This window comes from Daejeonella sp., from assembly GCF_030695525.1.
Lineage (GTDB): Bacteria > Bacteroidota > Bacteroidia > Sphingobacteriales > Sphingobacteriaceae > Daejeonella.
The window spans coordinates 1-57671 of sequence record NZ_JAUYSS010000056.1; the positions used below are offsets into that span (position 1 = coordinate 1).

54 protein-coding genes (1 of these 54 running past the window's edge) are annotated in these 57671 nt (G+C 38.6%); 25 read left to right on the top strand and 29 right to left on the bottom strand.

Going from position 1 to position 57671, the window contains the following annotated elements; all coding sequences use genetic code 11:
• Positions 1 to 137: 137 nt before the first annotated feature.
• Positions 138 to 3590, bottom strand: a complete 3453-nt coding sequence (locus Q8S11_RS12940; RefSeq protein WP_305662532.1) for a pyruvate carboxylase — start codon at positions 3588 to 3590, stop codon at positions 138 to 140.
• A gap of 141 nt (positions 3591 to 3731) precedes the next feature.
• On the opposite strand from Q8S11_RS12940, the gene Q8S11_RS12945 reads away from it, so the two are divergent.
• Positions 3732 to 4193 carry a DUF4112 domain-containing protein gene (locus Q8S11_RS12945; protein ID WP_305662533.1) on the top strand — a complete coding sequence of 154 codons (462 nt, stop codon included), beginning with the start codon at positions 3732 to 3734 and terminating at the stop codon, positions 4191 to 4193.
• Between the two features lie 673 nt (positions 4194 to 4866).
• Here the strand turns inward: Q8S11_RS12945 and serS are convergent.
• Positions 4867 to 6138 carry a serine--tRNA ligase gene (serS, locus tag Q8S11_RS12950; RefSeq protein ID WP_305662534.1) on the bottom strand — a complete coding sequence of 424 codons (1272 nt, stop codon included), beginning with the start codon at positions 6136 to 6138 and terminating at the stop codon, positions 4867 to 4869.
• A gap of 95 nt (positions 6139 to 6233) precedes the next feature.
• Here serS and rsmI point away from each other — a divergent pair, with 95 nt between their 5' ends.
• The 6 genes from rsmI to Q8S11_RS12980 all read left to right on the top strand — a co-directional run bounded on the left by rsmI (position 6234) and on the right by Q8S11_RS12980 (position 11647).
• Positions 6234 to 6905, top strand: a complete 672-nt coding sequence (rsmI, locus tag Q8S11_RS12955) for a 16S rRNA (cytidine(1402)-2'-O)-methyltransferase (protein ID WP_305662535.1) — start codon at positions 6234 to 6236, stop codon at positions 6903 to 6905.
• Between the two features lie 26 nt (positions 6906 to 6931).
• Positions 6932 to 7558 carry a PH domain-containing protein gene (locus Q8S11_RS12960; RefSeq protein WP_305662536.1) on the top strand — a complete coding sequence of 209 codons (627 nt, stop codon included), beginning with the start codon at positions 6932 to 6934 and terminating at the stop codon, positions 7556 to 7558.
• Entirely contained in the window at positions 7558 to 9186 is a 1629-nt protein-coding gene (lnt, locus tag Q8S11_RS12965) for an apolipoprotein N-acyltransferase (RefSeq protein WP_305662537.1), read from the top strand. Before Q8S11_RS12960 ends, lnt begins: the two co-directional genes overlap by 1 nt.
• Positions 9187 to 9510: 324 nt before the next feature.
• A complete protein-coding gene (locus Q8S11_RS12970) occupies positions 9511 to 10476 on the top strand; it encodes a sugar phosphate isomerase/epimerase (protein WP_305662538.1) in 966 nt (321 codons plus the stop codon).
• 161 nt (positions 10477 to 10637) lie between these two features.
• Positions 10638 to 11141: a hypothetical protein gene (locus Q8S11_RS12975; RefSeq protein ID WP_305662539.1), complete on the top strand. Its 504-nt coding sequence runs from the start codon at positions 10638 to 10640 to the stop codon at positions 11139 to 11141.
• Positions 11142 to 11152: 11 nt separating this feature from the next.
• Positions 11153 to 11647 carry a hypothetical protein gene (locus tag Q8S11_RS12980; protein WP_305662540.1) on the top strand — a complete coding sequence of 165 codons (495 nt, stop codon included), beginning with the start codon at positions 11153 to 11155 and terminating at the stop codon, positions 11645 to 11647.
• Between the two features lie 197 nt (positions 11648 to 11844).
• On the opposite strand, the gene Q8S11_RS12985 is transcribed toward Q8S11_RS12980, so the two are convergent.
• Positions 11845 to 13485 carry an NAD+ synthase gene (locus tag Q8S11_RS12985; protein ID WP_305662541.1) on the bottom strand — a complete coding sequence of 547 codons (1641 nt, stop codon included), beginning with the start codon at positions 13483 to 13485 and terminating at the stop codon, positions 11845 to 11847.
• Between the two features lie 36 nt (positions 13486 to 13521).
• Here Q8S11_RS12985 and gldB point away from each other — a divergent pair, with 36 nt between their 5' ends.
• The gene (gene gldB, locus Q8S11_RS12990) at positions 13522 to 14550 is read left to right on the top strand and encodes a gliding motility lipoprotein GldB (protein WP_305662542.1); all 1029 of its coding nucleotides are present in this window, start codon (positions 13522 to 13524) and stop codon (positions 14548 to 14550) included.
• Positions 14551 to 14561: 11 nt separating this feature from the next.
• Complete coding sequence (locus Q8S11_RS12995) at positions 14562 to 15332, top strand: patatin-like phospholipase family protein (RefSeq protein WP_305662543.1); 771 nt, start codon at positions 14562 to 14564, stop codon at positions 15330 to 15332.
• A 49-nt stretch (positions 15333 to 15381) separates the two neighbouring features.
• Here Q8S11_RS12995 and Q8S11_RS13000 read toward each other — a convergent pair whose 3' ends face one another.
• From Q8S11_RS13000 to Q8S11_RS13035, 8 genes are all read right to left on the bottom strand, one after another.
• Positions 15382 to 15591, bottom strand: coding sequence for a hypothetical protein (locus tag Q8S11_RS13000; protein WP_305662544.1), 210 nt, complete (start codon positions 15589 to 15591; stop codon positions 15382 to 15384).
• 67 nt (positions 15592 to 15658) lie between these two features.
• Positions 15659 to 16540 (bottom strand): ATP synthase F1 subunit gamma, encoded by an 882-nt coding sequence (gene atpG / locus Q8S11_RS13005; protein ID WP_305662545.1) that lies wholly within the window; start codon positions 16538 to 16540, stop codon positions 15659 to 15661.
• Positions 16541 to 16618: 78 nt separating this feature from the next.
• The gene (gene atpA, locus Q8S11_RS13010; RefSeq protein ID WP_305662546.1) at positions 16619 to 18193 is read right to left on the bottom strand and encodes a F0F1 ATP synthase subunit alpha; all 1575 of its coding nucleotides are present in this window, start codon (positions 18191 to 18193) and stop codon (positions 16619 to 16621) included.
• A gap of 87 nt (positions 18194 to 18280) precedes the next feature.
• Entirely contained in the window at positions 18281 to 18820 is a 540-nt protein-coding gene (atpH, locus tag Q8S11_RS13015; protein WP_305662547.1) for an ATP synthase F1 subunit delta, read from the bottom strand.
• Positions 18821 to 18923: 103 nt separating this feature from the next.
• Positions 18924 to 19436: a F0F1 ATP synthase subunit B gene (locus tag Q8S11_RS13020; RefSeq protein ID WP_305363446.1), complete on the bottom strand. Its 513-nt coding sequence runs from the start codon at positions 19434 to 19436 to the stop codon at positions 18924 to 18926.
• 72 nt (positions 19437 to 19508) lie between these two features.
• The gene (gene atpE, locus Q8S11_RS13025; RefSeq protein WP_090705041.1) at positions 19509 to 19727 is read right to left on the bottom strand and encodes an ATP synthase F0 subunit C; all 219 of its coding nucleotides are present in this window, start codon (positions 19725 to 19727) and stop codon (positions 19509 to 19511) included.
• Positions 19728 to 19773: 46 nt separating this feature from the next.
• Positions 19774 to 20847: a F0F1 ATP synthase subunit A gene (gene atpB, locus Q8S11_RS13030; RefSeq protein ID WP_371135166.1), complete on the bottom strand. Its 1074-nt coding sequence runs from the start codon at positions 20845 to 20847 to the stop codon at positions 19774 to 19776.
• 472 nt (positions 20848 to 21319) lie between these two features.
• Positions 21320 to 21574: an AtpZ/AtpI family protein gene (locus tag Q8S11_RS13035; protein WP_305662549.1), complete on the bottom strand. Its 255-nt coding sequence runs from the start codon at positions 21572 to 21574 to the stop codon at positions 21320 to 21322.
• 282 nt (positions 21575 to 21856) lie between these two features.
• Between Q8S11_RS13035 and Q8S11_RS13040 the strand changes: the two genes are divergently transcribed.
• The 3 genes from Q8S11_RS13040 to uvrC all read left to right on the top strand — a co-directional run bounded on the left by Q8S11_RS13040 (position 21857) and on the right by uvrC (position 28600).
• Positions 21857 to 24478 (top strand): tetratricopeptide repeat protein, encoded by a 2622-nt coding sequence (locus tag Q8S11_RS13040; RefSeq protein WP_305662550.1) that lies wholly within the window; start codon positions 21857 to 21859, stop codon positions 24476 to 24478.
• An 11-nt stretch (positions 24479 to 24489) separates the two neighbouring features.
• Positions 24490 to 26727: a penicillin-binding protein 1A gene (locus Q8S11_RS13045; RefSeq protein WP_305662551.1), complete on the top strand. Its 2238-nt coding sequence runs from the start codon at positions 24490 to 24492 to the stop codon at positions 26725 to 26727.
• Between the two features lie 70 nt (positions 26728 to 26797).
• A complete protein-coding gene (gene uvrC, locus Q8S11_RS13050; protein ID WP_305662552.1) occupies positions 26798 to 28600 on the top strand; it encodes an excinuclease ABC subunit UvrC in 1803 nt (600 codons plus the stop codon).
• Here the strand turns inward: uvrC and gldN are convergent.
• From gldN to Q8S11_RS13080, 6 genes are all read right to left on the bottom strand, one after another.
• Positions 28597 to 29463 (bottom strand): gliding motility protein GldN, encoded by an 867-nt coding sequence (gldN, locus tag Q8S11_RS13055; RefSeq protein ID WP_305662553.1) that lies wholly within the window; start codon positions 29461 to 29463, stop codon positions 28597 to 28599. The genes uvrC and gldN overlap by 4 nt on opposite strands.
• Positions 29464 to 29468: 5 nt before the next feature.
• Entirely contained in the window at positions 29469 to 31007 is a 1539-nt protein-coding gene (gldM, locus tag Q8S11_RS13060; RefSeq protein ID WP_305662554.1) for a gliding motility protein GldM, read from the bottom strand.
• 44 nt (positions 31008 to 31051) lie between these two features.
• On the bottom strand, positions 31052 to 31846 hold the full coding sequence (gene gldL, locus Q8S11_RS13065) for a gliding motility protein GldL (protein ID WP_305662555.1): 795 nt from the start codon (positions 31844 to 31846) through the stop codon (positions 31052 to 31054).
• 43 nt (positions 31847 to 31889) lie between these two features.
• Positions 31890 to 33209: an SUMF1/EgtB/PvdO family nonheme iron enzyme gene (locus Q8S11_RS13070; protein WP_305662556.1), complete on the bottom strand. Its 1320-nt coding sequence runs from the start codon at positions 33207 to 33209 to the stop codon at positions 31890 to 31892.
• Between the two features lie 253 nt (positions 33210 to 33462).
• Positions 33463 to 34233, bottom strand: coding sequence for a uroporphyrinogen-III synthase (locus Q8S11_RS13075; RefSeq protein ID WP_305662557.1), 771 nt, complete (start codon positions 34231 to 34233; stop codon positions 33463 to 33465).
• 14 nt (positions 34234 to 34247) lie between these two features.
• The gene (locus Q8S11_RS13080) at positions 34248 to 35222 is read right to left on the bottom strand and encodes a DUF4271 domain-containing protein (protein ID WP_305662558.1); all 975 of its coding nucleotides are present in this window, start codon (positions 35220 to 35222) and stop codon (positions 34248 to 34250) included.
• Between the two features lie 237 nt (positions 35223 to 35459).
• Here Q8S11_RS13080 and Q8S11_RS13085 point away from each other — a divergent pair, with 237 nt between their 5' ends.
• The 5 genes from Q8S11_RS13085 to Q8S11_RS13105 all read left to right on the top strand — a co-directional run bounded on the left by Q8S11_RS13085 (position 35460) and on the right by Q8S11_RS13105 (position 39930).
• Positions 35460 to 35945: an Lrp/AsnC family transcriptional regulator gene (locus tag Q8S11_RS13085; RefSeq protein ID WP_305662559.1), complete on the top strand. Its 486-nt coding sequence runs from the start codon at positions 35460 to 35462 to the stop codon at positions 35943 to 35945.
• On the top strand, positions 35938 to 36903 hold the full coding sequence (locus tag Q8S11_RS13090; protein WP_305662560.1) for an EamA family transporter: 966 nt from the start codon (positions 35938 to 35940) through the stop codon (positions 36901 to 36903). The genes Q8S11_RS13085 and Q8S11_RS13090 overlap by 8 nt, the downstream gene beginning before the upstream one ends.
• 61 nt (positions 36904 to 36964) lie before the next feature.
• Positions 36965 to 38098 carry a radical SAM family heme chaperone HemW gene (hemW, locus tag Q8S11_RS13095; RefSeq protein WP_305662561.1) on the top strand — a complete coding sequence of 378 codons (1134 nt, stop codon included), beginning with the start codon at positions 36965 to 36967 and terminating at the stop codon, positions 38096 to 38098.
• An 11-nt stretch (positions 38099 to 38109) separates the two neighbouring features.
• The gene (locus Q8S11_RS13100; protein WP_305662562.1) at positions 38110 to 38901 is read left to right on the top strand and encodes an SDR family oxidoreductase; all 792 of its coding nucleotides are present in this window, start codon (positions 38110 to 38112) and stop codon (positions 38899 to 38901) included.
• A gap of 147 nt (positions 38902 to 39048) precedes the next feature.
• On the top strand, positions 39049 to 39930 hold the full coding sequence (locus Q8S11_RS13105; protein ID WP_305662563.1) for a cupin-like domain-containing protein: 882 nt from the start codon (positions 39049 to 39051) through the stop codon (positions 39928 to 39930).
• 31 nt (positions 39931 to 39961) lie between these two features.
• On the opposite strand, the gene Q8S11_RS13110 is transcribed toward Q8S11_RS13105, so the two are convergent.
• On the bottom strand, positions 39962 to 40387 hold the full coding sequence (locus Q8S11_RS13110) for a DUF4440 domain-containing protein (protein WP_305662564.1): 426 nt from the start codon (positions 40385 to 40387) through the stop codon (positions 39962 to 39964).
• Between the two features lie 116 nt (positions 40388 to 40503).
• Here Q8S11_RS13110 and Q8S11_RS13115 point away from each other — a divergent pair, with 116 nt between their 5' ends.
• The 5 genes from Q8S11_RS13115 to Q8S11_RS13135 are packed head-to-tail and all read left to right on the top strand — an operon-like array spanning position 40504 to position 45955.
• Positions 40504 to 41604 carry a VWA domain-containing protein gene (locus Q8S11_RS13115; RefSeq protein ID WP_305662565.1) on the top strand — a complete coding sequence of 367 codons (1101 nt, stop codon included), beginning with the start codon at positions 40504 to 40506 and terminating at the stop codon, positions 41602 to 41604.
• Between the two features lie 15 nt (positions 41605 to 41619).
• Positions 41620 to 43119 (top strand): sigma 54-interacting transcriptional regulator, encoded by a 1500-nt coding sequence (locus tag Q8S11_RS13120; RefSeq protein ID WP_305662566.1) that lies wholly within the window; start codon positions 41620 to 41622, stop codon positions 43117 to 43119.
• A gap of 28 nt (positions 43120 to 43147) precedes the next feature.
• Positions 43148 to 44401: a metallophosphoesterase gene (locus Q8S11_RS13125; RefSeq protein WP_305662567.1), complete on the top strand. Its 1254-nt coding sequence runs from the start codon at positions 43148 to 43150 to the stop codon at positions 44399 to 44401.
• 19 nt (positions 44402 to 44420) lie between these two features.
• Complete coding sequence (locus Q8S11_RS13130; RefSeq protein ID WP_305662568.1) at positions 44421 to 45299, top strand: hypothetical protein; 879 nt, start codon at positions 44421 to 44423, stop codon at positions 45297 to 45299.
• Complete coding sequence (locus Q8S11_RS13135) at positions 45296 to 45955, top strand: MOSC domain-containing protein (protein WP_305662569.1); 660 nt, start codon at positions 45296 to 45298, stop codon at positions 45953 to 45955. The genes Q8S11_RS13130 and Q8S11_RS13135 overlap by 4 nt, the downstream gene beginning before the upstream one ends.
• Before the next feature lie 27 nt (positions 45956 to 45982).
• Here Q8S11_RS13135 and Q8S11_RS13140 read toward each other — a convergent pair whose 3' ends face one another.
• From Q8S11_RS13140 to Q8S11_RS13150, 3 genes are all read right to left on the bottom strand, one after another.
• Positions 45983 to 46672, bottom strand: a complete 690-nt coding sequence (locus Q8S11_RS13140) for a response regulator transcription factor (RefSeq protein WP_305662570.1) — start codon at positions 46670 to 46672, stop codon at positions 45983 to 45985.
• A gap of 2 nt (positions 46673 to 46674) precedes the next feature.
• A complete protein-coding gene (locus Q8S11_RS13145; protein ID WP_305662571.1) occupies positions 46675 to 48273 on the bottom strand; it encodes a sensor histidine kinase KdpD in 1599 nt (532 codons plus the stop codon).
• Between the two features lie 79 nt (positions 48274 to 48352).
• Complete coding sequence (locus Q8S11_RS13150; protein WP_305662572.1) at positions 48353 to 50179, bottom strand: S9 family peptidase; 1827 nt, start codon at positions 50177 to 50179, stop codon at positions 48353 to 48355.
• Positions 50180 to 50532: 353 nt separating this feature from the next.
• On the opposite strand from Q8S11_RS13150, the gene Q8S11_RS13155 reads away from it, so the two are divergent.
• Genes Q8S11_RS13155 through rfbC form a run of 3 tightly spaced genes read left to right on the top strand, consistent with a single transcriptional unit; the run spans position 50533 to position 53237 of the window.
• Positions 50533 to 52338: a tetratricopeptide repeat protein gene (locus tag Q8S11_RS13155; RefSeq protein ID WP_305662573.1), complete on the top strand. Its 1806-nt coding sequence runs from the start codon at positions 50533 to 50535 to the stop codon at positions 52336 to 52338.
• Between the two features lie 45 nt (positions 52339 to 52383).
• The gene (locus Q8S11_RS13160) at positions 52384 to 52692 is read left to right on the top strand and encodes a DUF4286 family protein (RefSeq protein ID WP_305662574.1); all 309 of its coding nucleotides are present in this window, start codon (positions 52384 to 52386) and stop codon (positions 52690 to 52692) included.
• A complete protein-coding gene (rfbC, locus tag Q8S11_RS13165) occupies positions 52689 to 53237 on the top strand; it encodes a dTDP-4-dehydrorhamnose 3,5-epimerase (RefSeq protein WP_305662575.1) in 549 nt (182 codons plus the stop codon). The genes Q8S11_RS13160 and rfbC overlap by 4 nt, the downstream gene beginning before the upstream one ends.
• Positions 53238 to 53295: 58 nt before the next feature.
• On the opposite strand, the gene Q8S11_RS13170 is transcribed toward rfbC, so the two are convergent.
• From Q8S11_RS13170 to Q8S11_RS13205, 8 genes are all read right to left on the bottom strand, one after another.
• Positions 53296 to 54162 (bottom strand): OmpA family protein, encoded by an 867-nt coding sequence (locus Q8S11_RS13170; protein ID WP_305662576.1) that lies wholly within the window; start codon positions 54160 to 54162, stop codon positions 53296 to 53298.
• A 12-nt stretch (positions 54163 to 54174) separates the two neighbouring features.
• Positions 54175 to 54837, bottom strand: coding sequence for a DUF2461 domain-containing protein (locus Q8S11_RS13175; RefSeq protein ID WP_305662577.1), 663 nt, complete (start codon positions 54835 to 54837; stop codon positions 54175 to 54177).
• On the bottom strand, positions 54815 to 55222 hold the full coding sequence (locus Q8S11_RS13180; RefSeq protein ID WP_305662578.1) for a DUF983 domain-containing protein: 408 nt from the start codon (positions 55220 to 55222) through the stop codon (positions 54815 to 54817). Before Q8S11_RS13180 ends, Q8S11_RS13175 begins: the two co-directional genes overlap by 23 nt.
• 54 nt (positions 55223 to 55276) lie before the next feature.
• Positions 55277 to 55552, bottom strand: a complete 276-nt coding sequence (locus tag Q8S11_RS13185; RefSeq protein ID WP_305662579.1) for a hypothetical protein — start codon at positions 55550 to 55552, stop codon at positions 55277 to 55279.
• Between the two features lie 102 nt (positions 55553 to 55654).
• Entirely contained in the window at positions 55655 to 56194 is a 540-nt protein-coding gene (locus Q8S11_RS13190) for a DUF420 domain-containing protein (RefSeq protein ID WP_305662580.1), read from the bottom strand.
• A 31-nt stretch (positions 56195 to 56225) separates the two neighbouring features.
• Complete coding sequence (locus Q8S11_RS13195) at positions 56226 to 56933, bottom strand: SCO family protein (RefSeq protein WP_305662581.1); 708 nt, start codon at positions 56931 to 56933, stop codon at positions 56226 to 56228.
• Entirely contained in the window at positions 56933 to 57274 is a 342-nt protein-coding gene (locus Q8S11_RS13200) for a cytochrome C oxidase subunit IV family protein (RefSeq protein WP_305662582.1), read from the bottom strand. The genes Q8S11_RS13195 and Q8S11_RS13200 overlap by 1 nt, the downstream gene beginning before the upstream one ends.
• Positions 57275 to 57295: 21 nt before the next feature.
• Positions 57296 to 57671, bottom strand: partial view of a cytochrome c oxidase subunit 3 gene (locus Q8S11_RS13205; protein ID WP_305662583.1) — the 3' portion only. 314 nt of this gene lie beyond the right edge of the window; the window shows 376 of its 690 coding nt (coding positions 315-690); its start codon lies beyond the right edge, outside the window; it ends in the stop codon at positions 57296 to 57298.

Here is a 57671-nt window from a genome sequence, read left to right on the forward strand (position 1 = left end):
GCCAAAGCATTAACTTTAATAGCATCAGGTGCAGCGGCGGCATTTTGCTACTTTTCTGCTGCAGGAAAAGTAGAGAGAAAATTATGAGATTTGATTTTTAATCTTACGATTTCAATTTCCCCGGACACTAGTGATTCTCAACTCTCCATTCTCAATTCTATCTCAAGCACCAAATCATCCGTATTAACCAATGTACCGGGCGTTAAAATAATATCCCCAACAATACCATCATTATTTGCGGCAATATTGGTTTCCATTTTCATGGCTTCGACCATAAACAAAGGCTGATTTTTCTTCACTTCATCACCTTTTTTAACAAAAACTTTGGAAAGCATCCCCTGTAAAGGTGAGGCAACATGACGTTCATTATCTTTTTCAGCCTTTCTGTTCTCCTGGCGGATTACCTTAATTGACCTATCCTGCACTTCAATATTTCTTGTCTGCCCATTTAATTTAAAGAATGCTGTACGCATTCCTTTATCATCCGCAGGGCCAATAGACTGCAGTCGGACGAGTAAGGTTTTACCCGGAGCAATTTGCACCGTTGTTTCCTCACCTGGCTTCATCCCATACAGAAAATATTTGGTCGGAACCACATCAACGTCACCATATTTCCTGAACATGAGCAGGTAATCTTCAGTTACTTTAGGATAGAACTTATAAGACAGGTAAGTGGTATAGGGAAGATCTTCACCGAATTTCTTCTTAAATTCCTTAAAATCATGATCCAGATTCAATGCAGGGATATGTTTACCTGCACGATCTGTAAGAGGCACTTTACCTTTCAGAATAATCCGCTGGAGCTCCTGAGGGAATCCCCCTTCAGGTTGTCCAAGCTCTCCCATAAAATAAGAAACAACAGATTCTGGAAAAGAGATCTGATCTCCCTTTGTGAAGATATCTTCCTTGCTGATATTGTTTGCAACCATATATTGTGCAAGATCACCAACTACCTTTGAGCTTGGTGTAACTTTAACAATATCCCCAAACATCTCATTAACATCGGCATAACGCTCCTTAATCTCTTCAAATTTATCACCCAGACCCAGGGCAATTGCCTGAGGCTTCAGATTAGAATACTGACCACCCGGAATCTCATGCTGGAATACTTCAGCTGAACTGGATTTCATGCCCGATTCAAAGGGATGATAATAATCACGAACAGCTTCCCAGTAATTACTGAACTGATTGAGTGATTTAATATCGTAGGGGTTCTCACGCTCATGAAAGCGCATCATTTCAACTATGGAATTGAAATTAGGCTGAGAGGTCATTCCGGATAGTGCTCCCAATGCACAATCAACTACATCCACCCCTGCATCAATAGCCTGCATATAAGTAGCCGACTGCAGAGAGGAGGTATCATGAGTATGCAGGTGAATAGGGATCTTTATTGTATCCTTTAATGCCTCAATTAATATTTTGGCTGCGTATGGTTTAAGTAAACCCGACATGTCTTTAACACCCAGAATATGCGATCCTGCATTCTCCAGATCTTTGGCCAGTCGTAAATAATATTCAAGATTATACTTAGTACGTTTGGGATCCAGAATATCTCCGGTATAACATAATGCACCTTCAGCAATTCCGCCTGTTTTTCGCACCATATCGATACATGGAGCGATATTTTCCATCCAGTTCAGGGAATCGAAAATCCGGAATACATCTACCCCATTCTCCCAGCTTTTCTGAACAAAGGATTCAACCAGATTATCCGGATAAGCAGAATATCCAACACCATTACATCCTCTGATCAGCATTTGAATCAGGATATTGGGCATTGCTGCTCTTAGCTTCTGTAGTCTGATCCATGGGTCTTCGTGCAGGAACCTCAGACAAACGTCAAAAGTAGCACCGCCCCAGGCCTCCATACTAAAGGTTTGGGGATGATCTTTGGCATAGGCTTCGGCAACCTTCAGCATATCATAGGTGCGCATGCGGGTAGCCAGTAAGGACTGATGGCCATCACGGAAAGTTGTATCGGTATAATAGATCTTCTTTTCGTTCTTCAGCCAGGTACAAAATCCTTCGGCACCCAATTCAGTAAGCATGTCTTTGGTACCCTTAGGATAAGGAGCCATATGGTCAAACTCCGGAATAGGTGGTTTTTCAAGACGTACTTTTGGATCAAAGTTTTTTACATCTGGGTTTCCGTTTAGGGAAATATCACCAAGGAAGGACAAAACTCGTGTTCCACGGTCAAGCCCCGTTGTGATGGCAAATAATTCAGGATACTCCTGTATAAAATTAACGGTTGCTTTGCCTTCAACAAAAACGGGATGATTGATCAGATTCTCAAGGAACTGAATATTATTTTTTACACCTCTGATCCTGAATTCACGCAATGCACGGTTCATTTTACGGGCTGCATCAACTAAAGTCGCACCCTGGGTGCTTACTTTAACCAGCATGGAATCAAAAAAGGGACTGATCTTCATACCCGGGTAGGTACTTCCCTCATCCAATCGCACACCGAAACCGGTTGCGTTACGGTAGGTGATCAGTGTTCCATAATCCGGCTTAAATCCGTTTGATGGGTCCTCGGTCGTGATACGGCATTGCATTGCAAAACCATTCTTCATGACCAGAGCCTGATCAGGAAGTCCGATTTCCGGATCTGACAGTTTATAACCATCGGCAATATAAATCTGGGTTTTGATCAGATCTATACCGGTGATCATTTCTGTAACAGTATGTTCTACCTGTATCCTTGGATTAACCTCAATGAAATAGATGCGCTCATCCGAATCTACCAGAAACTCAACCGTTCCAACATTATTGTAGTTAACAGCTTTCGCGATGCTTACAGCATAATGATACAATTTCCCGCGGGTTTCATCCTTTAAATTCAATGAAGGTGCTACTTCAACAACCTTCTGGAAACGCCTTTGAACAGAACAATCACGCTCATACAGGTGCATCACATTCTTATAATTATCAGCAACAATCTGAACTTCTATATGACGTGGACGCTCGATGAACTTCTCAAGAAATACGGTATCATCACCAAAGGCATTTTTTGCTTCACTTTTAGCTTCCGGGAATGCTTTTTTAAGCTCTTCTTCGGTTCTTACAACCCGCATTCCACGTCCACCACCACCTGAAGCTGCCTTTAAAATCATCGGAAAACCGATGCGCTCAGCTTCAGAAAGTGCAATATCAAGACTGTTCAGGTCGGGTTCATTGCTTTCTATGATCGGGATTTGGGCATTTTTAGCAACAGTTTTTGCAGTAATTTTATCTCCCAAAGCGATCATTACATCGGGTCTTGGCCCGATAAAAATAATTCCATTTTCTGCACACTGACGGGCAAACTCTGGATTTTCTGACAAAAAGCCGTATCCGGGGTGGATAGCATCTGCTTTGCAGTATTTGGCCATCTCAATAATGGCCTGAATATCAAGATAAGGCTTTAAAGGATCGTTATCTTCCCCAATCTGATAGGCCTCATCTGCCTTGTAACGGTGAAGCGAATAACGATCTTCGTAAGTATAAATAGCCGCGGTCTGTATGTTCAATTCATTGCAGGCGCGACTAATCCTGATGGCAATTTCTCCCCTATTCGCTATCAGTATTTTCTTAATATTCATAAATAACCTAATTTGTCCCTAAGGTAAATAATAAAAAACCTGATACCAAATAAGATTTGGGTTCAAAACCCTATTCCAATTGATCTAAATGGCATAAATTTTGCATAAATTATCAAGAGTAGTAAAATAATCAAATTTTATATGCAAAAAAAGCTGAGTCCAAAATTGAACTGGGCAGAACGTGTTTCCTACCTTATGGACGAAAAATTTCGTGTACCGGGAACAAATTTCAGGTTTGGCATTGACCCGCTGTTAAATTTAATCCCGGTACTTGGCGGAGTATCGGGTTTTGTAGTTTCCTTTGTGCTGGTCCTTACCTTGGCACGATATGGCCTGAGCCGCAAAGTTCTGATTTTAATGCTTCTGAACATCATTCTGGACTCAACTATTGGCGCTATTCCTATTGTCGGACAAATATTTGACTTTGCCTATAAATCAAATTCAAGAAACATCCGTCTTATGAAAGAATATTACGAAGAAGGCAAGCATCAGGGCAGTGGTACGGGAACGCTGATTTGGATCATAGCCATCCTGACTATCTGTATTCTGATTTTTGTCTGGGTGATGTGGAAAATTCTGGAATTGATAATAGATCTGTTTTAAATTAAAGTGAGTTTGGGATAAAATCTTGCCGGGTATTATACTATCCATTTTCCTCTTGTACTTCTCAAAATTCACTCTCGCAAAGACGCTAAGACGCAATGTCCGCATATTATTTAAAACAACTATTTTAGATGATATTTTTCGCGTCTCTGCGTCTCTGCGAGATCCTTTTTTTCACTTTCCTTTCCCTCTGGTTGGTGCTCTCACTGTTCCAAACACATTCTCACATCCCCTGATCAGTGAAAACAATCATAGGTGTGGAAACCCATAATACCGCAATCCTAACCTCATTATTGCCGGTTATTCTTTCTAAAAAATGTTTCCAATTTAGATCCTTGCAATTACAAAGCCCCTTAAATAATGACATTCTGCGCGCACCAACAACTCCGGGCTGCCCGGTCCTATGAAAAACATCTCCGGGTAAAATAAACCTTGCCGGAGGAGGTATCTTCCGGCTATTTGTAATTTGAAATGGAACGCGATTTCTTGCCGGAAATACTCCGGAGGAAAGGGCTGAACCTGCCTATAACACACAGGTATTGGTTTCAAAAATCAAACTATTTGGCTCCAGAGTCTTATTTCCCTGTGGTAGGTGTTATCACCGACCAATGATATGATCGTGCTTGGTACGGTGAGAACACCGACCAGAGGGGAACATATTCTATTAAAAAGCCTAACTGATATATTCAAATCCTGTATATGGCACCAGCGCAGCCGGAATTTTTATACCCTTGTCATCCTGATTATTTTCCAATAAAGAGGCCACAATACGCGGCAATGCCAATGCACTTCCATTTAAGGTATGAGCCAGCTGAGGCTTTCCATCCCCGCTCTTATAACGCAACTTAAGGCGATTAGTCTGGTATGTTTCAAAATTGGAAACTGAAGAAACCTCCAGCCAGCGTGCCTGGGCAGCACACCAGACTTCCATATCATATGTTTTTGCTGATGTGAAACCCATATCTCCACCACATAAACTGAGTACACGGTAAGGCAATTCAAGTTTTTGCAATAAGGACTGAACATAATTGCTCATATTCTCCAAAACTTCATAAGAGTGATCAGGATGCACAACCTGCACAATCTCAACCTTGTCGAACTGATGTAAACGGTTCAAACCACGTACATGAGCTCCATAGGATCCTGCTTCACGGCGGAAACAGGGCGTATATGCGCAATTTTTTATGGGTAATTCTTCGGCTTTCAAAATCACATCACGGTATAAATTTGTGACCGGAACCTCAGCAGTAGGAATCAGATAAAGATTATCTCCGGTAATATGATACATCTGACCTTCTTTATCCGGAAGTTGCCCGGTACCAAAACCTGAGGCCTCATTCACAACAATTGGCGGCTGCATCTCGCGGTAACCTGCTGCCTCTGCATTGTCCAGAAAGAAATTGATCAGTGCACGCTGTAGTTTAGCCCCCTTGCCTTTATAAACCGGAAAACCGGCACCCGCAATTTTGTTGCCTAATTCAAAATCTATGATGTCATATTTTGCAGCGAGTTCCCAATGAGGTAAGGCAGCCGCCATAAGCTGTGGAATCACACCATGTTCAAAAGCAACCTGATTATCATCGGCTCCAATACCTTTCGGGACAGAATGATGTGGCAAATTAGGTAAAAGCACCAACTCAGCCTGCAAGAGGATCTCGATAGCAGAAAGTTTATCTCCGATTGTTCGTGTTTGCTCTTTGAATGAAGTAGTCTTCGCCTTTATTGCTTCGGCCTCTTCCTTTAATCCCTGACGCATTAGTTCGCCAACCTTTTTTGCAGCTGCATTAGCCTCGGCAGCAATGGAATCCAAAAGGGTTTGAGTCTGACGACGGTCATCATCAAGCTTTATGATCTGATCAACCAGCTCAGGATTTTTAAAATTCCTGACAGATAAACGATTTAAAACTTCCTCCCTATTTTCGCGGATATAACTAACTTGCAGCATCTTTAATAATTTTAGACAAAGATATAAACAGTTTGGAGTTTGGGCTTTGATTTTGGAGTTTTTCCTGAATGAATACCTGAATAAGAATAGAAAAAATGAGCGGCAAACTTTATCTTGTACCTACGCCGATTGGCAATCTGGAAGACATGAGCTTCCGGGCAGTCCGCATTCTCAAGGAAGTTGATCTGATTCTTGCAGAAGATACCCGCACCAGCGCTCCATTATTAAAACATTTTGGAATTGATAAGAAGTTATATTCCCATCATCAGCATAATGAACACAAGTCTGTAACAGAAGTGATTCGTTTCCTTAAAGAGGGTAAACAAATCGCACTTATTTCTGATGCGGGTACACCGGCGATCTCTGATCCGGGTTTTTTGCTTGTTCGGGAAGCTATTCGTAATAATCTGCCGATAGATTGCCTTCCGGGCGCTACTGCTTTTGTTCCTGCCCTGGTTAATTCAGGTCTTGCTGCTGATCGTTTTACTTTTGAAGGCTTTCTGCCGGTTAAGAAAGGTCGGCAAACGAGGATGAAAGAACTCGTAAACGAAAACCGAACCATGATATTTTATGAATCGCCGCATCGCCTGTTAAAAACCCTCGAAGAGTTTGCACAATACTTTGGAGCAGAGCGGCAGGCATCAGTTTCGAGAGAATTAACAAAACTATTTGAAGAAACTGTCAGAGGCAGTCTAAAGGAAATAAAAATACATTTTGAGACTCATACTTTAAAAGGTGAGATCGTCATTTGTGTAGCAGGCAAATAAAATTTATAATTAATAAAAACTAGATTATGTTAATTGAACAATATTTAACAGATGATCAGGATCCAAGAACTGCAGAAAAAGTTTTGGGGAAACTGCGGGATATGCTTACCTCTGGAGAGGCTGTAATCTATCTGGCAATACAAAAAAAACCTGCCGTAACCCTGATTCCAGATTGCATTGCAGTGACCAATAAACGCATTGTATTTTGTATTCCGGAAAATCTGGGCCTTACCATGACGTATAAAACATTCCCATGGGCAGAAGTAAAGGAGGTTTCTTTCAAAGAAGAATTCTTTGGATCAAAATTTATTACCATCCCACAGAGAGGTGAAAACATTGCAATCGATTTTATTCCTAAAGTCCAGGCACGTAAACTCTATCAGTTCTGTAATGAACAATTGGAAAAAGCAAAGACCTTACCGGGATTTGAGGGAAAAATTAGCGTGCTACAGAATGAGAACCTGGGGGATGATTACGCATCTTACATTGAAGTTGAGGAGCAAAGTACATCCGCAATTACAGAGCTAAATGTTACAGATGCAGAAGATGAAATAACCCAAAAGCTACAGAAATTAAAAATACTGTATGAGAAACAATTAATCAGCCAGGAAGAGTATGAAAATAAAAAGGCAGAAATCCTAGCCCGACTTTGATGAAAAGAAATTATCAGCTCGCACTTTTAAGTGCTTTCTTACTTTGGTTTGCCTGGCCACCTATACCCTTTAGCTCCCCGATTCTTCTGATAGCACTTGTTCCTATATTACTGGCGACAGAAAACATTATTGGAACTCAGATAAAAAACAGGGGGAAATTAATATTCCGGACTACATTTCTTTGTTTTTTTACCTGGAATACAGCAAGTATCTACTGGGTTTTCAATTCCCTGAACTCGGCAATGCCTACCTGGGTGGCGGCCATTATTTCACTGATTCCCTTTGGTTTGGGAGCAGTTTTAATGACCCTTGCATTCTGGTTATACTATAGACTGAGATTAATCACTTCAAAGGTTTGGGCTTATGCCGGCCTCATTTGTTTCTGGATTGGCTATGAATACCTGCATCAGAGCTGGGACCTCGCATTCCCATGGATGAATCTTGGAAATGGATTCGCTACATCTCATCAGCTGATACAATGGTATGAATACACTGGTGTTTACGGAGGCACGCTTTGGATTCTACTTTCTAATATTTTATTTTTTGAGATCTGGTTAACACTTAAGACAGGTACACTTAAAATGAATAAAAATCGCTTGATTATACCCGTAACAATTCTGGTAACTCTACCCCTGCTCATCTCATTATTCATTTATCACAACCATACTGAAAAAGCAAATCCGGCCAATATTGTTGTCGTACAACCTAATATTGATCCCTATCAAAAATTCGGAACCATGCCACCTTCTGAACAAATTACCCGTTTGATTCATCTTTCAGATTCATTAGGGCAAGCCAATACCGAATATTTTATCTGGCCGGAAACTGCAATATCACAGGGTACAGAGGAGAAAACATTCAGAGGGGAAGAGAGCTTTAAAACAATTCAGAATTTTTTAACCAGATACAAAAATTCAAATTTGATATCCGGAATTGAGAGTTTTGCCATATATGATTCGGCAGAAACAGCAACTGCACGATACAACCAAAACAGTGGTATCTATTTTGATGTATTCAATGCTGCTGTATCTGTAGAGAATTCAGGCACCCTGCAATTCTATCATAAGTCGAAACTGGTCCCGGGAGTCGAACAAACCCCCTTTTCAAACGCATTATCATTTTTAAAGCCTGCCTTTGCCGCATTTGGAGGAGCTACAGGGAGCTATGGAAAACAGGATGAACCTTCGGTATTCTATTCCCAAAGCGGAATCGGTTCTGCTCCCGTAATTTGTTATGAATCCATCTGGGGCGAATATGTTGCAGACTATATTAAAAAGGATGCACAATTCATTGCAATCATTACCAATGATGGTTGGTGGGGAAACACCTCAGGTAAAGATCAGCATCTGGACTATGCAAAACTCAGGGCTATTGAAACCAGAAGATGGGTGGCAAGGTCGGCAAATACCGGAATTTCTGCTTTCATCAATCAGCGTGGTGATATTGTTCAGCGTACCAAATGGTGGGTTCAGGAAGCCCTTAAACAAGATATTAACCTGAATGAGGAATTAAGTTTTTATGTCAGGTATGGTGATTATATAGCCAGAGCCGGATCAATAGGGAGTGGAGTATTTGCCTTAATCTTAGTACTGACGAAATTAAAGAAACGAAAATCTAATGCATTATAAAAAGAAAGATCCGCTCTTTTCAGAACGGATCTCACTAAACTAAAACTAAACTAAAAACCAGATTTTATTCGGGTTCGGGCTATATTATACGGACACAGAACCTTTATAATGTATTAATTCACTAAACAAAGAAACACAATTTAAAGTACAACACATTCAGTTTTCAGGTTTGTTACAAGTATCTGACGGTTCTATGATAATTGATTATTTCTCAAGCATTTTGAACATGATTTGCACATTGAAGTTGGAATATTATCACACTTTAATTTTCACGATAATTTTATTTAATGTAAATTCAAAATTCACCAATCTAAAATAATTTACATGTCCAACCACCGCCGTAAATTCATAAAACAGGTCACAGGCCTTGCAGGAATTGCAATTTTACCATCCGCATTTTATTCATGTGCCGGAAAAATGCACCAGAGTAATAATCCAAATGCTGCCGATATAAAAAACTCATTTTTCGAAATCTCTCTGGCTCAATGGTCTTTACATAGGTCACTCCGGAGCAAAAAAATTGACAATCTGGATTTTCCGGTGATAACCAAAAAAGAATTTGGTATCAGTGCTGTGGAATATGTAAATACCTTTTTCAAGGATAAAGCAAAAGACACCAGCTATCTGAATGAATTGCTAAAACGATGCTCTGATAACGGCGTAAAGAATCACCTGATTATGTGTGATGGAGAAGGGAATCTAGGAGAGCTCGATACTGCTAAACGAGTTCAGGCAGTAGACAACCATAAAAAGTGGGTAGAGGCTGCCAAATACCTTGGCTGCAGTTCGATCCGGGTGAATGCGTATGGTGTGGGAAGCGCAGATGAGGTACAAAAAGCAGCAATTGAAGGTCTCAGGCTTTTAGGTGAATATGCAGTAAAAGAAAATATCAATGTCATCGTTGAAAACCATGGAGGATATAGCTCGAATGGGTACTGGCTTTCGACTGTGATGAAGAATGTTGGCATGAAAAATGTAGGTACCCTACCAGACTTTAATAATTTTTGCCTTACGCGTGATAGTAAGAATAAATGCATTGAAGAGTATGATAAATATAAAGGCACTTATGAAATGATGGCTTACGCCAAAGCAGTAAGTGCTAAATCTATGGACTTTGATGCACAAGGTAATTGCATTGAAACCGATTATAACAGAATGCTTAAGATAGTTAAGGATTCAGGATTTAAAGGCTATGTGGGGATTGAATACGAAGGGGAGCAATTGGGAGAATATGAAGGTATCCTTAAAACCAAAGCCCTGCTTGAACGTGTACGTGCAACGATGATATAGGCATTTTTAATAATGGGAATAGGGAATGGGAAATATGAAATTTTCCATTCTCAAACTTCAGTCTGAATTCTTAATTACCCGGTTTTATTTTTAAAACTTTTACCAGATTGATTTTAACCCATTATTAACCAAAAATGACTATGAACACTTCTTTTAAATTAATGAGCGCAGTATCCTTACTGGCTCTCGCATCCTGTAACAGTGGAAGCAAAGTTGAACCCGGAACTTATGTAGATCTCAATACCGGAGAGTCAATTACGGTTATTGCCGATCCGGAAACCGGGTATGCCATCAACAGTGAAACCAGGAAACCGGTCTATCTTTACGTCAATAGTCAAAAGGACACCATCTTCACAACCGGTATCGTTGTGAACGATAAGCTCATTGCTACTGAAGCTGGATACTATGAAGTTGATGACACCAAGGTAAAAGTTGATGATGATGAAATAAAAATCAAATATGACGATTACAAGAAAAAGGTTGATGGTGATGACTATAAAATTAAAGATGGCGATTACAAGCTGAAAGTTGATGGAGATGGCGATATAAAGATCAAAGACGGGGATTATAAAAAGAAAATAGATGCAGATGGTGATGTAAAGATCAAAGACGGGGATTCAAAAACAAAAATTGAAGACGGAGTTGTAACAAAACAAAAAAATTAAACTAAAAAAAAATGAAAAACATTAAATCAATTCTATTTGCTGTAGTTATAGGTTCAGCATTTATAGGATGTAACAGTAATCAGAAAAATGATATGGATGGTGATACAACTATGACTTCTGAGGAGTCTGAGTATTATGAGCCTGAAGCCAGAGTTGAACCCGGTAATTATACCAATCTAAGTACCGGCAAAACAGTTTATATCATTATGGATCCACAAACAGGATGGGCTATCGACAGTATTGAAAGAGTTCCGGTAGAATTCTACACCAACAATGCGGGTGATACTTTGTTTCAAACAGGTGTGGTTGTAAATCATGTGCTCAGGCAGGCAGATGGTAAATGGATGCTTGATGAAACTAAAGTAAAACGTGATGGTGATAAGCTCAAAATTAAATATCCTGATGGTTCTAAACTCAAAATTGACGGAGACGAGATGAAGATGAAAGATGAAGATGGTAAAATCAAGATCGATGGTGATAGTATAAAGGTGAAACCTAATAATTAATAAAAGGTAAACCATATTTTTACAAATAAAAAAACCTCCTTCGGGAGGTTTTTTTATTTAATAAAGCCTTGAAATCATAAATTCATCAGCTCCTCTGAATGACATGCTCTGTTTAAGCTTATGTTTTCCTATCGAGCTCACTATCAACCCGATAGCTACAGGGTTTCCACTTTCAATTATCAACTATCCATTATCAACTAACTAAGGTATTTCCCAACAATTGGCAGTCTCCTCCCCATTCCAAAGGCCTTGGGAGACACCCTTAAGATTGGAGGTGCCTGGTTTCGCTTAAATTCGGCGACATTAACCATTCGGAGAACCCTTTTTACAAGGGATTCATCAAATCCTTGTTCGATTATTGCTGATGAACTCTTCCTAAGTTCAATATATTGAAATAATATTGTATCCAGAATATCATATTCAGGTAGGGAATCTGAATCTTTTTGTCCGGGGCGCAGTTCAGCTGATGGAGGTTTTACAATACTGTTCATTGGAATAATTTCCCTTTCTCGGTTAATATAATGTGACAATTTATAGACCTGTGTTTTATAAACATCCCCAATTACCGCAATAGCTCCCGCCATATCACCATATAGGGTGCCATAGCCTACAGCACATTCGCTCTTATTTGAAGTATTTAGCAAAATGTAACCAAACTTATTGGACATCGCCATAACTATTATTGCCCTGCTCCTTGCCTGAATATTCTCCTCAGCAACACTAAAGGGGAGATCCTTGAAAACCGGCTTCATTATATTTTCGAATGCTGAAGCAGCTTCCCTGATGGGTATAATTTCATGCTTACAACCCAGATTTTTAACCAGATCCAATGCATCCTGCACAGAATGGTCACTGGAAAACTCTGATGGCATTAGTACTGCCATCACATTTTCAGGACCAAGAGCTTTGGAAGCCAAAGCACAAACAAGAGCAGAATCTATCCCTCCTGATAGTCCGAGAATGGCTTTGCTGAATCCGGATTTCTCGAAATAATCCCTAATCCCAAGAATCAAAGCATCATGAACCTGTTGAATATCATTTTGGGCATCGTGACCTTTAGGTTCGTAGCCTTTAACCTTCTTTTCTTCAAATTCATAAATTTTGATGTCTTCAGAGAAATAAGCCATTTCATCGAGAAGCATTCCGGTATCATCAAAAACCAATGAACCACCATCGAAAATAATTTCAGTCTGTGCGCCAACCTGATTCAAATAGAAAAGCGGCAGTTTATATTTCCTGCAATTATCTCCGAGTATTTTTACCCTTTCCTCATCATGATTATATGCAAAAGGCGATGCAGCAATATTAATCATCAGATCAGGTTTCTCCCTGATCAGTTCATCCATAGGACAAATAGTATACATTGGATTATCATTGATATTCCACAGATCTTCACAGATTGTCAGGGCAATTTTATGCCCCATAAAATCAATACAGCTGAAATCTACCGAAGGTTCGAAATAACGATACTCATCAAAAACATCATAATTGGGCAATAATGCCTTATTTACAACAGCCTTGATCAGCGTATTTTCAATAAACCAGGCTGAATTGTAAAGATCCTTCCCCTCGATTTTTGGGTTTGGAGTTGGTAAACCCAGAATGCAGGCAATATCAGTACAGGCAGCGGCTATTTTCTTTGCTGATTGTTCAGAAAGTTCAACAAACTCAGAAAATTCAAGAAAATCTCTGGGCGAATATCCACAGACAGATAATTCTGCGAAAACTACCAAATCAGCACCCTTATTCCGTGCATCCTGAATGGTCTTTATTATTTTCTGAGTATTATGTTCAAAGTCGCCAATAATATAATTTAGCTGGGCAAGCGCAATCTTCATGCAGTATTTTTATAATTTAGCAGATAATCTGTATCCATGAGACACCTTCAAATTTACCTGTTTTTTTTTATATGCCTTACAGCTCTTTCCTGCAATAACAAAAAGTCGCCGGATATCAGCAAGATCAAATTAAATATTCCAATCGAGCGATTTGATCAGGATCTGAACAAGGTTAATCCAGATTCTATCTCAACAGAAGTTCCTGTTCTAAGAAGAAAATACACCTGGTTCTACGATGATTATATGGAAAAGATCATCAGCGCAGGATATACCAGGGACACCGCCTATTACACCAATCTCCGCACCATACTAGGAAACAAGGATTACCTCGAACTTAAGTCAACGGTAGCCCAAACATTCCCGGATTTAAATAAACAGAAGTTCGAACTGGACCAGGCATTCAGGTATATACGCTATTACTACCCAAAGCAGAAATTTCCGCGCCTCATCAGCTTTATATCGGGATTTGCAGTACAAACACCTATTGGAAATGATTATATCGGAATTGGTCTCGACATGTTCCTGGGAAAGAATGGTGATCGGTTCTATCCGGCATTGAGACAGAGCATTCCACAATACATTTCCAGAAGATTCAGTCCTGAGAATATTAGTCCCCGTGTAGTTGAAGCTTTCATCCGAGAAGAAATGTTCCCTGAAAATGATGCGGATCGAAATCTGCTTTCAAAAATGGTCTATAATGGCAAAATTCTATATTTTATGGATGCTGTCTTACCCGAAGTTCCAGATGTTCTGAAAATAGGTTATACCACTGATCAGCTCCAATGGTGTAAGGATTATGAAGCAGGAATTTGGGCATATTTTCTGGAAAATGAGCTTTTATTTGAAAGCGATTATCTTAAAATTCAGAGGTATCTTGCAGAAGCGCCATTTACACCCGGGATTGGAGAAAACTCTTCATCAGCTCCCAAACTGGGAGTCTGGGCAGGGTGGCAAATCGTCAGGCATTACATGGAAAAGAATCCTGATATTAGTCTACAGCACCTAATGATTGAAAAGGATTCGCAAAAAATTCTTGCCGGATCCAAATATAAACCAAGAGATTAATGGAATAAGAAATGAGAATTGGCTTAGTACTATCTGGAGGAGGAATACGCGGAGTTGCACATTTAGGTGTCCTTCAGGCCCTTACGGAAGCAGGGATAAAGTTTGACATGATTAGCGGAACCAGTGCTGGTTCTATTGTTGGTGCACTTTTCGCACAGGGTATTGAACCTGCAGAAATTCTTAAGGTTTTTATGAAGACCCACCTTTACAAGTACATCAGACCTGCTTTCGGAGCAAAAGGGCTGATGTCCCTTGATAATATCAGAACTCTATTACTTGAATTTCTTCCCCACGATTCTTTTGAAGGCCTAAAGATTCCTACGGTTATTACCGCAACGAATTTCAATGAGTGTAAAGTAGCTTATTTCCGTTCCGGTGAACTGATCAACCCCATATTAGCTTCCAGCGCTATACCTGTCTTTTTTAAACCGATTCATATCGGAGGGAAAATTTATATAGATGGTGGCATTTTAAACAACTTTCCGGTTGAGCCAATAAAATCAGAATGTGATTTTATCATCGGTTCATCCTGTAACCATCTCCCTGAGGCTGATAAAATTGAAAGCTATCGCAGGCTGGTTGAACGATCCATAATCATGTCGATCAATTCAGATATGGCTACTAAAGCAGGGTATTGCGACGTCATAATTGAGCCCCGAGGTATGGGGGCCACCAGCGTATTTGATGTAAGAAAAACCGAAGAGATTTACTGGTTGGCCTATGAAGCGGCCTTAAGAAAACTGAAAACAGACTCTAAACTTAAAAGTCTGCTTAGTTCATAAAAAAGGCTCATAACCGCTTGGATATGAGCCTCTCACCTTAAGACAATAATTATTTTAATATTCTTAAAACTGATCTTAAGCAGATTACAATTCCAACGACCCAAATAATGTTTGACACCATGTCAATCATAGGCCATGTACCGGTAAAACGTAAAAATATACCGATAAGACCGATTACTATACCTACCGTAATAGTAGTATAATGTGAAGGATCGTTAGCTTCAGTGGTAGAGTTATTGTTGTTTGATGTGTCTTCCATTTCCTTTTATTGAGAAAGTATAAATTTACAAATCTATTTTACAGTTCAAAACTGAATCTGCTAAATGTTAACCGTTAGATAAAGCCGCTGCACCACTTACGATCTCAGTCAACTCAGTTGTAATAGCAGCTTGTCTTGCCTGATTGTAAGAAAGTTTTAATGCCTTCAATAAGTCGCCGGCATTTTCTGTTGCCTTATCCATTGCTGTCATACGTGCACCATGCTCAGAAGCATGCGAATCAAGAACAGCTTTATAAACCTGAGTTTTGATTGATTTAGGGATCAGTTGTTCAACAATCTCCTCTTGTGAAGGTTCAAGTATATAATCAACCTGAGTTGTGTTTACTGTAAGTTTATTGGACTTTGGAACGGGCAATAATTGCTCTGTTGTAAGAATTTGAACAGCGGCATTTCTGAATTGGTTATACACCAGTTCCACTCTGTCATAATCACCTTTAGCAAAAGCAGCCATCACAGATTCAGTGATCTTTGAAGTATTTTCGAAACTCAGATCAGTAAATAACTCATTGTTATTCCCTATGACCGTATATTTCCGCTTCTCATAAAAATCCTGAACTTTTTTACCAATAGCAACAATATGAACATTTCCTTTACGGAGTTGATCAGAATATTTTTCTGAGATCAGGTTATTTGTCGTCTTGATCACATTCATATTGAATGCTCCTGCAAGACCACGGTTAGATGAAATACTGATAATCAATACTTTATTCGGCTCACGCTCCTGAGTATATGGAGAATTGGAACCGTCCATGCTTGCTGAAAGATTTGACAGAATGTCTTTCATCTTATTTGCATAGGGACGCAGCTGAATAATCGCACCGGTTGCCCGTTTCAACTTTGCCGCAGAAACCATTTTCATGGCCTTGGTTATCTGCTGAGTCGAGCTGACAGATGCTATACGATTTCTTACTTCTTTTAAATTAGCCATTTTAAGGAGTACAAAGTATAGAGTACTGAGTATTGAGATGTGTGTTTCTCAATACTCAATACTCAATACTAATATCTTTTAATATTTATCACTTAGCTCTTTCGCTACTGTTTCCAAAGCACTTGTAATCGCATCATCAAGTTTACCGGCTTTCAAACCCTGTAGAGCTTCCGGATGACGTTGTTCAAGTTGTTGAATAAATTCCGCTTCAAAAGCTTTCACCTTATTAACCGGAACATTTCTCATCAGGTTCTTGGTACCTATGTAAAGAATTGCAACCTGCTTTTCAACTGTCTCTGGAGAGAACTGTGCCTGCTTTAACAATTCCACGTTACGTGCACCTTTATCCAAGACAGATTTAGTAGCCGCATCAAGGTCAGAACCAAATTTTGAGAAGGCTTCTAATTCACGATACTGGGCCTGATCAAGTTTCAAGGTACCTGCAACTTTCTTCATCGACTTAATCTGCGCATTACCACCTACACGTGATACCGAAATACCTACGTTAATTGCCGGACGAACACCTGCGTTGAATAAGTTAGACTCAAGGAATATCTGACCATCTGTAATCGAAATTACGTTGGTTGGGATGTATGCAGAAACGTCACCTGCCTGAGTTTCAATAATCGGCAATGCAGTTAAGGAGCCTCCACCTTTAACGATATGTTTAATTGATTCAGGAAGATCATTCATTGATTGTGCAATAGAGTCGTTCTGGTTGATCTTAGCTGCACGTTCAAGTAAACGGCTATGCAGGTAGAATACGTCACCAGGATAAGCCTCACGGCCCGGAGGACGACGTAATAAAAGGGAAACCTCACGATAGGAAACAGCCTGCTTTGAAAGATCATCATACACAATCAATGCCGGTCTGCCGGTATCACGGAAGAACTCACCAATTGCAGCACCTGCGAAAGGAGCGTAGAACTGCATAGGAGCAGGATCAGCAGCAGAAGCCGCAACAATCACTGTATATGGCAATGCACCATTTTCTTCCAATACTTTTAAGATCTGGGCTACAGTAGAGTTTTTCTGACCGATAGCCACATATATACAGAATACAGGCTTACCTGCTTCATAAAATTCTTTTTGGTTGATAATAGTATCAATACAAACCGCAGTTTTTCCGGTTTGACGATCACCAATCACAAGCTCACGCTGCCCACGACCAATTGGTATCATCGCATCAATTGCTTTGATACCTGTCTGTAAAGGCTCAGTAACCGGCTGACGATAGATTACACCCGGTGCTTTACGCTCCAAAGGCATCTCATAAGTTTCACCCAGAATTGGACCTTTACCATCAATTGGAAGACCGAGTGTGTTAACTACACGGCCAAGCATTCCTTCACCAACTTTGATGGAAGCAATTTTATTGGTGCGTTTTACTGTTGCACCTTCTTTGATTTCATCAAAAGCACCAAGTAACACGACACCTACGTTATCTTCTTCAAGATTTAATACGATGCCTTGTAAACCGCTATCAAATTCTACCAGTTCACCTGATTGAACCTTAGTTAAACCGTATACACGCGCGATACCATCACCCACCTGCAATACGGTGCCAACCTCTTCGAGTTCAGCCTCCGACTTAAAGCCGGAAAGTTGTTGTCTTAAAATCGCCGAAACTTCATCTGGTCTTACCTCTACCATAGTAGTATTTTTTGTTTTTATATTGTAAATCTTATGCCCCCTACCCCTATCAGGAAGCAAAAAAGCCCTTTGTGTATTTGGGGTTATTTAGTTAAGTTCAAATTCTTTTTTCAGTTTATTCAGCTTACTGGATAAACTGGTATCAAACTGCTTATCGCCAACTTTCAGAATAAATCCTCCGATCAGATCAGGGTCAACCTGAGCTGAAAGAATAACCTCTCCTTTTGTTGCGTTCTTCACCACTTCTTCTATCTGAGCCAAATTTTCTTTACTTAGTGGAGAAGCTGAGGTTACGGTAGCCTTTACAACATTTTTAATAATGTTGTACTGATTGATAAATTCCTTGGCTGTTGCATATAAAATTTCTGAACGGCCCTTCCTGATTACGATATGAAAAAAGGAAAGAATCATTTTATGCAACTTATCCCCAAATAAGCCATCCAGAATATTTGCCTTTTTTTCAAGACTTATAATCGGATTCTTAAGAATAGCCTGCAAAGCTGGATTAGCCCTGCATGTTCCCAGAAACAATTCAATATCCTTCTTCACCAGTTCAAGAGCATTCTGCTCAACAGACAGGTCAATGATAGATTTTGCGTAACGCGATGCAACTTGTATTTCTGACATAGTATTAGTTGTTACCCGATAGCTATCGGGTTGTTAGTTGTTAGTTACTAGTTATTTGAATTTCTTCTTTCAAACTGTCAACTGTCAACTGTCAATTGTCAACTTAGTTAAGTTTTACTTCTTTCAACAGGTCATTAACAAGAGCCTGTTGCTTATCCTGATCCTCCAGTTGCTTGCGCAATACTTTTTCAGCAATAGCTAATGACAAGCTTGAAACCTGGTTCTTGATCTCTGCCATAGCAGCAAGCTTTTGGTTCGTGATCTCGTCCTTTGCCTTTTCGATCAATTTAGTTCCTTCAGTCTTAGCCTGATCTTTTGCATCATTGATGATCTGATCTTTAATTTCTTTGGCTTCTTTAAGAATATTGTCCCGCTCTAAACGCGCTTCTTTTAAAAGATCTTCATTTTCACTAATTAGCTTAGCCATTTCAGCTTTAGCCATTTCGGCTTTGGATAAAGCATCCTCAATTGAACGCTCACGCTCATCAAGTGCCTTTACGATAGGCTTCCATGCAAATTTGCTTAAAAGGAAGAACAGTATTAAAAAAGCTACTGTTGACCAGATAAATAAACCCGGATCCGGAGAAACTAATGGATTTAATGCCAGTAATGTCATTTTGTTATATTATTTAATAATCAATCAAAACAATAAAATAAGGCTGGTGCCAATCGCACAAGCCTTACTTTTTTAGTTTACTTGTCCTGTTCCTAAGAACGCAACAACCACTGCAAACAATGCTACCGCCTCAACGAATGCTGCTGCAATTAACATAGCTGTTTGAATTTTAGAGGCTGCTTCTGGCTGACGAGCCATACCTTCCATGGCTTTTCCACCAATGTTTCCGATACCAATGCCTGCTCCGATAGCAGCTAATCCTGCACCAATACCAGCGATACTTCCTACGATCATAATCTGATTTTTAAATATATATTAAACAAAAAATAAATTCATATTAATGCTCAGCATGTTTTTCTTCAATTGCCATGCCTATAAATAAGGCCGACAAAATGGTGAAAATGAATGCCTGAATAAAACCTACCACGAGCTCGATTACACTGATAAAAAGAACAAACGGAACCGCTATACCGGCTACAAGGACCGATTTTAAGATAAAGATCAGAGAGATCAAACTTAAAATAAGGATGTGACCTGCAGTAATGTTTGCGAATAAACGAATCATCAGGGCAATTGGCTTGGTAAACAAACCTATGATCTCAACAGGGATCATTAATGGATATAACCACCATGGAACATGAGGGGTAAATACGTGTCCCCAATAATTCTTGTTACCATTTACAGTTGTCAGAATAAAGGTACATAGTGCTAACATCATAGTCACTGCTATATTTCCAGTTAAGTTTGCACCTCCCGGGAAAAAAGGAATCAAGCCCATCAGGTTATTTAACCACACAAAGAAAAATACCGTTAATAAATAGGGCATAAAGCCTCTGTATTTATGACCCAATTGCGGCTTGGCAATATCGTCGCGAACAAAGATGATAATAGGCTCCAGAATAGACTGCAAACCTTTCGGGGCTTTACCTTCACGCTTCTTATATGTATTGGCAATCCCGATAAATACCACAAGTAAAATAGTTACTGAGATTAACAAAGAAACAACATTCTTAGTTATTGAAATATCAAGAGGCTTCATATTCATGATCTCTCCCTTATTGTTGTGTGCGATATAAGTTCCATCCGCACTTTTAACCGATTCAGGATAATAATACTTTCCGTGATAATAAACCAATTGGGTTCCGTTGGCATCCAATAATTCAGTGCCTTTATCGTTATGTCCGAACTTATTGGAAAGAAAACTAACCAATCCCTTATCAGTCCACAAAATAACGGGTAAAGGAAGTGCTACATGACCAAAAAAGTGCCACTCGTGGGAATCTGCAATATGATGCAGAATTATCTTGGAGATATCTTCATCTTTTTCCGGCTTAGCATCATGTGCATCTGCTACAGAAGCATGTGTTGTATCTGATGATACTTGCTCCTGGGAAAAAGAAGAAAAACTCAAAATCGAAAATAAAACTGCACAAATAGCTATGCTGAAGAATTTTTTTGAATTGAAAATATGGCTCAAATCCATTTATTATAAGGAATTTACTTAAATTTTTGGTTGCGCAAGTTACATAACAAACAATATATTTCAAACACTGTATGAAAGAAATATAGATAAAAAAAATTGATGATAAATTTAAGGGGATCAACCGGGTTTGCGTTGATGTAAACAAAGGCTATTATCATGCAAAAAAGTAGCTTTATTGTAACACTTCCGAGCAATGCCTGACCTGAAGCCCTATCACTGATTCTCATCCTCCAGGAAGCAATAAGATAGATACTGAGGGTTAAAATTTCAAATACCCAGAACAATGCCCAAAACTTTGGGATTAAAAATTGTATTTCTGGAAAAAATAGCTCAAAAACCAGGGGTCCACTAGCCAAAAGAATTGTAAACAGAATAAAATAAATGAAAAAACGATAAATACTCATGGTTTTAACTGTCTGATGGTCTGGTAAATTGATAAGATAACGCCTAAAACACATGCAAGCGCCGTTACCCATTGAGTCTTATGATCATAATATTCATCAGTCTTATAACCAATATATGCTGAAAGTCCGATTATTGCCATCATTTGAAAAGCCACACCGGTATATTTAGCATAAGTGTTCAGCGACTGCTTTTCAGCTTTTAGCCCATCAGTTTTGCTTTTCACTTTTTGATTTTCATCCTGATGGTTCATTTCTCTCATTTTACAGCGTAAAATTATCAAAATATTAAAGTATTCAGCGGAATAAATAAAAGCCGAATACATTTAGCTCAGGCAATTGAAACAGTTTTCTGACAGAAAGAGTTTATATTTATCAGGACAAATCCGTTATGATAAAATAACTTTGCAAAGATTCTGTTATATATTTCAAGCAAAATTAAATTGAATTCAAATATCCTGATTGCATTTCGTTTTATATCATTAAGCTGCTTTTTTTGCTTTTGTCTTCTTTCATGCAGCTCACAGAAAGAAACTGTGGCTAGCAGAGGTATGCAGAACTTAACGGCTCATTATAATATACTCTACAATGCTAAAGAACTTGTTAATATAAGTGAAAAAAACATCCAGTTATCTTACGCTGATAATTACGATCGGCTGATTACTGTTTATAAAGAGCCAAATGAAAGTCTATCCCAATCAGAGTTAAAAAATCTGGATGATGCAATCTTAAAGGCAAATACAATTGCCAATGAAAAATCATTAAGTAAATATGTAGATGATGCCTATTTTCTTATCGGTAAAGCAAACCATTTGAAGTCAAATTTTTTCAATGCTGTTGAATTTTTCAACTACGTTTATATCAACTATCCTAAAGAGAAAGAAATCAGGCAGGCGGCCCTTGCCTGGAAGGCAAGATCCTTGATTGCTTCCGACCGTATGGAAGAGGCTGAAAGTACACTGGACACAGCTCTCAGCAATATTGATTCAGAAAAAAAATCTGTTGCCGATATTTATGCAAGCCGTGCACAACTTTACATCTATGCAAAGGACGATGCACAAGCCATAAACTTGCTGGAAAAGGCGATAAAAACAGTCAAAAATAAGCAGAAGAAGATCCGCTGGACCTATCTAGCTGCTCAGCTATATGAAATTACTGATAATCCTCAGAATGCCTTAGCGAATTATACGAAGGTGATAAAAAGCAATGCCCCATTCGATATGGCATTTAACGCAAACCTTAGTCGGATTAATCTTAAAACCGAACTTAGCGGCGATACTTCAGGAAGAACCAGAGAAATTATGGCCCTGCTAAAGGATGACAAGAACAGGGAACTGCTTGATCAGGTCTATTTTCAGATAGCTAATAGCTATGCGCAGGCAGATAATCTTGAAAAAGCAATCGAAAATTACAATCTGGCTATTTCAAAAAGCACAAAAAATACAAACCTGAAAGGGCTGGCCTATCTTGAGCTTGCCGAGATTCACTTCAATCAGTCAGATTTCTTAATGGCTAAGGCATATTATGACAGTACACTAACCAGTCTGACCAATAATTATCCTGATTACCTGCAAATAAAAAGGAAGGCGGATAATTTGGAATTGCTGGCAAAGGGTTTAAATACCATTGCCAGAGAGGACACGCTGCAAATGCTGGCCACATTACCTGATCCTGAGCGCAGAGAAAGAATCAGTAACCTAGTCCTCGCACAAGCTGCAAAAGAACAGATCAGATCAAATTCAGCCGATGCAGGAAATCCATTTATGGCTGTTGGCCAAATACCTGCAGGTTCGCGTGATACAAGATTCTATTTTAATAATTCAGTGGCATTAAGCCAGGGTCTCGCCGAATTCAAAAACCGTTGGGGTACCAGAAAACTGGAAGATAACTGGAGGCGAAGCCAGAGAACAGCTTCTGAAATGCCTGCTTCGATTCTCCCTGACCCTGGCATTGTTTCAGGGAACTTTCTTCCGATACCGGAAATAAAAACTGAGGTCGATACGGAAGCACAGATAAAGGAATTTCTCATGTCGGTTCCAATAAGTCCTGAGCAAATGCTTGAATCAAACCAGAAAATAGCATCAGCACTATACGATATCGCCAATTATTATCGTGACATCTCAGCTGATACTGCTGAAGCGGTAAAAATCTATGAGCAATTATTAAATAGATTTCCTGAAAATCATAACAATCTGGCAGTTTATTATAATTTGTACAGACTATACAGTACTGCCGATAAGAAACGTTCTGACGAGTATAAAAACATTCTTCTGAGCAAATTCCCTGATTCCCCATTTGCAAAAATAATTTTAGACCCCGAATTCAATAATAAACTGGATGAGCAGGAGGCCGCCTTCAATCGCCTATACAATGACATTTACGACCTTTATGTTAACAAGAATTATACAGAAATACTTAATTCAATTGAAAAGTACAGACTAGTTTCCGGCATTCAAAAAGTGCCTGCACAATTGGCTTATTTAAATTCACTGGCCATTGGACATACGCAAAAACTTCCCGGACTGGAAAATGCTTTCAAAGAGATAGTTAGTAATTTTCCCGAAGAAAAACTCATTGTTCCTCTCATCAAGCAACATCTTGCATTCATCGATACGAACAGAGCTGCAATGGCAGATCGCAGTGTTGCCTTAAGCAACCTGGATTTCAATAACAGATTTTTTCAGGAACCAGAGCCTCTTATATTGGTCCAGCAACCTGAAATAAAAAGTAATCTTAGTGAAGATCATAAGGATAAACCTAATGCCCTTAAATCAGACATTGGGACAGAAACCGGTCCTTTCAGGAAGGAAGACTCAGCTGAGCATTATTTTGTTGTGAATATTTCTGACCCTTCAGTTAATTTGAATTCCTCCAGATTTGGGATCGGACAATTTAACAGAGCCAATTTACCAGGATCAGCAATAAAACATCAATTAAAATCAGTTGCTAACCAAAATCAATTGATATTTGTAGGTCCGTTTGCAGATAAGGAGGCGGCTACAACTTATTTTACTAATATCAGCCCACTGATGAGGACAATTATGAAGATACCTGTAGACAGATACAATAGTTTCATAATTAATTCCCAGAATCTTGAAAAAATAATTGATAAAGAAACACTCGACCTTTATGTCGAGTATTTTAAAAAGAACTATTAATATATCCCGATATGAATAACAAGCTGACTCAGCATGACTTAAATCGCTATACTATCCTCTTTTGGAAATGGATCCTGGGGTTAATTGCATTTGGAGCTTTACTGATCTTCAGCATCGGCCTTGGATTGTTTGGACAACTCCCTGACCTTCGCACGCTCGAAAACCCTAAGAGTTATCAGGCATCAGAGGTTATTTCGAGTGATGACATTGTTTTAGGCACCTATTATGTTCAAAACCGCTCCAATGTTCGTTACGATGAAATTTCTCCTAATGTGATTAATGCCCTGATTGCAACTGAAGATATCCGATTTTACAGTCACTCCGGAATTGATTTCAAACGTACCTTTACCGTTATCTTCTATAATCTGATAGGAAAGCGACAGGGAGCAAGTACAATTACCCAACAATTAGCTTTAAACCTATTCTCAAAGGAAGGAAGGTCCAGAAACTTTAGCAAGCGACTGATACAGAAATCACAAGAGCTCATTGTTGCCGTAAAACTGGAACGACAGTACACCAAAGAGGAAATTCTAACGATGTACCTCAATACTGTAGATTTCGGTTCATACAATACCTTCGGAATTAAATCAGCAGCCAGAACTTACTTCAGTACAACACCTGATAAACTAAAACCAGAAGAGGCAGCAATCCTTATCGGGATGCTTAAGGGCCCTTCGCTTTATAACCCTCACCGTAATCCTGAAAGAGCTTTAAGACGCAGAAATACGGTCCTGGAAAACATGCATGGTGCAAATTATATCAGTGATGCTGAGGTAGAACTGCTGAAGAATAGCCCGATAAAACTGGCATTCAACCCTTCTGATCATAATGAGGGATCGGCACCCTATTTCAGGGCAGTACTCAAAAAAGATATTCAACAAACACTCGAAGAAAACTCGATTTATAAAGCTGATGGAACCCCTTATGATTTGGATAGGGATGGCCTCAAGATCTATACAACAATCAATTCGCGGATGCAAAAATATGCGGAAGATGCGCAACAGGAATATTTGAAAACCCTGCAGGTCAGTTTTAACAATTCCTGGGAAGGTCGAAACCCTTTCGATTTTAAAGAGGCCAAGGGCCTAATCGATCAAGGCATGCGCCGTTCAGACCGCTATCAGCAACTAAAATCTGAAGGAAAGACAGAAGAAGAAATCATTCAAAACTTTAGGACACCTGCTCAGATGACCATTTTTAGCTGGAAAGGAGAAATCGATACACTGATGCGGCCTATTGATTCTATCAAATATTATAAATTACTCCTGCGTAACGCAGTTATGTCAATGGAACCCCAAACCGGATATGTACGCGCCTGGGTGGGAGGTATAAATTTTAGCCATTTCAAATATGATCAGGTGAAAATCGGGACAAGGCAAGTCGGATCTACTTCTAAGCCATTTACATATGCCGTTGCAATTGGGAATGGCGGTTATTCTCCATGCTTTATGGTTGACAATTTACCGGTAAGTATTGATGCAGGCGATGGTACAAGCTATAATCCAAGAGCCTATAAACCAATACCTGGCCCTATCACTCTGAAAACAGCTTTAGCCCGTTCCCAAAACAATGCAACCATGTACTTGATGAAACAGGTGGGGGCCACTGCTGTATCGACACTGGCTAAAAACATGGGTATCACTAGCCCTGTACCAGCCTTCCCATCCATTGCTTTAGGATCTTTTGAAGCTTCGGTATATGACATGGTTGGTGCCTACTCTGTTTTCGTAAATCATGGAATCTGGACTGAACCTATATACCTCTTGAGAATTGCAGACAAGAATGGCAATGTCATTTATGAACGGAAGCCCCGTATCAAAGTAGTTCTGGATGAACAGACGGCTTATGTGATGACTGACATGTTAAAAGGCGTTGTCAAGGAGGGTACCGGTGTAAGATTAGGATGGAAATACAAACTCACCAATCCAATAGGGGGTAAAACCGGTACAACCAATAATAACTCTGATGGTTGGTTTATTGGTATTACTCCGGAACTAGTTACTGGTGTGTGGACCGGCGCAGAAGACAGAGCGATCCATTTTACTTCTACCAATTTCGGGGAAGGAGCTAATACTGCCCTACCTATTTTTGGACTATATATGCAAAAGGTATACGCAGATCCCGCATTGAAATATAGCAAAGGTGATTTCCCTCCTCCAAAAGGTGGGATTACAACAGTTATTGATTGTGCTGAATATACAAAACATCAGTCCGGAGTTAGCGAACTTGATAAAAAGCTGGGATTCTGATAAAATATGTATTCCTGCCCTTTCGATTTGAATAGATATAAACCCGGGCTAGCGCCGCTTTTATTCTGATATGAAAGAATTTGATCCCCGACCCGAATTAAAGAATATACCGCCTAAACCCGGCATCTACCAATTTTGGTCAGATACGGATGAGCTGATCTATATCGGTAAAGCCAAAAATCTGAAAAGCAGGGTTTCATCCTATTTCAATAAAGATAATTTTCGGGTAAATGCTAAAACCCGAATTCTGGTCAGCAAGATCAGGAAAATTACCTTCACCATTGTTGATACCGAAATTGATGCCTGGTTACTTGAAAATAGCCTGATCAAGAAACATCAGCCAAGGTATAATGTAATGCTGAAAGATGATAAGACCTATCCCTGGATCATAATCAAAAACGAAAAATTTCCACGCATTTTCTGGACAAGAAGGATTATCAGGGATGGTTCAACTTATTTTGGTCCTTATGCATCTGTAGGGATGATGCATACAATTTTAGGGATGATCAAAGAAATCTATCCTTTAAGAACCTGTACTTTGCCCCTGACCCCTGAGAATATTCATTCAGGAAAGTTCAGGGTTTGTCTTGAATATCAGATCGGCAATTGCAAAGGACCTTGCCAGGCCTACCAATCAGAAGATGATTACGATCAGAGCATTTCGGAGATAAAAGAAATATTGAACGGGAAAACAGGTTCAGTGATCAGACGTCTTAAAAGTCAACTAGAAGAATCAGTAAACGGACTCAACTTCGAGCTTGCACACCACCTGAAGCAAAAGCTTGAGCTGCTGGATAATTATCAAAGTAAATCAACCATTGTGAATTCATCTATAACAGATGTGGATGTTTTCAGCATCGCGACAGATGAGAAACATGCTTTTGTGAATTTCCTGAAAGTAATGAACGGTACGGTTATTCAAACCCAGACCCTGGAAATCAAAAAGCGACTTGATGAATCTGATGAAGAGTTGTTAAGTATAGCAATTACCGAATTCAGATCAAGGTTTGACAGCAATTCTAAAGAGATTATTATACCCTTTGAACTTGAAATTCCAGACTCGGGGATAAAATTCACTGTCCCAAAGCTGGGAGAGAAAAAGAAGTTGCTGGAACTTTCACAAAAGAATGTAGCTTATTTTAAGAGAGAAAAATTAGATCAATACGAAAAACTTAATCCGGAATTAAGAACAGACAGGCTTTTGGCTCAAATGATGAAGGATCTGCGTTTAAATCAATTGCCAATACATATTGAATGTTTCGACAACTCGAATTTTCAGGGAAAATTTCCGGTATCGGCAGTTGTAGTTTTTAAGAACGCAAAGCCGTCAAAAAAGGATTACAGGCATTTTAATGTCAAAACAGTTGAAGGTCCTGATGATTTTGCTACTATGGAGGAAGCCGTTTTCAGAAGGTACAGAAGGTTGCTTGATGAAGATCAAAGTCTGCCACAACTCATCGTGATTGATGGGGGCAAAGGCCAGCTGTCATCGGCAATAAAAAGCTTAAAATTATTAGGCATTGATAAACAGGTCACTATTATAGGCATCGCCAAACGACTTGAAGAAATCTATTATCCTGGTGATCAGTACCCATTATACCTTGATAAAAAGTCTGAAACATTAAAAATTATACAGCAGTTAAGGGATGAAGCGCACCGTTTCGGAATTACTTTTCATAGAAAAAAACGAAATAATGCAACCCTTGCAAGTGAACTTGAAAGTATTCCAGGAGTTGGTAAAGCCTCTGCTGAAAAATTACTGAGACATTTCAGATCAGTAAAAAAGATTAAAGAAGCTTCAAAAGTTGAACTCCTTGAGGTATTAAATAAAAGCCAGACCGATGCTGTACTAGAATTTTTTAAATCTGATTAATATGACCAAAGATCATGTTCAAAATCCATCAGGGCTTTCTTCACCCGCTCAGATTCATAAAGCTTATCGATTCCAATTGCATAATCCTTAATACGAAGATCTTCGGGATTAGATTCCTTTACAATATAACTCGCAAATATCCTCTTCATAAATAAATCATCAAAGCTCAGCCCGGTGGCATCATTATTCCGGTTAACTGCGGGCTTGGTAACCAGCAAATGACGAACTTCAGGAAAGTAGATCCAAAATGCAGGTTGCTCATCAAAAGACTGACCCGCTGCTGAAATACGGATCATTGGTGCAATTCCGATGATACGCGGTTCAAAAACTGAGCGTTGCTTATCGAATATCCAATCTTCCTTGATACGGAATTTTAAAATACTATCAGGATTAAATTCTCCAGCCTTAACTACCGTCCCGGTTTGGTTACCGTCTGTATCAAAAATCGGAACTAAAACACTGTCAGCAAACTTAGCCATTGCCTGTTCAGGCTTCAGAATCACGTTAAACTCATCTCCATTAACATCATCTTTAGTGCTGCTTGCATCGTATGCAGTGAGCTCACCAGCCATAATTGCATCGGTTAAAATAGTGATAAGACGAGCCTTAGGTGATGCAAAAATCATATTCACCTTGTCGCGGACATCAATTTCCCTCCATACACGCTTGCTGAACATCACATCCGATTCTCTCAGATTAGCATATGGAGCAACCGTTGCACTAATAATATTGGTCTTTTTATAATATCCATCCAGAGGCTTTTCTGCCGGTTTAGGTTTGGTATCATTCGTTAAATTAGGTGCCTGAGCACTCAATTGAAGAGCACCAGCAACCAAAATGAGGACAAAAAATATCTTTTTCATAGCACTTAATTTGCTCTAAAAGCCATTGGATCAAGTTGCCTTTGGGTTCCATCAGGACCAACCGCAACAATATCGTCAAATATAACTCTTGTACCTGGCGTTATTGCGGCCACAGCTGCGCTCATTTGAGCACTGAATGAATTTCCATTGGCTTGTAATACAACAACATCTGCACGAGGTCTGGCAATCACCAGACTAAATCTCGTAACATTAAATTTAGCATCAAAATCAAAACCTTCAAGTATGGCAAAAATTGAATTTTGCGACTTTATAACTACTGAACTTAAAGCCCCTCCGGTTTTACCTGCAAATTTTGCTTTAGGATCCGGAATCCGCTTTACTCTGAAATCACTTGAACCAATATTCTGAACCTTACCGCTGACATTAGCAGCAACATTGACTTTAGCAGTCGTTCCGGGTGAACTTACAGTCACTGTATATTTGCCATTGGAACCTGTGATTGTACCTCCGCTGATAGTAACTACCAAACTCTCTTTGGGAATACCGGGAGCGGATACCGAAACCGGATTGGGAACACCCACATAAAATACATTCATTTTATCAGGAGAAACAACTGCCGAAGGGCGGGATACCTGATATTTTTGTTCCGAAGTAGTATATGTTTTTATCGTTCCATCAGTTTGCTTAACACGAACAGTACCGGTCCAGCTGAATATTCCTTCCCTGGAAGTATTGACTGTATACATTCCTTTACCATCCTTAACCTGCAGTCGTGAACCACTAACAGATATTTCGGGGCTAGATTTAGAATCTGACGCGGTTAAAAACACTTCTGCTGTATAAGGCTGACCTGCAATAAGATAAGAAGTTGGAGCAACAGCTACTGCAGAAAACTGATCCAGATTCACTACTGCCTGATCCATTTTGCCAAGAATTCTTTTCACAACTTCAGACTCAGCATTCTTTGTATCGGCCTGGATTTTAGCCAAAGCTGTTAGGGCTGCAGTCAGAGGAATACCATCCCCAAAATTAGATTGCTCCCAGCTTCTACTCACCCCGCCGCGATTTGGCGGATCCAGGGCTTCAAGAGAAAAATTGATCCCGGAACGTTCTTTTTCATCGAGCAAGGCAAGTAACTTGGTCCGCGTATCGTTAATCTTATTCTTTAGTGCAGTTGCACGGGGATCTTTCCCATTAATCATTAAGCGTGGAGATATATCGAGGTTATCTCTTTTACTAATATCCCCTGTCGATTCATTATATCCTCCGCCTTCAGTTTCTAATAATTTTTTTATATCAGCCACATATGCCTCAAGCTCTGCAGTATAAGAACTTGCCTTTTTAGCTTTGTCGTAGATCGGGCGAGCTCTGACAGGCTCATCCTTCAACTTTGTTGCTTCAAAAGAAGTATAAGTTGCATCTACCCCACTTTGAACATTTGCTGTTGAAGCATTTAAACTATCCGTTAAATTTTTGAAGGCTTCTAAAATTGAATCACTGACATTCAGTGCTACTAAACCTAATAAAACCAGGTAAAGTATTCCAATCATTTTCTGCCTTGGGGTTTCTTTACCTCCAGCCATGCAATTTTATTTAAAAAATTAATAATCTATAATTCGTGTACCAATTATCCCCGATTAGGTTGATTCATAGCAGAAAGCATATTCCCATAAATAGAATTTAGGGATGATAAGTTCTTTGCCAGTTTGCCAACTTCCTCTTTGAATTGTTTGGAATCTTCCATTGACTCATTAAAATTTTGCATGGTCAGAGAAAGATTCTGGTAGAATTTATTCATTGATTTTAAATGTGCACTTGAATCCTGTAATTCCAGTTCATAAACTGCATTTAGTGCTGAAATATTTTTTGCAAGGTTATTTACCTGCTCATGGTATGATTTGGAGTCAATATTTGTATCAGCCATCTCCCTAAGGCTGACCGTTGCCTTTTCGAAGGCATTATTAAGATTATCAAAACTACCTGAAGCAGTTCTGACTTTGGAAGTCAGTTCAGTAGTTGCGCTTGCAGTATCAGCCATGCCGGAAATTGCAGAAACCTTATCTCCAAATGTTCTTAAACCGGTGCCCAGACTTTCAATCAGTTCAGGCCCGATCTTAGCATCAGACATCATTTTATCCAATGCGGCAGTTGAAGACCCTGTTCCTGATAATGCCGGCCGGGATAACTCACCCTTAAATTCTTCATCAAGTTCCGGATATACCCTGGTCCAGTCGGGCTCAGAAGATTCAGCTTTAAAGCCCAATGCAAAAAACAATATGGCTTCAGTGATTAGTCCAACAGCTATCATGATCTCGCCACCCTTCCAGTGAAGGATTTTAAACATCAGACCAACAATAACTACGGAGGCACCCCATGAAATTAAGGTATTAATACCCAGTTTAAACTTTTTCTTTTGAGCCATAATATGTACGCTTTTTAATATTAGAGAGGATTGTAATTTAAATTTAGAGCCTGTCTTTAATATCCCGACCCTGATACTTGGTTATGCAACGAAAACCAATGTATGATTTTGCAGTATCCTGATATTCAAATGTGCTAGCTGAATTTTGAAGGAAATAACCTATATCTTTCCAGGATCCCCCACGAACAACCTTCCGCTTCATAACTTCTGGATCCTCCGGGCGGGCCTCATAACTGAAGGTAGGGTTCATATCATGGGTGAAGGTAGATGAGGATTCATCAAATGCCGAAGAAGTCCATTCAGAAACGTTCCCTGCCATATTATACAATCCATAATCATTTGGATAATAAGCCTTTACATTTACTGTAAATGGCCCACCATCATCAATGTAATTACCTCTTCCTGGTTTGAAATTGGCCATCAGACAGCCTTTTGCATTCCTGATATATGGGCCTCCCCAAGGATAACTGGTCCCAACCCGACCACCACGTGCAGCATACTCAAACTCTGCTTCGGTTGGAAGATCATAATCTGCACGCTTAGGAAGGCGGCGACTATCTTTATAGGCTTCGTTGAAACGGGTTCTCCAAACTGTAAAGGCACGAGCCTGACGCCAGTTTACACCAACTACAGGATAATTTGAGAAAGCCGGATGTGAGAAATATCCCTTAACCATAGGCTCATTCTGAGCGTAGGCAAAGTCAGATAGCCATACCAGAGTATCAGGGTATACACCAACTGTATCCCTAAGTATAAAATCAGAACGTTTTGCTTCTTTATTATTACGATTATTTGCTGCTTCCCTTAACTTCATTACCGCGAAATTATATTTCAGCAACCTAACATCAATTTCATTACGGTCGAATACCCTATCTTCACCCTGATAATACATGGCTTGCAATTTAGGGCGATTTGCAGCTGATCCTTTTTTCCCTCCCCATATGGCACTGCCATTTCCTACCTTTTTCCAGTTGATGTATTTTTTACCGGCATCATTAGGATCTACCTGTCCTTTAGGCTTGATATAATACTGCTCATCCTGCAAATAATCAGATATTGCGATAGAATCGCGCACCCAATTCACAAACTGACGGTATTCACTATTGGTAATCTCTGTTTCATCCATGTAAAATGCCTGAACAGTTACCTGTTTATTCTGAGATATCTGAGCAAAAGTAATATCCTGGTCGGTTTGACCCATAATAAAAGTTCCGGCGGGGATGTAAACCATACCGTAGGGCACCTGATTGTTTTTAAACTTTTTAGTTGCAACTCCAATCAACTCACCATTTGTACCACCTTTACCACAGCTAACGCTTAAAACACTAATAGCTGCAAGAACGATAAAGTATATTTTTCTCATTTTATATGATTCCAGTTTACATTGCTCAACAAAATAATTTCGAATATAATAAAAAAGGATATAATATATACGACAAAACTAATCTATCTGCGTTGAAATTCAACATTTCATATTTAAATTATAAAAAAATCAGGACTAATTAACATGCAAAAATATCGCCAGATATTTATATATCTAAGATATTTTACTAATACGTGTAAATTAAGGTCAAGGTTTAACTATTTAAAAAAAAATATTTCCTATTTGTCAAAGTTTACTTATTGACTTGCTTAATGTACTGCTCCAATGCCATTGTCATACTGGGAGCTTCCGGAGTAGGTGCGGGGATATTAAGAACCAGTTCATGCTCAAGAACGGCCTTATGAGTACTAACCCCAAAGGCAGCAATACGGGTATAATTCTGTTTAAAATCAGGGAAGTTAATGAAAAGGGAATGAATGCTGCTCGGACTAAAAAATGCAATAACATCATAAAAAACCTCTGCAAGGTCAGAAAGGTCACTGCATACTGTATGAAATAAAACTGCAGGCTTAAAATCATAGCCATTTGCGGAAAGGAATTTCTGAGTTTCTTCGGCTGCCACATCAGAACAGGGATATAAAAACTTCTCGGATATATGCTTTTTCAAAAGTTCTGCAAGATCGGCCGCAGTCTGCTTTCCAAAGAATATTTTTCGCTTTCTGTATTGTATATATTTCTGGAGATAGAGGGCAATTGTTTCCGATATACAAAAGTACTTCATATCTGAAGGAACATCATATCGCATTTCTTCACATATCCTATAAAAATGGTCGACTGCATTCCTACTGGTGAATATTACTGCGGTAAAATCAGCTAAATTTATTTTCTCCTTGCGAAATTCTTTTGCAGGAACACCCTCTACATGGATAAAAGATCTGAAATCGATTTTCAGATTATATTTTTTTGCTAAATCAAAATAAGGCGACTTATCCGTATCTGGTTTTGGCAAAGTAACGAGGATACTCTTCACTTTCCTTGGTTTTTCAATTGGACTTACTTGCATATATCTTAAAAAGGCTAATACCCGAGTGCTTTAAAAAGGATAATTAAAGGACAAAATTCGAGGGCACAAAGGTAAATAATTAAATAAACTTTTGGAAACTTGTAATTTGATAAAATATTTGACCCTGCTCTGAGAAATTGAACAACGAAAATTCCGAAAAGCATTACAATCCCAATATAACTGAAAATTCCTGCATAACGACTGGAAGTGAGACTAAAGGCAATAACTATAGGCAGAAATAAAATTGCGGCATTGAAATAGCTAAGGTATAATACTGATACATACTCTCTTACAAGTCTCTTGGCATCAAATAAAAATCCCACTATCCGAAGTATTATTATTTTAAAAGTGAACAGTCCAATGACAAGGACACTAAGAAGCAGGAAAAGTTCAAAGCCATCAAATGGATAACTTAATTGCATATACTTTCCTGACAAATACAAATAAAGGCCAATAATAAGTCCAAATAGCAAATAGAAAAAAACGAATGGCCAGGAATTAAACAGACTATCTTCTTTGTTGATTCTGGTTAGAATCTGATTACTGTAAAAGGCCATAATTATACTGTTCAACTCTGCGGGAAAGAAAAACCTGATGAACGAAAAAAATATTACCAGAAAAAAAATAACAATTATAATCCATGTTTCCCCTCGTGGTTTAAGTATTCCTTCATTATCGTGATTATTCTTCTTCGGAAATTTTGCTGCCCATGAAGAAAAATCCAAATTCTCTACCTTATACAGATTGATGAGACTGTCCAGAAATGGATTGGTGCGACCTGGATCAGGTGCTTTAATCCAGACAAGCGACAATGAATCCCTTATAGCCTTTATAGAATCTCTATAGGCAACCCTTGCTGCCCGGCCAGCCGAATCATACTTCTGATAAACTGGGGTAATGGAATTTAGTCTGAGACTGTCCGTTTGAGCGAAAGCAAATGAGTTAATCAAAAATAATATAAAAAGAATACTGTATAAATGTTTAATCATCCCCATTAATTACACCATCAAATATTTTCCAGTATCTCAAATTTCCACTTTTTTATGTTCGTTTCCTAAATATCTTTCAGATTAAGGTTAAAGAACCTGTTTCTCTGAACAGTAACCCGTCAGAATCTAATTCTGAAAATTTCATAGCAATGAGTTTTTTAACAAAAAACAGAATTTTATTCATTTAAGTGTTAAATATTTTGAATTTTATTCCGAATAAAATAATTTTGCCGAATAATGCAACAAAAAGCACATCAATTGGATCAGATAGACCAGGAAATCCTTGTCATGTTACAGGAAAATGCCCGGATCTCAAATGCTGATATCGCAAGGGAATTGAACATGGCTCCATCTGCTGTGCTGGAAAGAGTGAAAAAACTGGAGCAAAAAAAAACAATTCTTCAATATACCACCCGTTTAAATCCTTCGGCTTTACATCAAAACTTACTTGCCTACGTTTTTATCAAAGCCTCTGATGGGATTGCATGTAATGACACGGCCTCTGCACTTGCCGCAATACCTGAAGTACAAGAAGTTCATCATGTTGCGGGCGATGATTGTTATCTGGTGAAAGTTCGCACTATTGATTCAGCCACCCTTATGGAGATAATGAGAAACTCAATCGGCAAAATCCCTAATATTCTATCTACCCGAACAACTATTGTTCTTGAAACGGTCAAAGAACAGCAGCACTTGGTTATCCCTGTAAATAAACATGCCTAGTTCTACTAATAAACCCGCATCTCTATTAATGATTGTCCTTGCATTTGCAATAGTTTATATTGTTTGGGGTTCAACTTACTTTTTTATTCAGATTGCTGTTAAGGATTTCCCCCCCTTTATTTTAGGAGCCTTGCGATTTATCATTGCCGGAGTGCTGATGGCGGCCTGGTGCTTCTATAAGGGTGAGAATATCTTTGCAGCAAAAGGAATAAAACATGCTGCTATCAGTGGAATATTATTGCTTTTTTGCGGAAACGGAATAATCATTTGGGTTGAAAGAAGTATGCCAAGTGGAATGGTCGCTATCATGGTGTCATCAGCTCCATTATGGTTTGTATTACTCGACAAACCAAAATGGTCTGAAAACTTAAGAAGCAAATCAATCATTGCAGGCCTTCTGATCGGGCTTGCCGGCGTGATCTTACTTTTTAGCGAACAGGTTTCTGAGGTTCTGTCCCTTCAGGGGAACGAATCTGTAAAACTGAGCAGTATGGTTCTGCTGGTTCTGGCAGCAATAACCTGGGCAGGGGGATCACTCTACTCTAAATACAAATCTTCAGAAGACCCAATCATCGTAACAAGCACCTGGCAGATGATAGCTGCAGGAATAGCTTTCCTCCCTGGGATTTTAATTCGTGATGAATTTCATGGCTTTCAATGGAAGGCAGTATCGGGGGATGCCTGGCTGTCTGTGTTATACCTTGTTGTGATGGGTTCCATTGTGGGTTTCAGTGCTTATGTATGGTTATTAAAGGAAAGACCTGCAATGCAGGTCAGTACATATGCCTATGTTAACCCCGTTGTGGCGGTTCTTTTGGGAGTATTTTTTGCCAATGAGAATATCTCCTCTATACAAATAATCGGACTGATTATTATCCTGGGCAGTGTTTTCATGATCAATATGGCCAAATACAGAAGGGAAAAACTGGCAGAAAGAAACATTGTAGGGGCAGATTAAGTATTTTTTAAATAGGGATTCATAAAAACAAAGGATTACACTATTGTTGTAGATTTGTACAATGGCCGGAATCTATATTCATATCCCCTTCTGCAAAAAAGCCTGTCACTATTGCGATTTTCATTTCAGTACTTCTCCTCAGTACAAGGATCAGATGCTCAATGCATTGAGATCTGAAATCATCCTTCGAAAGAACTACCTGGGTAAAGAAAAAATTGAAACAATCTATTTTGGTGGAGGTACTCCTTCGCTACTAAGTGCCGATGAATTGCAAACCCTGCTTGGTCAGATCACCGATCAGTTCGAAGTCTCATCAAATGCAGAAATAACTCTCGAAGCTAATCCCGACGATCTGAATCCACAGTTTGTCAGGGAAATAAAATATACCCTTATCAATCGCTTCAGCGTTGGGGTGCAATCATTTTATGAGGAAGATTTGAGATGGATGAACCGTGCACATACGGCAAGTGAAGCTCTAAGTGCAATAAAAAGAGTTCAGGATGCAGGTTTTGAAAATATTACTGCTGACCTTATTTACGGATTCCCGCTTCTGAGTAATGAAAAATGGGAATTCAATATTCAACAGCTGGTAGAAAATCATGTTCCTCATGTATCTTCTTATTCCATCACAGTAGAACCCAAAACCGCATTGGCAGCATTCATCAAAAAAGGCAAACAATCCATTATGGATGAAGGCCAGGGTGCATCACAGTTCCTGATGCTTATTGACTATTTGTCAGAAGCTGGTTTTGAGCATTATGAGATCTCAAACTTTGCCAAACCGGGCATGCATTCCCGGCATAATTCAAATTACTGGGATGGTGTGAATTATCTTGGTATCGGGCCTTCTGCTCATTCTTTTAATGGCGAAAGCAGACAATGGAATATTTCGAATAATTCAAAATACATCAATGAGATTCAATTAAAAAATATTCCTGCAGAGACTGAACTATTGAGTACCGAAAATAAGATCAATGAATATATAATGACCTCCATGCGTACAAGCAAAGGCATGAACCTGCAATCTATTTCTGAGAAATTCGGATCCGACTATTCCAATGAAATTTACAATGGCCTGGAACCTTTTATCGGGAAAGAATGGATCAAACTTAATGAACAATTGGTTACCTTAACAAGGGAAGGGAAACTTTTCGCAGACCATATTGCCTCAGAATTATTCCTTAGCACACATTAGGTTTAAATTTTATGGAAGTAAAGAATAAAATAGTCTGGATTACCGGCGCATCAAGTGGAATTGGTGAAGCTCTTTGCTATAAACTGAATCAAGCCGGGGCCAAACTGATCATTTCATCAAGAAGTACAGAAGGCCTTTACCTTGTAAAGACCAAATGCACGAAGAATCAACTGGACGTACACGTGCTTCCTCTAGATCTTGAAAATACCCCTGAGTTGGAAGATAAAGCAAAGGCAGCACTTAATATTTTTGGAAGGGTTGATATCATTATTCATTCTGGAGGTGTGAGTCAGCGTTCTCTTGCAATGGATACGGGCATTGATGTGGCTCAAAAAATCATGAATATCAATTTCTGGGGTGCGGTTGCCCTGACTAAGGCGCTTATCCCATCGATGATATCTCATCAATCGGGGCATATTGTAATTATCAGTAGTCTGGTTGGAAAGTTCGGCACCAAATTCCGCTCGGCATATTCGGCTTCCAAGCATGCATTGCATGGTTATTTCGACTCCTTGCGTTCAGAAATTGATCCAAAAATCAAAATCAGCATCATTTGCCCCGGATTTATTAAAACCAATGTTACGATTAATGCATTAACTGCAGACGGAACCAGGCAAAACACAATGGATGATGCCCAGGCAAATGGAATGTCGGCTGATGAATGTGCAGTAGAGATCATAAAAGCGATAAAATCCGGAAAAGAAGAGGTTTATATCGGCGGAAAAGAGAAATATGCCGTTCTGTTAAAAAGATTACTACCCGGACTATTTTCAAAGATTGTAAGAAAAGCCAAAGTTACTTGAGTTATAAGTATTTGAAGACAAAGGCTATTGTGTGAATACAGCAGTCTTTACTCAATTCTTTTTTTTCAAAATCAAGAAATATTTATTTTTGCAGAAGTATTTATTAAAGACAGCGATATTCTGTTTTAGAAAATATCTATTCCTGATATGGGTTTTATATTAAGACCGGTTGATACTGTCGAAACCATCACACCGGAAGATTTCAGATCTGATTATTTGATTCCGCGTAAACCACTCGTTATTAAAGGTCTTACAAAAACTTGGCCTGCAAGGGAAAAATGGACAATTGATTATTTTAAGGAGGTAGCCGGAGAACTAAATGTCCCGCTTTACGATAACTCTAAGGCAGATCCTTCAAAACCAATAAACTCAGCTGCAGCCAAAATGAAAATGGCTGATTATCTGGACCTGATACGTTCTGAACCTACTGAACTCCGTATATTTCTATTCAATATTTTTAAGCATGTTCCCGAACTTTTGAACGATATAAAATTACCAAGGGAATTAATGGGAGGTTTTATTGAGAGCATGCCGGCAATGTTTTTTGGAGGAAGTAATTCTGTCACATTTCTGCATTATGACATAGACAAACCCCATTTATTCCACACTCATTTCGGAGGACGGAAACAGATCATTCTCTTCGATTATAAATGGAAACGTCGTTTATATTGCATCCCGAACGCAACCTATGCTCTTGAAGATTATGATGTGCTTAACCCGGATTTTGAAAAATTTCCGGCCCTTAAAGGTGTTGAAGGATATGAACTTTTTCTGGAGCATGGAGATACATTGTTCATGCCCGGGTCAATGTGGCATTGGATGAAATATCTGGAAGGTTCGTTTTCATTAAGTCTGAGAGCCTGGGATGAATCTTTTCTTCAAAAAGCAGAGAGCCTGTACAGTGTTGTGACCAGAGGAGGAATCGACAGCATTTTAAAAATGATATTGAAATCAACTTATGCACAATTCAGAGAAAAATTAGCTATTAAGCGGGCTGAAAGGGCATTGGCAAAAGGGGAACCAAAGTAAGCTAAGGTCCTTGAATGGCACAGAATCTACCCTAGCTCGAATGATCGGCAATTACCTTCCATTCACCATTAATTTTCTTTAAAATAAGAGTAAAAAAACCCTTTAGTTCGTCCTTTTCACGCTTTAAATGCCAGGCACCTGATACAAATGCATGATCAGCAGAAATCAATCTAACTTCTTTAATGTCAAAACTTAAAAAGCCCATTGCCTTCTGATCAGGATAACTTTTTTTGTAATTCGTGAGTGTAGTATCCCAGCCATATTTCGGTCCGTTTTTACCAACAAAGAGCAATGAATCAGATTTCAAATACCCCTGCATAAATTCCATTATATTTCCCTTGTTCCATGCCTGCCGCTGATCCTCAAGCAGATTAAGGATTAAAATCTTATCATCATTCTGAGCTGACGCCCGCATAGCCCCTATAAAAAGCAGGAACATGATCATAATTTTCTTCATAACTAAAAGTAAGAATATTAAATAATCAGGCCTTCCCTTTATTTGACATGTCGATAACATATTTAGATTCATAAACCTTTAACTTCGTTTTTTCGTAAATCATTTAAAATCAAATCATGCGGGGACATGCATTCTCGAAATTTATTCCAAATGAACTTCCCAAAGGAGGTTTCGAAGAGCTTTTGAAGTTATTTCTTGAGCTGCTGAATTATACCTCCGGGGATGCGAATGAGGCTTTAGACTGGATGAATGAGTTGGATAAGCAATATAAACTTACCAGCGATGATTATGGCATGGGTGATTTCATTGAAGATCTGAAAAAGAAAGGGTATCTGGGAGATGATGATCAAAATCCCAAAGGTTTTAAAATCACTTCAAAAACCGAACAAAGTATCAGGCAATCGGCACTGGAAGAGATCTTTGGGAAGCTTAAAAAATCCGGGAGAGGCGGTCATAATACCAATATTTCAGGTCTCGGAGAAGAGAAAAACGCAGATCGTAGAGAATATCAGTTTGGCGACAGTCTGGATCAGATCGACATGACTGCATCTATCCACAATGCTCAGGTTAGTCATGGCATTGGCGATTTCTCAATGACCGAAAGAGATCTGGAAGTTGAAGAAAAGGACTACAAAACCATTACTTCGACAGTGCTCATGATCGATATTTCTCATTCCATGATACTCTATGGGGAAGATCGCATCACACCTGCAAAAAAAGTAGCAATGGCTCTCGCCGAGTTAATTAGAACTAAATATCCGAAAGATACCCTTGATATCGTTGTATTTGGAAATGATGCCTGGCCCATTACCTTAAAAGAACTTCCCTATCTTCAGGTAGGACCATACCATACCAATACTTATGCCGGTTTGGAACTTGCGGTAGACATGCTCAGAAGGCGAAAAACCCATAACAAACAGATCTTTATGATCACTGACGGGAAGCCTACCTGTTTAAAGGAGGGTACCAAGTACTACAAAAACAGTATCGGCCTGGATAGAAAGGTAGTTAATAAAACCCTCGGAATGGCCGCACAGTGTAAACGGCTTGGAATACCGATAACCACATTTATGATTGCCAGAGATCCATACCTTCAACAATTTGTCAGGCAATTTACCGAGATAAACGGAGGCAAAGCATTTTACAGTTCACTAAAAGGACTTGGGGAATACATTTTTGAGGATTATATAAAGAACAGAAGAAGAACGATTAGATAGAAATTAGACAGATATATGCTGCATATTAAAACACTGAAAGCACTAAAAGATTCGGGTTATGTTTCCCGCTCAGTAAAGGAAGAACTTCGTGAAAATCTCATCCGCGAACTAAAGAACAAAAACACAGTTTTAGAAGGGATTATTGGATATGAAGATACCGTTATTCCAGACCTGCAGACTGCCATTTTATCTCAGCATAACATTCTGCTCTTAGGCTTGCGAGGGCAGGCAAAAACGCGAATTGCCCGTTTGATGATTAACCTTCTCGATGAATATGTTCCCTACATTGAAGGTTCTGAACTATTTGAAGACCCATTAAATCCAATTTCATGGTTTGGGCATCATACCCTTGAAATTAAAGGTGAAACTACACCGATCGCCTGGCTGCACCGTTCGGATCGATATACTGAGAAGCTGGCTACCCCGGATGTTACAGTTGCCGATCTTATCGGAGATGTAGATCCCATTAAAGCAGCGACATTAAAATTAACCTATTCAGATGAACGGGTAATCCATTTCGGATTAATCCCGCGTGCACACCGTGGTATTTTTGTAATCAATGAACTCCCCGATCTGCAGGCCCGGATTCAGGTTGCCCTATTCAATATTTTGCAGGAAAAAGATATACAGATTAGGGGGTTTAAACTACGTCTGCCATTGGATATTCAGTTTGTATTTACTGCTAATCCGGAAGACTATACCAATCGTGGGGCAATTGTAACCCCTCTAAAAGACAGGATTGAAAGTCAGATTTTAACACATTACCCAAAAAGCATTGAGATTTCCCGAAAGATTACACAGCAGGAAGCCCGGATATCCCCTTCTCAAAGAAACACTATCGAGGCTGACGGATTAGTAAAAGATCTTGTTGAGCAGATTGCTTTTGAAGCTCGTGAATCAGAATATATTGATAAAAAATCGGGAGTTTCAGCCCGTCTGACCATCTCAGCATACGAGAATCTGATCAGTAATGCTGAACGGAGAATGCTGATTAATGGTGAAAACAACACTTTTGTACGGATCTCTGATTTTCTCGGCGTAATTCCTGCAATCACAGGTAAGATCGAACTTGTTTATGAAGGTGAACTGGAAGGCCCGGGAAAAGTTGCAAACATACTCCTTGGAAAGGCTATTAAGACCCTGATGCTCAATTACTTTCCAGATCCAGAGAAACTAAAGAAAGCAAAAGCAACAAACCCATATGCAGATATTATTAACTGGTTTGCGACAGGTAATACGATTAGTCTGGTTGATGACCTGTCACTCGAAGAATATATTTCAGCTTTGGAATCAGTACCCGGACTCAAAACTGTAATAAAACAATTCCATAAGACTCTAAGTAAAAACCAGCAGATTCTTTTAATGGAGTTCTTATTGCATGGTCTGTCTGAATTTTCATTGATTAATAAATCCTTCCTGGATAAAGGTTTTGGCTTTAATGATATGTTTAACAGCCTTTTCAATACCGAGTTTGAGGATGATGATGAATATAACGAAGACCGGGATCAATTTTAAATCTTGTTCTGAAAGCTAAAAAGAAATAATGGCTAACCGCATTTTAGGATTAATAATCATTAGTATCCTGCTGATTCTTATTGATATTTATATCTACCGGGCAATCCGATCCGTCAGCTGGAAATGGAAAGGACAAAAGCATCTTTCATTCACCTATATCTGGTGGGGATATACTTTTCTGCTGATTACCGGAGTTTTTATAAGTATATTTTTCAATATTAAATTCCTGCTTCGTTCGGTCATTCTGGTTATTTTCTTTCTGACTTTTGTTTCCAAAATATTTATTCTGCCTTTTCTTGTCGCTGATGATTTGCGCAGGGCAATGATTTGGATTAGCAGGAAACTAAAAAGAAAAGAAAGCACGGAGCAAAATAAAACCGGAGTTATACCCCGTTCTGAATTCCTGATCAAAGCCGGAACTCTGGTTGCTGCAATTCCATTAGCATCCCTGACCTACGGTGTTGTTTCAAGTGCATATGATTATCGTGTAAAGCGCAAAACACTCTATCTGCAAAACCTGCCTAAAGCCTTTGATGGTATAAAACTCGGACAGCTTTCAGATATTCACTCCGGGAGCTTCTATGATCGCAAGGCAGTAATTGGTGGCGTTGATATGATCCTTAAAGAAAAGCCTGACTTGGTATTTTTTACCGGGGATCTGGTGAATAATATAGCCTCAGAAATGTATGAATACCAGGATATTTTCTCCAAAGTGAAGGCCCCACTGGGTGTTTTTTCTGTACTCGGAAATCATGATTACGGCGATTATCACTATGGTCAGGGAAGTTCAGCCGCAAAAGTTAAGAATTTGGCAGATATTAAGCAGACCCATAAGAATATGGGCTGGAACCTTCTTCTTAATGAAAATCGGAAATTGAAGATTGATGGCGATGAAATTGCCATCTTAGGTATAGAAAATTGGGGAGTTGGTCGTTTTGCAAAGTATGGTCGTCTGGATCTTGCGTTAAAAGATACAGATGATGCTCCGGTAAAGCTATTATTATCCCACGATCCCTCTCACTGGAGGGCGCAGGTTTTGCCGGAATATCCTCAGATTGATGCGATGTTCAGTGGCCATACACATGGTATGCAGTTTGGCCTTGTAACTGAAAAATTTCAGTGGAGCCCTTCACAATATGTTTATAAAGAGTGGGCAGGGCTCTATAAAGAAGGATTACAGCAACTTTATGTGAATGTGGGATATGGCTTTTTAGGTTATCCGGGGCGGGTTGGAATTCTACCTGAAATTACGATCTTTGAGTTACGCCGGGGCGATTCCTGAACAGATCCGGGTTCTATCTATGAACAAATACCTTAGGCAGATCATCGATTTTCTATTGTTCAGCAATATTTTTATTGCTCTTTGTGCGGTTGCACAGGGTTTGGTGACTTATCAACTTTTGAAAGTCAAAGCCGATATGTATGTTTTAGGACTTCTTTTCACTTCAACATTAGCCCTATATAATTTCAGCATCGTTCTATCCAAACCCAAAAAACCTGAAAATTCAACCTCAGCGAGAGTCCGATGGATATTTTCCCATTATCGGCTGATGATCACAATCAGCATTATTTCAGTCTTCTCAATAATCCCCCTGAGTTTGTTTCTGAGTACTTCGTCCAAAATTTTGCTGATTTCCCTTGCGCTGATATCTGTATTTTATAATCTTCCGGTATTTACCTTCCAGGATAAAAAATTCGGATTGAGAAATATACCAGGTATCAAATTATTCCTTATTGCATTGGTCTGGGCCTTGAGTTGTGTTTTACTGCCGATCCTTGAAATGGAAAATAACCGGACGATTACCGTCACACTGAATGATACCATGTTATTAATCGCTAAACGCTTCCTTTTTATTGCAGCGATAACGGTACCCTTCGACATTCGTGATCTTTATCAGGACAGGTTTTATGAATTGAAAACCATACCTGTACTATTTGGGGAAAGATGGGCATGGCTAATCTGCCAGGGATTGCTCGGAACCTATCTAATTTTACTGTTTCTTTTCACAGATCAATTCGACAGCCATTTTTTCGGATTAACACTAACAATTATCCTAACAGGTTGGTTAATTTTCAAGTCCAACTGGAAGAAAAATGAATATTATTACTTCCTGTATTTGGATGGAACTATGATCCTGCAATTTTTGATGCTACTTCTTTGTGGCTCAATTAGCTTATGAAAGATATCCATATTTTATCGATCAATGTCCTTGGCCATGCCGAATTATTAGTTTCGGACCATCAGAAAGCTCATTCGGCATACCGAAAGCAAGCCATTTCAGCTCATACTATAGAATTGGGTATGACTGGTTTTGCTGGTGATATCATCGTCGATACAAAACATCATGGTGGAAATGATAAAGCAGTATGCTGTTATAATTCAGATCATTTTAAAAAATGGAAGACAGAACTTGGTTTTAATCTAGAATCTGCCGCTTTTGGAGAAAACCTGACATTAACTGGGGCAAACGCAAATGAAGATCACATATTTATCGGTGACCGATATCAATTGGGTGATGCAATTGTGGAAGTTTCAGAACCCCGCGGCCCTTGTTATATGATCGGAATCAGGTATAATTACAAGCAGTTCCCGGTTCATTTACAGCAAAGCGGGCTTACAGGATACTACTTCAGGACAATTAAACCAGGGCTGGTAAAAAAGACAGACAAGCTGATCCATATTAGCTCACATCCCGAAAAAATCTCAGTAATGGATGTCAATTTTGTAAGATATCATGACCCTGAAAATAAAGAATGGCTTCAGCGGCTGGTTGATCTAAAAGAACTGACCTTAGAATGGAGAGAGCGGTTTGAAAAAATGCTGAAGAAATTATAATTTCTTCATGTAGTCATACCGAAAAATTTATTCAATTATAAACTTATACCCCACTCCACGGACAGTTTGCATAAAATGTGGCCTGTCGGGATTGCTCTCTATCTTTTTCCGTAAACGAACGATATGCATATCAAGCGTTCGTGTATTGACATCAGAATTATAGCCCCAAACCACCATCATTAGCTCATCACGGTTGATAACGGTATTTGCATTTTTTAAAAAATAAAGAAGAATCCTGTTCTCAAGTATGGTAAGTTCAATTTTCTTGCCCTCGCGCATCAGGGAATGTGTATTTGGATGATGCTCCATGTTTCCGAATTTATATATTTCTGTCTTCTCATTATTGATGAAAAACTTAACCTTGTTTTCAATCAATGCAACAAGTACATCCATATTAAAAGGCTTGGTCACATAATCAGAAACGCCAAAATTATAAGCATCAATTTTATCAATATCCTGTGCCTTAGCAGTCATCATAATAATCAGATTATCAAACCCAAGTTTACGCACATTCTGACAGACTTCTGAGCCCTGTTTCGATGGCAACATCCAGTCTAGCAGAACAATATCAGGCTGCTCATTCATTATCAGTTCTTCTGCAATTTGGCCGTCAGCAGCTTCCACAACTTTATATCCTTCGGTTTGAAGACGATGTACAACCAAAAACCGAAGATTCTCATCATCTTCAATAACTGCAACCTTGATTTCTTTTCCCATGTTTATATTTCGTAAGGCAATTCAATTCTAAACTCTGTCCCCTTCCCTTCTATACTTTTTACAGTAATTGTTCCGTTCATAAATTTAATCAGTTCTGCACAGAATGCCAAACCTAAACCAACACTCCCTTGCTGATTATATTGATTTTGTACCCTGTAAAACTTCTTAAAGATATTCTTGATATCTTTTTCCGGAATTCCAATCCCCTGATCTGTAAATATAAAAATAATCCGATTTCTGACCTTTTGAATATTGATTCTTACTATTCTCTTGTCAGGATTAGAGTACTTATAGGCATTATCAATCAGATTCTGAAAGATACTTCCCAAAAGTACAGGATCAGAATTAAAATACACAAGGCCATCAATCTCACATTCTATATCGAAACCCGGATACTTTAACTGATAGCTATCAACCATATTCTGGCAGAATATTTCGAGATTAATACTCTCGGGCTTCAATTTGATCGCCTTATTCTCGATCTGGGCAAAAGACAATAATCTGTTCATCAGATCATTAAGTTTATCTGCTTCTTCATCAAGAATCTTACCATAATGCAGGCGTTCACGATCTGACAGATTGGAAGAACTCCTGATATTATTTCCTGCAATTTTTATAACGCTAACAGGAGTTTTAAATTCATGAGTTAGGTTATTTATAAAATCATATTGCAGTTTAAATAGCTTACTGTTAATATTCAGGTTTCTGAAGATCAGATAACCAATAAGCACCAGAACAAAATAGATGATAAATAAGCCTGCAGCGATAGGCATGAAACGGGAATTTACTTCCTTTCTTAAAAAATCCTTACCTGAACTGAAGTATAATTTATAATCTGAAAAGGGACCGGATAAGGGAAGGTCATTCTCCATAATACCTGAATCATTATCAAGCGATTCGTAAACCAGGGGCTTAATACTGATATGCTGATATAACTGGGGATGTGAATTAATTATCTCCAGCTTCAGTGGATTTAAGTAAAATGTAAGCATATCCATTTCATAGACTGGAGAACTTGGCTTCTTTTGATACATCAAATCCTTATAAATCTTTATTTCCTCACGCCTTGGAATATTCATAAAAGTGATCCTGTTCGACCTGATACTATAAAAAACATTAAATCGATCATCATCACTCAATGCTTTAGCAGTATCAGCTAACTCAATAAAGCCACTGAACTTAATTGCCATTTTATTGAACTCATCACCGGTTTTTATTATAAATAAGGTGTCAGGGTGAATGCTTTCATAAAGTAAAATCGAATCTTTGGGCATGTCCCTGCCAAACTGGTATACCGACTTTGGCCCCATTGAAAAATTCTTCAGCCTGATGCCATGCGGAATTATATGATTACTTATTTCAGTATCATAAAATATTACACGTTCAACAAATTGAAATTTTCTGAAAACAGTATCTATATATTTGGAGGTCTGTGCAGAATCTAAATAACCCTGATAAAAAGATATTTCAGGGATTTTATTTTGAAAGAAATCATTATAAGGTTTCACTGTTTCTTCGAGCACATCAATCTTCTGAGAAGCAAATTCATTTTCAACATATTTAGACGTCAGATTATAGGCAAGATAAAAAGCACCTGCCATGGCAGAGGTAATGAGGAACAAGAAGATAATAACCAGAGTGAAATTTTTGCGGTATATATATTGATACTCCTGCATCCGCTTATTCCTTGCTTAGATTCTGATCTAGGAATACTTCAAGGTTCTTGTAAAATTCAAGTCGATTTTCATTGCTTCTAAAAACATGCCCCTCTCCTTCCTTAAAAATATATGTAACCGGTACTTTCTTCTTTTTTAATTCCTTGACAAACTGATGGGTTTCGTTCATATTAACTCTGGGATCTCTTGCACCCTGAGCTATTAAAACAGGCACTTTGATTTTATCAGTATGAAAAACAGGGGATACGGCTCTGAAATAATCAGCATCAGATTCAGGATTACCCACAGTTTCATAATACATCTGCAGATAAGGCCTGAAATAGGGTGGTATGTCCTTAAAATACGTGAATAAATTGGTGAAACCAGAATAAGAAGCACCGCACCTGTAAAGTTCAGGATTAGACATTAGGCCGTGAAGTGCAGAGAAACCGCCAAAACTGAAGCCATAAATTCCAATCCGGGATGGATCTGCAATCTTTTGGGCAATCAGCCAATGAACACCATCGGTTATATCATCCTGCATCTTAGCTCCCCATTCCTTAAATCCTGCAATCCAGAAATCTTTTCCATAGCCTTTGGATCCTCTGAAATTAACCTGAAATACAGCATAACCCCGGCTTGCGAGAAATTGAACTTCAGAATTATAGCCCCAGCTATTCCTAGAATCGGGTCCACCATGAGGCATTACAACTACCGGGAGATTTTTTGATGGCATACCTATTGGAAGGGTTAAATACCCATATACAGTCAGACCATCTCTGGTAGTATAGCTGATAGGTTTCATTTCTGCCATATTTTCTACCTTCAGGGATGAGTTCACATCACTCAGCTTAACCAGCTTATTATCATCTAATGTAAATAAATAGAATGATCCCGGATTACGATCTGTATAGGTTCTGACAATAAATTTCTTTTCTAAAGAGTCTGAACTGGCAATCACAATTTCAGTGTTAGGCAGCAATTCTTCGAGTTTTTTAAAGGTAGCTTTAAAAGTATCATCAAGATAATGACGCTCCTTTTTCCAGGTTTCAAAGCCTGCATAGATTAACTTTTTCTTGTTGACAGAGTAAATTGCTTCTGAGACATCAACCTGAGGATTACTATAAATAACGCGGTGCTCTTTCCCTGTCACACAATCCAATTCAACCAATGCCATTTTATCCCGATTTTTATTCGACAATGCATAAATACAACTATTGTCAGCACTGAAACTGACAGGGGAAATACTAGTCTTGAAATTATTCGTTAAAACACTCCTGAAGTTCTGGCTCTCTTTATCACGGTACAACAAAGTTTCATTGACTCCATCACTTGAAATAGCCATTCTTAACTTTCCTGCAGGATCAGAATACCATTTTGTAATGTTCCCGGGGTTCTGAAATAACATTGCCAGCTTTCCGGTCTGAATATTTAATCGGTAGGCATCAAAAACCGTAGAGTCACGTTTGTTCAGAGAAACCAAAACCTGGCCGTCACTTACAGGGCCTGAAGAAATTAGTCTGATTTTTGTATTAGGGAATGAGAGTAACTCCCGCTTATTATTTCCATAAATGTCGACTGCAAAAAGACCTGGATCCAGATTTTCGGTGGCACCTTTTAAATATAGAATCTCATTATTACTAGCCCAGAAATAATTGGAGATACTCCGGTTAGAATCACAGGTTAACTGTGTAGTAGTTTTCCCATCAAGGGTTTCAACATAAATATGAATTCTGTTATTATCTGGTTTTAGGTAGGAAATATATTTACCATCGGGTGAAACCAGATAAGACGTATTAATGGGGACATTGAAAAAATTTTCTATGGGTATCCGTTTCGTTGCTTTTTCCATTGTACACGACACCAACGTGGCTAGAATAAAACAGAATAAATAAATTTTTGATACCAGCATTCTTTATTAAAATTAAAATCAAATTATGTTGCACACACTTTAAATAGGCAACAAAACAAACAAAATAAAGGATATTAATACCTTCAACTAACAAATAGACATATTGCTAAACTAAACACTCAAGTTAATAAATACATTTTTAAGTAGTTGAATGGATTCGTAACATTTAAACTACAAGTGTTTTTTTTCCTGAAATGAAACATGAATAAAGCGAACTTTATTATATACAACAAATGGTATCCTTTCAAATGATTATATTGAAAGTGTACAAAGATTGTTAACAAACCGGTCAGATGAAAAAAATCCTGCTTTTGCTATTGATTATATCTGTCACTTCAGAACTGAAAGCACAGTTAAATTCTGAGGAAGCTATGGCTGTACAGTATTTCCAGTCTGGTGACTATGAAAAAGCAGCTTTGCTTTATGAAAAGTTATTCAACAGAACCAAAAATGCAAGTTATTACGATCCATATTTCAGTTGTCTGCTCCGCTTAAAAAAGTTTGACGAAGCAGAAAAACTGGCCAGGACCCTTCAAAAGAACAATCCTGAAAATTTTAACTATCCGGTTGATCTTGGAAGGATTTTGCAGGAACGCGGTGAACAGGAAAAATCAATTGCATTATATAATAATCTGATTAAAAACCTGCCTGCCAATGAATTTGCAATAAAAGATCTGGCAATAACCTTTTACAGGGCAGAAGCATACGATTTCTCGATCAAAACCTTTTTAACTGGCCGAAAAATACTTAAGGATGAAAAATCATTTATCTATGATCTCCTAAGTTTATATCGTTACCGTAAGGATAAAGTAATGCTAATTGAAGAATACTTATTGCTTTTAAGCATAAATCCTGAAGCATTACAACAAGCGCAAAGCGTTTTGGGGAATATCCTTGAGGATAAAGATGACTTTAATCTTCTAAAAAGTGCAATCTTACGCCGCTTACAGAAAGATGCTCAAAATGTTGTGTTAACAGAGTTCCTTGCCTGGCAGTACGTCCAGCAAAAAGATTTTGACATGGCATTGAGGCAAACCCTCGCGCTCGATCGCAGATTAAAAGAAGAAGGAGGCAGGGTATTTGAGCTGTCGAGAGTATTCATTTCAAATCAAGCATATGATCAGGGAGTGGAAGCCCTGAAATATCTGGTGTCTAAAGGGGAGAAAAGCAGGTATTATATTCCGGCAAAAATCGATCTCCTGAATGTTAAAACTAAACAATTGACTACGGGCAAGTTCGATAAATCAGATTTACTGACACTGGAGAGCGATTTCGAATCATTATTAAAGGAATTCGGACGAAATTCAGGTACTGCCTTTGCAATCCGGCAGCTTGCCAATTTACAGGCATTTTATCTGAAAAAGCCTGCAGAATCGGCCTCACAGCTTCAACAACTGCTAGAATTACCCGGCATAACGCCAATTATAATAGCACAAACGAAGTTAGAGCTTGGGGATATCTATACCTTATCAGGAGAAGTTTGGGAAGCAGCCCTGATTTTTGGGCAGGTCGAGAAGTCATTCCCCAACGAAGTTTACGGACAGGAAGCCAGATATAAAAATGCCAGGTTAGCATATTTTCAGGGGGACTTTTTATGGGCAAAGGCGCAGCTTGATGTACTGAAAAGTTCAACATCCCAATTAATTGCAAATGATGCACTCAATTTAAGTTTGCTCATTTCTGATAACTTGCTAAATGAGAGTGATACCGCGGCACTGAAAAGATATTCGGATGCAGAACTCAGCGTATTTAAAAATCAGCCGGAAAAAGCTTTGGGTATTTTAGATAGTATAAACATTCTTTACCCTGCAAATTCGCTTGCTGACGATATTTTAATGGCAAAATCCAAAATATTTATAAGTTCAAGTGAGTTTGAACAGGCGGTTATTCAACTACAAAAAATAATAGACAATTTCAGCTCAGATCTTTGGGGCGATGATGCTATTTTCATGCTGGCCGATATTTATGAAACAAAGCTGAACCAACCTGAAAAAGCAATCGAACTATATCAAAAAATAATAAATGATTATTCAGGCAGTTTGTACATCATCGAAGCAAGAAAACGCTTCCGTCAGCTTAGAGGAGATAAACTGGGTTGAGTTTTCGGACTGAAATATTAAAATTCCTATTCCTATCTTCGCAGCATGATCTTATACAATGTCACTATTATTCTGGATGAGGAAATTCATGATAACTGGCTCAAATGGCTCAAGTTTGAATATTTGAAAGAAATGATGAGTACCGGCCATTTTATTTCTTACAGCGTCCTGAAAGTGCTAGACTCACCAAATGAAGGTATTACCTACTGTATCCAATACATTGCCAGCTCAATTGTAAAATACAATGAATACATGCAAACATCACCAAATCATCTGCAGAGCAATGTTCCGGCAGAATTCCTGAACAAATTTGTCTTTTTTAGTACATTAATGGAATTTATTGAGGCTGAATGAACTTTATAAAAACAAAAATCAAGGATCTTCTTATCATAGAACCAAAGATCTGGAAGGATGACCGGGGATATTTTTACGAAAGCTATAATAAGCGAAATTTCGATGAGGCTGGTATTACTGCCAATTTTTTACAGGACAATCAATCCATGTCGCAAAAGGGAACTTTAAGGGGCTTGCATGCCCAATCCAATCCCAATGCGCAGGGGAAACTGGTAAGGGTCATTAAGGGCAGGGTCATTGATGTTGCCGTAGATATACGTAAAGAATCAGAGACCTACGGGCAGCATGTTGCCCTTGAACTAAATGATGACAATCACCTTATGCTCTGGGTACCGCCCGGATTTTTGCATGGCTTTGTTACACTCGAAGATGATACCATCTTTACTTATAAAGTAACAAGTCTCTATAATAGGGATTCAGAATTTGGTGTTTTATGGAATGACCCGGAACTCAACATTGACTGGGGCATTGCCCCGGAAGAAATCATACTTTCTGAAAAAGACAAAGTACTACCTTTGTTTAAAAATCTAATTAGTCCTTTTTAAGTACTGACATAAGCCGGATTTTTGCAAAAATCCGGCTTACCAACTTATCATATTTTAATCATTCTTTAATCAGATTGTATAATTCATCTAATTTAGGTGAGAGGACTATCTCTATTCGTCTGTTCCTGCTTCTGATTTCCGGACTTGAACCTGCCTCAATTGGCTGGTATTCCCCCTTCCCCGTTGCAGTTATCCTACCGTTCTCAATTTTCTCTGTTTCAGTCAGAAACCTCACCACGGAAGTAGCCCGCAGTACACTCAGATCCCAGTTATCCTTTATCTGCCCAAGATTTACTACCCGCTGATTATCAGTATGGCCTTCCACAGAAATATTAATCTCGGGTTGGGTTTTAAGGACATTTGCAAGCTCCCTTAAGGCAAGCTTTCCTTTATCGTCAATAATAATACTGCCACTGCCAAACAATAATTTGTCGGTTAGTGAAACATAGACCTTCCCGTTACGGATATCAACCGTTAAACCACTTTGTTGAAAGCCTAATAAAGCCTTTTGCAATTTATTTTTAAGTGCGTTGGTGGCTTCATCCCTTTTACGTAATATATCTTCGACTTCCCTCAATCTGAGTTCCCGTTTTTGCAAATCAGCTTCCAGCTTTTTAAGATTTTCTTCCAGCTTTTTTATTTCTGAAGATGAATTTGAACGCAATGAAATAAGGCTGTTATCCATCCCTTTAATTATAACCTGGAGATCTGAAATTTTGGCTTGCAGAATTGAACTATCTGATTTTAATCCTGAGATAATCCCCTCAAGTGAGGCGATTTTAATTCTTGCATTTTCCCATCCAAGAGAAAGTGAATCCTTCTGAGCGATTAATGTGTTATACTTTTTCGGCGACATGACAACACATGAAGTGATTAATCCGACAAATAAAATCAGCGCAATAGCAGAATAAACTGAGTTCCTCATTTAAAAATAATTTTATGATGCTGCATTTCTCAGAAAAGCAACAAAGGGGTACAATTGTTTAAATCCATCGGAAACCAAATCAATAGCGTTAGGGCCAGTAAGTTCTGTTTTGGTCAATGGATGACTAAATGTAAAACTTTTAAGCTTTAAATATTCAATATCCGGGTGACCAGGAAGATATCCTTTGGGAAGAGTCTTTAATTTATACTCAGTATCCGGTTTAGCAAAGTATTGCTTAAATAATTTATTATCAACAATTTGATGGAAAGCACTTCCGTTATAATCGATTTCCTGACGGATCGCCTTAAGTATATCCGCTTCCGGCATCCAGCATCCCCCGGCCAGGAAGGAATGCTCAGGATGAATATGCAGGTAATATCCTGCTCCCTTAAAATTCTTGCCATTCTCAGAAAATCCCGCACCGAAATTGGTTTTATAAGGTGTTTTATCCTTACTAAAACGAACATCGCGATAAATTCGCATCACACAACTCTTCGATTCAAGGTCCGGTGATACAGAAGGATCAATTTTTGAAAGCTTTGCGATCAGCTCATCTGCAAATTCAAGTACATTATTTCTGGCTACATCATGCCTTAATTTATTCGCCTGAAACCAGTCCCGATTATTATTTGCAGCCAGATCTTTTAAAAAATCAAATGTTGCTGAGTTTATCATTAGTATCGTAATCAGGGTAATACTTAATTTTAGGGGTCAGGAAATGAAGCAGGAATATTCTGGAGTAACGATAGTTAATTGGTGTGAGTAATAATATTGCCCCAATGATTGTTGAAATATATAACCATGGAGAGCTATCATTTCCTGTAATCAGGTAGGTAAGGAGCCCTACATTAAGCATCTCAGCTACTACAAATGCATAGCTGACATACATCGCACCATAAAAATAACCTGGCTCTATCTCAAACTTCATTCCGCAATGTGAACATTTTTCATTGGTTTCCTGAAAATTGATACCATATAAAGTCCCGGAAAAAACATCCCCCCTTCTGCATTTAGGACATTTAGCAGTCGCTATCGCTATAAATTTAGAAGTCTTTGCCATAAGAGAAACCTGGGATTAAAAGAGATCAGAACATTAACAGAAATCAAGCGGGGCTCAATTAAGATTAATCTTACTATCCTTAATATTTAAATTGACATTTTTGCGTCTGTACTTCTTGTACCACAGAAATCCTACACCTGCAATTGCCAGGTATGGAGCAGCTAATAGATATAAGATACCATTATTAAGGCCTTTACCTTCGGTATTCCCATTCTTAACAGAATTTTCGGCATTTAAGGTACACATTGAGCACTGAGCTGAAACTTCAGAAAAATCCGGAAGTGAGAATATCAGAATGAAACTTATAAGTGCTATTCTAAGCGATTTCATAAGGTAAAGATACACCAAATGCGAGAATTAAAATAATGAAATAGCTTGATTCAAAATAAGTTTACAGTATACTGATTTAAGCCCGATCCCGAAATGGGAGATCTAAAAAGAATAATATGGCGAGATCATAAGATAGACGATCACCCCGCTGACTGTAACATATAACCAGATTGGATAAGTCCAGCGCACCAGTTTTTTATGTTGCTCAACCTTCATTTGCAAACCTTTTTGAAAACTAAATAATACCAGGGGTAACACAATAGCAGCCAGAATAATATGAGTAATTAAAATGATATAATAGAAAGTCCGGATTGCGCCTACTCCTCCATAAGTGGTTTTTATTCCGGTAGCATGAAATATGATATATGATACTAGAAAAAGGGAGGAAAGAATAAACGTGAGGATATTAACATTCTTGTGTGCCTTAATATTTTTTCTTTTTATGAAATACAGGGACAGAACCAGTAGAATACTGCAGCTACCATTAATTATAGCATTAAACAGAGGAAGGGAAAATACCCAGGAGGGGATTGACTCCTTTTGAGGGAAAATATTTAAAAGCTTAGACTGCAAAATCACAACAACAATCAGAACAATAATTGATACTGCTGTAATAATTCTTGAAATCAGTTTATCACTCATAGTATACTATTTAGAAAATATAGCAAATAGCTTAGCGTACTTTAATAGTTCTAAGCTCTTCTGTAATTAATAATTTAATTTCATCACTTAACAAGGTAATCTGCTCATGTCCAAGGCTTGAATCATAATATCCTCTTATCCGCTTTTGGGGGTCGATCAGCATGAGCATAGGACTATGTATAATATTTGTTTTTGCGGTAGTATCTGCAATGGCATCTACCATGAAATCTTCCCTTGCAAGCAAATAAATCAGGTTCTTGTCACCGGTCAAAAAATCCCACTTTTTATTTTCTAAAGTATATGGCTTACTATATTCAGCAAGTACTGCCGGACTATCGTACTCGGGGTCTACAGTTATAGAAATAAATCGCATCAAACGATTGTTACTATACATTTTAGCCACCCTTGCTAAATCCGTATTCATATCACGGCATAAGAGTGGACAGCGGGTATAAAAAAAGTTAACTACCGTAATTTGATTACTGTCGGCAGGAAATTTAATGGTTTCCCCATTTTGGTTTAGGAGACTGAAATCCCGGATCACATGATAGATAGTATCCGGAATCTGCTTACCGCGTTTTGAATGAAATGTTGTTGCTACCTTTTTCTCCCCATATATGTTAAGGGGGCGATACCGGTTCTGCCCTTTCTCTTTTAACAGGTAATATAAAGTACCGGGTACTGCCAATAATATCAGCAGTATCAGAATTTTTTTTACAGGAAAAGAGGGTAAACTCATTAATTCATGTGAATGAACTGGTAGTTCCCTTCAATAAGCATAAGTACAATGAAATAGACAATAAACAGTAAAGACAAGGTAATACCCGCTTTAAGTGCATATTTCTCGAATTTCAAGTGCATAAAATAGGCCACTATGTAAAAGGCTTTCACCAGTGTAAGGACTATATAAGCGAAATTACCAATACCGTGACCTACAATACCCTTAGGAATCAGGTATAGGGCGATAAAAAATTCTACGGCAGTAATACCTAACAGGTAAAAGAAAACCTGCCAGATTTTTTTCTTGGTCATTCCTTCATGCTCAGAAGCATGTTCATCATGTGTGTGTTCTGCTGACATTTTATATGGATTATCAGGATTTTAAACTAAATAGAAAAATGTAAAGACGAATACCCAAACAAGGTCTACAAAGTGCCAGTATAAACCAACCTTTTCTACCATCAGGTAGCTGCCGCTTTTCTGGAAAACATTTGCGATGACCATAAATAGAATTATAATATTTATTAATACACCGGTAAACACGTGGAAACCGTGGAAACCTGTAATCGTAAAGAACAAGTTGGAAAACTGAAGGGCCCCGACCGTGTCTACGCCGGTATATGATGCCGGGAAACTACCCCACCAGTAACCTTCATGATGTAAATGAGCCCATTCCAATGCCTGGCATCCCAGGAACATCAAACCGCCAATAATCGTTGCAATCATCCACCAAACAACCTCTCTTTTAGCATTACGA

Excerpts from the sequence above, each read along its gene's own strand:
- gldB (WP_305662542.1), top strand. The coding sequence starts at position 13,522 with ATGAGACACCTTCAAATTTACCTGTTTTTTTTTATATGCCTTACAGCT.
- gldN (WP_305662553.1), bottom strand. The coding sequence starts at position 29,463 with ATGAAAAAGATATTTTTTGTCCTCATTTTGGTTGCTGGTGCTCTTCAA.
- Q8S11_RS13080 (WP_305662558.1), bottom strand. The coding sequence starts at position 35,222 with ATGATTAAACATTTATACAGTATTCTTTTTATATTATTTTTGATTAAC.
- rfbC (WP_305662575.1), top strand. The coding sequence starts at position 52,689 with ATGAACTTTATAAAAACAAAAATCAAGGATCTTCTTATCATAGAACCA.
- Q8S11_RS13000 (WP_305662544.1), bottom strand. The coding sequence starts at position 15,591 with ATGGAAGACACATCAAACAACAATAACTCTACCACTGAAGCTAACGAT.
- Q8S11_RS12975 (WP_305662539.1), top strand. The coding sequence starts at position 10,638 with ATGAGCGCAGTATCCTTACTGGCTCTCGCATCCTGTAACAGTGGAAGC.
- Q8S11_RS12960 (WP_305662536.1), top strand. The coding sequence starts at position 6,932 with ATGTTAATTGAACAATATTTAACAGATGATCAGGATCCAAGAACTGCA.
- Q8S11_RS12940 (WP_305662532.1), bottom strand. The coding sequence starts at position 3,590 with ATGAATATTAAGAAAATACTGATAGCGAATAGGGGAGAAATTGCCATC.
- Q8S11_RS13125 (WP_305662567.1), top strand. The coding sequence starts at position 43,148 with ATGGCTAACCGCATTTTAGGATTAATAATCATTAGTATCCTGCTGATT.
- Q8S11_RS13085 (WP_305662559.1), top strand. The coding sequence starts at position 35,460 with ATGCAACAAAAAGCACATCAATTGGATCAGATAGACCAGGAAATCCTT.
- atpA (WP_305662546.1), bottom strand. The coding sequence starts at position 18,193 with ATGGTAGAGGTAAGACCAGATGAAGTTTCGGCGATTTTAAGACAACAA.
- lnt (WP_305662537.1), top strand. The coding sequence starts at position 7,558 with ATGAAAAGAAATTATCAGCTCGCACTTTTAAGTGCTTTCTTACTTTGG.
- serS (WP_305662534.1), bottom strand. The coding sequence starts at position 6,138 with ATGCTGCAAGTTAGTTATATCCGCGAAAATAGGGAGGAAGTTTTAAAT.
- Q8S11_RS12970 (WP_305662538.1), top strand. The coding sequence starts at position 9,511 with ATGTCCAACCACCGCCGTAAATTCATAAAACAGGTCACAGGCCTTGCA.
- Q8S11_RS13155 (WP_305662573.1), top strand. The coding sequence starts at position 50,533 with ATGAAAAAAATCCTGCTTTTGCTATTGATTATATCTGTCACTTCAGAA.
- Q8S11_RS13075 (WP_305662557.1), bottom strand. The coding sequence starts at position 34,233 with ATGCAAGTAAGTCCAATTGAAAAACCAAGGAAAGTGAAGAGTATCCTC.
- Q8S11_RS13185 (WP_305662579.1), bottom strand. The coding sequence starts at position 55,552 with ATGAAATCGCTTAGAATAGCACTTATAAGTTTCATTCTGATATTCTCA.
- atpH (WP_305662547.1), bottom strand. The coding sequence starts at position 18,820 with ATGTCAGAAATACAAGTTGCATCGCGTTACGCAAAATCTATCATTGAC.
- Q8S11_RS13115 (WP_305662565.1), top strand. The coding sequence starts at position 40,504 with ATGCGGGGACATGCATTCTCGAAATTTATTCCAAATGAACTTCCCAAA.
- Q8S11_RS13045 (WP_305662551.1), top strand. The coding sequence starts at position 24,490 with ATGAATAACAAGCTGACTCAGCATGACTTAAATCGCTATACTATCCTC.
- Q8S11_RS13150 (WP_305662572.1), bottom strand. The coding sequence starts at position 50,179 with ATGGAAAAAGCAACGAAACGGATACCCATAGAAAATTTTTTCAATGTC.
- Q8S11_RS13140 (WP_305662570.1), bottom strand. The coding sequence starts at position 46,672 with ATGGGAAAAGAAATCAAGGTTGCAGTTATTGAAGATGATGAGAATCTT.
- Q8S11_RS13105 (WP_305662563.1), top strand. The coding sequence starts at position 39,049 with ATGGGTTTTATATTAAGACCGGTTGATACTGTCGAAACCATCACACCG.
- Q8S11_RS13070 (WP_305662556.1), bottom strand. The coding sequence starts at position 33,209 with ATGAGAAAAATATACTTTATCGTTCTTGCAGCTATTAGTGTTTTAAGC.
- Q8S11_RS13020 (WP_305363446.1), bottom strand. The coding sequence starts at position 19,436 with ATGACATTACTGGCATTAAATCCATTAGTTTCTCCGGATCCGGGTTTA.
- Q8S11_RS12985 (WP_305662541.1), bottom strand. The coding sequence starts at position 13,485 with ATGAAGATTGCGCTTGCCCAGCTAAATTATATTATTGGCGACTTTGAA.
- Q8S11_RS13180 (WP_305662578.1), bottom strand. The coding sequence starts at position 55,222 with ATGGCAAAGACTTCTAAATTTATAGCGATAGCGACTGCTAAATGTCCT.
- Q8S11_RS13035 (WP_305662549.1), bottom strand. The coding sequence starts at position 21,574 with ATGAACCATCAGGATGAAAATCAAAAAGTGAAAAGCAAAACTGATGGG.
- Q8S11_RS13130 (WP_305662568.1), top strand. The coding sequence starts at position 44,421 with ATGAACAAATACCTTAGGCAGATCATCGATTTTCTATTGTTCAGCAAT.
- atpG (WP_305662545.1), bottom strand. The coding sequence starts at position 16,540 with ATGGCTAATTTAAAAGAAGTAAGAAATCGTATAGCATCTGTCAGCTCG.
- gldM (WP_305662554.1), bottom strand. The coding sequence starts at position 31,007 with ATGGCTGGAGGTAAAGAAACCCCAAGGCAGAAAATGATTGGAATACTT.
- Q8S11_RS13170 (WP_305662576.1), bottom strand. The coding sequence starts at position 54,162 with ATGAGGAACTCAGTTTATTCTGCTATTGCGCTGATTTTATTTGTCGGA.
- Q8S11_RS13190 (WP_305662580.1), bottom strand. The coding sequence starts at position 56,194 with ATGAGTGATAAACTGATTTCAAGAATTATTACAGCAGTATCAATTATT.
- Q8S11_RS13120 (WP_305662566.1), top strand. The coding sequence starts at position 41,620 with ATGCTGCATATTAAAACACTGAAAGCACTAAAAGATTCGGGTTATGTT.
- Q8S11_RS13195 (WP_305662581.1), bottom strand. The coding sequence starts at position 56,933 with ATGAGTTTACCCTCTTTTCCTGTAAAAAAAATTCTGATACTGCTGATA.
- gldL (WP_305662555.1), bottom strand. The coding sequence starts at position 31,846 with ATGGCTCAAAAGAAAAAGTTTAAACTGGGTATTAATACCTTAATTTCA.
- Q8S11_RS13200 (WP_305662582.1), bottom strand. The coding sequence starts at position 57,274 with ATGTCAGCAGAACACACACATGATGAACATGCTTCTGAGCATGAAGGA.
- Q8S11_RS12995 (WP_305662543.1), top strand. The coding sequence starts at position 14,562 with ATGAGAATTGGCTTAGTACTATCTGGAGGAGGAATACGCGGAGTTGCA.
- rsmI (WP_305662535.1), top strand. The coding sequence starts at position 6,234 with ATGAGCGGCAAACTTTATCTTGTACCTACGCCGATTGGCAATCTGGAA.
- hemW (WP_305662561.1), top strand. The coding sequence starts at position 36,965 with ATGGCCGGAATCTATATTCATATCCCCTTCTGCAAAAAAGCCTGTCAC.
- Q8S11_RS13100 (WP_305662562.1), top strand. The coding sequence starts at position 38,110 with ATGGAAGTAAAGAATAAAATAGTCTGGATTACCGGCGCATCAAGTGGA.
- Q8S11_RS12945 (WP_305662533.1), top strand. The coding sequence starts at position 3,732 with ATGCAAAAAAAGCTGAGTCCAAAATTGAACTGGGCAGAACGTGTTTCC.
- Q8S11_RS13110 (WP_305662564.1), bottom strand. The coding sequence starts at position 40,387 with ATGAAGAAAATTATGATCATGTTCCTGCTTTTTATAGGGGCTATGCGG.
- Q8S11_RS13160 (WP_305662574.1), top strand. The coding sequence starts at position 52,384 with ATGATCTTATACAATGTCACTATTATTCTGGATGAGGAAATTCATGAT.
- Q8S11_RS12980 (WP_305662540.1), top strand. The coding sequence starts at position 11,153 with ATGAAAAACATTAAATCAATTCTATTTGCTGTAGTTATAGGTTCAGCA.
- Q8S11_RS13145 (WP_305662571.1), bottom strand. The coding sequence starts at position 48,273 with ATGGCAGGTGCTTTTTATCTTGCCTATAATCTGACGTCTAAATATGTT.
- Q8S11_RS13135 (WP_305662569.1), top strand. The coding sequence starts at position 45,296 with ATGAAAGATATCCATATTTTATCGATCAATGTCCTTGGCCATGCCGAA.
- uvrC (WP_305662552.1), top strand. The coding sequence starts at position 26,798 with ATGAAAGAATTTGATCCCCGACCCGAATTAAAGAATATACCGCCTAAA.
- Q8S11_RS13090 (WP_305662560.1), top strand. The coding sequence starts at position 35,938 with ATGCCTAGTTCTACTAATAAACCCGCATCTCTATTAATGATTGTCCTT.
- Q8S11_RS13175 (WP_305662577.1), bottom strand. The coding sequence starts at position 54,837 with ATGATAAACTCAGCAACATTTGATTTTTTAAAAGATCTGGCTGCAAAT.